Source organism: Providencia sp. PROV150, assembly GCF_028481025.1.
Taxonomy (GTDB): domain Bacteria; phylum Pseudomonadota; class Gammaproteobacteria; order Enterobacterales; family Enterobacteriaceae; genus Providencia; species Providencia hangzhouensis.
This window is the reverse complement of sequence record NZ_JAMPPJ010000002.1, coordinates 57672-115342: the sequence shown is the minus strand read 5'-3', so window position 1 is coordinate 115342 and position 57671 is coordinate 57672. Positions and strand designations below refer to the sequence as shown.

Annotated in this window: 51 protein-coding genes (2 of these 51 cut by a window edge); 15 read left to right on the top strand and 36 right to left on the bottom strand. The window is 37.6% G+C overall.

Annotation, left to right across the window (positions count from 1 at the left end):
• From PSE83_RS02685 to PSE83_RS02675, 3 genes are all read right to left on the bottom strand, one after another.
• Positions 1–988, bottom strand: the 5' portion of a protein-coding gene (locus tag PSE83_RS02685) for a hypothetical protein (protein ID WP_272660628.1). 446 nt of this gene lie to the left of the window's left edge; only the first 988 of its 1434 coding nucleotides appear in the window; it begins with the start codon at positions 986–988; its stop codon lies beyond the left edge, outside the window.
• Positions 989–1463: 475 nt separating this feature from the next.
• Positions 1464–2579: a helix-turn-helix domain-containing protein gene (locus PSE83_RS02680; protein WP_272660627.1), complete on the bottom strand. Its 1116-nt coding sequence runs from the start codon at positions 2577–2579 to the stop codon at positions 1464–1466.
• Between the two features lie 10 nt (positions 2580–2589).
• Complete coding sequence (locus PSE83_RS02675; RefSeq protein WP_272660626.1) at positions 2590–3192, bottom strand: hypothetical protein; 603 nt, start codon at positions 3190–3192, stop codon at positions 2590–2592.
• 257 nt (positions 3193–3449) lie between these two features.
• Between PSE83_RS02675 and PSE83_RS02670 the strand changes: the two genes are divergently transcribed.
• Complete coding sequence (locus PSE83_RS02670; protein WP_272536398.1) at positions 3450–4580, top strand: PIN domain-containing protein; 1131 nt, start codon at positions 3450–3452, stop codon at positions 4578–4580.
• A 503-nt stretch (positions 4581–5083) separates the two neighbouring features.
• Here the strand turns inward: PSE83_RS02670 and PSE83_RS02665 are convergent.
• From PSE83_RS02665 to PSE83_RS02650, 4 genes are all read right to left on the bottom strand, one after another.
• Entirely contained in the window at positions 5084–7744 is a 2661-nt protein-coding gene (locus tag PSE83_RS02665) for a toprim domain-containing protein (RefSeq protein ID WP_210783517.1), read from the bottom strand.
• A gap of 77 nt (positions 7745–7821) precedes the next feature.
• Positions 7822–8043 (bottom strand): TraR/DksA family transcriptional regulator, encoded by a 222-nt coding sequence (locus tag PSE83_RS02660; protein WP_272660625.1) that lies wholly within the window; start codon positions 8041–8043, stop codon positions 7822–7824.
• The gene (locus PSE83_RS02655; RefSeq protein ID WP_004254744.1) at positions 8036–8257 is read right to left on the bottom strand and encodes a DUF2732 family protein; all 222 of its coding nucleotides are present in this window, start codon (positions 8255–8257) and stop codon (positions 8036–8038) included. The genes PSE83_RS02660 and PSE83_RS02655 overlap by 8 nt, the downstream gene beginning before the upstream one ends.
• A 223-nt stretch (positions 8258–8480) precedes the next feature.
• Positions 8481–8714, bottom strand: a complete 234-nt coding sequence (locus tag PSE83_RS02650) for a hypothetical protein (RefSeq protein WP_181469268.1) — start codon at positions 8712–8714, stop codon at positions 8481–8483.
• On the opposite strand from PSE83_RS02650, the gene PSE83_RS02645 reads away from it, so the two are divergent.
• Entirely contained in the window at positions 8713–9147 is a 435-nt protein-coding gene (locus PSE83_RS02645) for a hypothetical protein (RefSeq protein WP_272660624.1), read from the top strand. The genes PSE83_RS02650 and PSE83_RS02645 overlap by 2 nt on opposite strands.
• A gap of 178 nt (positions 9148–9325) precedes the next feature.
• Here the strand turns inward: PSE83_RS02645 and PSE83_RS02640 are convergent, their stop codons facing one another.
• Together PSE83_RS02640 and PSE83_RS02635 are read right to left on the bottom strand one after the other, a co-directional pair.
• Entirely contained in the window at positions 9326–9523 is a 198-nt protein-coding gene (locus tag PSE83_RS02640; RefSeq protein WP_164528875.1) for a hypothetical protein, read from the bottom strand.
• Positions 9520–9786 (bottom strand): Cox family DNA-binding protein, encoded by a 267-nt coding sequence (locus PSE83_RS02635; RefSeq protein WP_076913935.1) that lies wholly within the window; start codon positions 9784–9786, stop codon positions 9520–9522. Before PSE83_RS02635 ends, PSE83_RS02640 begins: the two co-directional genes overlap by 4 nt.
• Before the next feature lie 102 nt (positions 9787–9888).
• Between PSE83_RS02635 and PSE83_RS02630 the strand changes: the two genes are divergently transcribed.
• Both PSE83_RS02630 and PSE83_RS02625 read left to right on the top strand, forming a co-directional pair.
• A complete protein-coding gene (locus PSE83_RS02630; protein WP_004254765.1) occupies positions 9889–10188 on the top strand; it encodes a helix-turn-helix transcriptional regulator in 300 nt (99 codons plus the stop codon).
• Positions 10189–10251: 63 nt separating this feature from the next.
• On the top strand, positions 10252–11238 hold the full coding sequence (locus PSE83_RS02625; protein ID WP_272514545.1) for a phage integrase: 987 nt from the start codon (positions 10252–10254) through the stop codon (positions 11236–11238).
• Positions 11239–11499: 261 nt separating this feature from the next.
• On the opposite strand, the gene ahpF is transcribed toward PSE83_RS02625, so the two are convergent.
• The 6 genes from ahpF to PSE83_RS02595 form a co-directional block, all read right to left on the bottom strand.
• Entirely contained in the window at positions 11500–13074 is a 1575-nt protein-coding gene (gene ahpF / locus PSE83_RS02620) for an alkyl hydroperoxide reductase subunit F (protein WP_036957764.1), read from the bottom strand.
• Positions 13075–13191: 117 nt separating this feature from the next.
• Positions 13192–13755, bottom strand: a complete 564-nt coding sequence (gene ahpC, locus PSE83_RS02615; protein WP_004254784.1) for an alkyl hydroperoxide reductase subunit C — start codon at positions 13753–13755, stop codon at positions 13192–13194.
• Positions 13756–13944: 189 nt separating this feature from the next.
• Positions 13945–15069 (bottom strand): ABC transporter permease, encoded by a 1125-nt coding sequence (locus tag PSE83_RS02610; RefSeq protein ID WP_164456325.1) that lies wholly within the window; start codon positions 15067–15069, stop codon positions 13945–13947.
• Between the two features lie 5 nt (positions 15070–15074).
• Positions 15075–17831: a ribosome-associated ATPase/putative transporter RbbA gene (gene rbbA, locus PSE83_RS02605; RefSeq protein ID WP_164565297.1), complete on the bottom strand. Its 2757-nt coding sequence runs from the start codon at positions 17829–17831 to the stop codon at positions 15075–15077.
• Positions 17828–18898, bottom strand: coding sequence for an HlyD family secretion protein (locus PSE83_RS02600; protein WP_036957769.1), 1071 nt, complete (start codon positions 18896–18898; stop codon positions 17828–17830). Before PSE83_RS02600 ends, rbbA begins: the two co-directional genes overlap by 4 nt.
• Positions 18899–19268: 370 nt before the next feature.
• Positions 19269–19745, bottom strand: coding sequence for a GNAT family N-acetyltransferase (locus PSE83_RS02595; protein WP_036957770.1), 477 nt, complete (start codon positions 19743–19745; stop codon positions 19269–19271).
• A 413-nt stretch (positions 19746–20158) separates the two neighbouring features.
• On the opposite strand from PSE83_RS02595, the gene PSE83_RS02590 reads away from it, so the two are divergent.
• Positions 20159–21904, top strand: coding sequence for an ABC-F family ATP-binding cassette domain-containing protein (locus PSE83_RS02590; protein ID WP_272660623.1), 1746 nt, complete (start codon positions 20159–20161; stop codon positions 21902–21904).
• A 224-nt stretch (positions 21905–22128) separates the two neighbouring features.
• Here the strand turns inward: PSE83_RS02590 and PSE83_RS02585 are convergent, their stop codons facing one another.
• The 5 genes from PSE83_RS02585 to PSE83_RS02565 all read right to left on the bottom strand — a co-directional run bounded on the left by PSE83_RS02585 (position 22129) and on the right by PSE83_RS02565 (position 27740).
• Positions 22129–22332, bottom strand: coding sequence for a hypothetical protein (locus PSE83_RS02585; RefSeq protein ID WP_004254804.1), 204 nt, complete (start codon positions 22330–22332; stop codon positions 22129–22131).
• Positions 22325–22876 (bottom strand): PadR family transcriptional regulator, encoded by a 552-nt coding sequence (locus PSE83_RS02580; RefSeq protein WP_164565299.1) that lies wholly within the window; start codon positions 22874–22876, stop codon positions 22325–22327. Before PSE83_RS02580 ends, PSE83_RS02585 begins: the two co-directional genes overlap by 8 nt.
• 279 nt (positions 22877–23155) lie before the next feature.
• The gene (gene tyrP / locus PSE83_RS02575; protein WP_164565300.1) at positions 23156–24364 is read right to left on the bottom strand and encodes a tyrosine transporter TyrP; all 1209 of its coding nucleotides are present in this window, start codon (positions 24362–24364) and stop codon (positions 23156–23158) included.
• A gap of 20 nt (positions 24365–24384) precedes the next feature.
• On the bottom strand, positions 24385–26325 hold the full coding sequence (locus PSE83_RS02570) for a pyridoxal phosphate-dependent decarboxylase family protein (protein WP_112307149.1): 1941 nt from the start codon (positions 26323–26325) through the stop codon (positions 24385–24387).
• 404 nt (positions 26326–26729) lie between these two features.
• Complete coding sequence (locus PSE83_RS02565; protein WP_004254816.1) at positions 26730–27740, bottom strand: NAD(P)H-quinone oxidoreductase; 1011 nt, start codon at positions 27738–27740, stop codon at positions 26730–26732.
• A gap of 364 nt (positions 27741–28104) precedes the next feature.
• Here PSE83_RS02565 and PSE83_RS02560 point away from each other — a divergent pair, with 364 nt between their 5' ends.
• Both PSE83_RS02560 and uspE read left to right on the top strand, forming a co-directional pair.
• Complete coding sequence (locus PSE83_RS02560; protein WP_004254821.1) at positions 28105–28860, top strand: FNR family transcription factor; 756 nt, start codon at positions 28105–28107, stop codon at positions 28858–28860.
• A gap of 125 nt (positions 28861–28985) precedes the next feature.
• Positions 28986–29933: a universal stress protein UspE gene (gene uspE / locus PSE83_RS02555; RefSeq protein ID WP_036957775.1), complete on the top strand. Its 948-nt coding sequence runs from the start codon at positions 28986–28988 to the stop codon at positions 29931–29933.
• 70 nt (positions 29934–30003) lie between these two features.
• Here the strand turns inward: uspE and PSE83_RS02550 are convergent, their stop codons facing one another.
• Positions 30004–30627 (bottom strand): TetR/AcrR family transcriptional regulator, encoded by a 624-nt coding sequence (locus PSE83_RS02550; RefSeq protein WP_004254827.1) that lies wholly within the window; start codon positions 30625–30627, stop codon positions 30004–30006.
• Between the two features lie 169 nt (positions 30628–30796).
• Between PSE83_RS02550 and PSE83_RS02545 the strand changes: the two genes are divergently transcribed.
• Entirely contained in the window at positions 30797–31993 is a 1197-nt protein-coding gene (locus tag PSE83_RS02545; protein WP_004254829.1) for an MFS transporter, read from the top strand.
• Positions 31994–32124: 131 nt separating this feature from the next.
• On the opposite strand, the gene pntB is transcribed toward PSE83_RS02545, so the two are convergent.
• Together pntB and pntA are read right to left on the bottom strand one after the other, a co-directional pair.
• Positions 32125–33513: a Re/Si-specific NAD(P)(+) transhydrogenase subunit beta gene (gene pntB, locus PSE83_RS02540; RefSeq protein WP_094960629.1), complete on the bottom strand. Its 1389-nt coding sequence runs from the start codon at positions 33511–33513 to the stop codon at positions 32125–32127.
• Between the two features lie 13 nt (positions 33514–33526).
• Positions 33527–35056 carry a Re/Si-specific NAD(P)(+) transhydrogenase subunit alpha gene (pntA, locus tag PSE83_RS02535; RefSeq protein ID WP_004254837.1) on the bottom strand — a complete coding sequence of 510 codons (1530 nt, stop codon included), beginning with the start codon at positions 35054–35056 and terminating at the stop codon, positions 33527–33529.
• A 385-nt stretch (positions 35057–35441) separates the two neighbouring features.
• Between pntA and ydgH the strand changes: the two genes are divergently transcribed.
• On the top strand, positions 35442–36392 hold the full coding sequence (gene ydgH / locus PSE83_RS02530) for a DUF1471 family protein YdgH (RefSeq protein ID WP_004254841.1): 951 nt from the start codon (positions 35442–35444) through the stop codon (positions 36390–36392).
• A gap of 352 nt (positions 36393–36744) precedes the next feature.
• Positions 36745–38085 (top strand): basic amino acid/polyamine antiporter, encoded by a 1341-nt coding sequence (locus tag PSE83_RS02525; protein WP_004254844.1) that lies wholly within the window; start codon positions 36745–36747, stop codon positions 38083–38085.
• 297 nt (positions 38086–38382) lie between these two features.
• On the opposite strand, the gene hrpA is transcribed toward PSE83_RS02525, so the two are convergent.
• The gene (gene hrpA, locus PSE83_RS02520; protein WP_004254849.1) at positions 38383–42282 is read right to left on the bottom strand and encodes an ATP-dependent RNA helicase HrpA; all 3900 of its coding nucleotides are present in this window, start codon (positions 42280–42282) and stop codon (positions 38383–38385) included.
• 215 nt (positions 42283–42497) lie between these two features.
• Between hrpA and PSE83_RS02515 the strand changes: the two genes are divergently transcribed.
• On the top strand, positions 42498–43097 hold the full coding sequence (locus PSE83_RS02515; protein WP_272660622.1) for an FMN-dependent NADH-azoreductase: 600 nt from the start codon (positions 42498–42500) through the stop codon (positions 43095–43097).
• A gap of 79 nt (positions 43098–43176) precedes the next feature.
• Here PSE83_RS02515 and PSE83_RS02510 read toward each other — a convergent pair whose 3' ends face one another.
• The 3 genes from PSE83_RS02510 to PSE83_RS02500 are packed head-to-tail and all read right to left on the bottom strand — an operon-like array spanning position 43177 to position 46324.
• A complete protein-coding gene (locus tag PSE83_RS02510) occupies positions 43177–43506 on the bottom strand; it encodes a YdbL family protein (protein WP_153673452.1) in 330 nt (109 codons plus the stop codon).
• Positions 43503–43715, bottom strand: a complete 213-nt coding sequence (locus tag PSE83_RS02505; RefSeq protein ID WP_050763751.1) for a YnbE family lipoprotein — start codon at positions 43713–43715, stop codon at positions 43503–43505. The genes PSE83_RS02510 and PSE83_RS02505 overlap by 4 nt, the downstream gene beginning before the upstream one ends.
• A gap of 11 nt (positions 43716–43726) precedes the next feature.
• The gene (locus tag PSE83_RS02500; protein WP_004254864.1) at positions 43727–46324 is read right to left on the bottom strand and encodes a YdbH family protein; all 2598 of its coding nucleotides are present in this window, start codon (positions 46322–46324) and stop codon (positions 43727–43729) included.
• A 234-nt stretch (positions 46325–46558) separates the two neighbouring features.
• Here PSE83_RS02500 and PSE83_RS02495 point away from each other — a divergent pair, with 234 nt between their 5' ends.
• Positions 46559–47557 (top strand): 2-hydroxyacid dehydrogenase, encoded by a 999-nt coding sequence (locus PSE83_RS02495; protein ID WP_036958125.1) that lies wholly within the window; start codon positions 46559–46561, stop codon positions 47555–47557.
• 14 nt (positions 47558–47571) lie between these two features.
• Positions 47572–48009, top strand: a complete 438-nt coding sequence (locus PSE83_RS02490) for an META domain-containing protein (protein WP_272660621.1) — start codon at positions 47572–47574, stop codon at positions 48007–48009.
• Positions 48010–48086: 77 nt separating this feature from the next.
• On the opposite strand, the gene grxB is transcribed toward PSE83_RS02490, so the two are convergent.
• Positions 48087–48725, bottom strand: a complete 639-nt coding sequence (gene grxB, locus PSE83_RS02485) for a glutaredoxin 2 (RefSeq protein WP_036957779.1) — start codon at positions 48723–48725, stop codon at positions 48087–48089.
• 687 nt (positions 48726–49412) lie between these two features.
• Here grxB and PSE83_RS02480 point away from each other — a divergent pair.
• The gene (locus PSE83_RS02480; protein ID WP_004254881.1) at positions 49413–49724 is read left to right on the top strand and encodes a helix-turn-helix domain-containing protein; all 312 of its coding nucleotides are present in this window, start codon (positions 49413–49415) and stop codon (positions 49722–49724) included.
• 191 nt (positions 49725–49915) lie between these two features.
• On the opposite strand, the gene PSE83_RS02475 is transcribed toward PSE83_RS02480, so the two are convergent.
• From PSE83_RS02475 to PSE83_RS02460, 4 genes are all read right to left on the bottom strand, one after another.
• Complete coding sequence (locus PSE83_RS02475) at positions 49916–50911, bottom strand: fimbrial protein (protein ID WP_004254884.1); 996 nt, start codon at positions 50909–50911, stop codon at positions 49916–49918.
• The gene (locus PSE83_RS02470; protein WP_004254888.1) at positions 50902–53385 is read right to left on the bottom strand and encodes a fimbria/pilus outer membrane usher protein; all 2484 of its coding nucleotides are present in this window, start codon (positions 53383–53385) and stop codon (positions 50902–50904) included. Before PSE83_RS02470 ends, PSE83_RS02475 begins: the two co-directional genes overlap by 10 nt.
• 9 nt (positions 53386–53394) lie before the next feature.
• Positions 53395–54096 carry a fimbrial biogenesis chaperone gene (locus PSE83_RS02465; protein WP_004254911.1) on the bottom strand — a complete coding sequence of 234 codons (702 nt, stop codon included), beginning with the start codon at positions 54094–54096 and terminating at the stop codon, positions 53395–53397.
• Positions 54097–54215: 119 nt separating this feature from the next.
• Positions 54216–54836: a fimbrial protein gene (locus PSE83_RS02460; RefSeq protein WP_036957782.1), complete on the bottom strand. Its 621-nt coding sequence runs from the start codon at positions 54834–54836 to the stop codon at positions 54216–54218.
• Between the two features lie 796 nt (positions 54837–55632).
• Between PSE83_RS02460 and PSE83_RS02455 the strand changes: the two genes are divergently transcribed.
• On the top strand, positions 55633–55770 hold the full coding sequence (locus PSE83_RS02455) for a hypothetical protein (protein ID WP_153673455.1): 138 nt from the start codon (positions 55633–55635) through the stop codon (positions 55768–55770).
• A 657-nt stretch (positions 55771–56427) separates the two neighbouring features.
• Here PSE83_RS02455 and PSE83_RS20400 read toward each other — a convergent pair.
• From PSE83_RS20400 to PSE83_RS02435, 4 genes are all read right to left on the bottom strand, one after another.
• Positions 56428–56661, bottom strand: a complete 234-nt coding sequence (locus PSE83_RS20400) for a putative hemolysin (protein ID WP_004254920.1) — start codon at positions 56659–56661, stop codon at positions 56428–56430.
• Positions 56662–56968: 307 nt separating this feature from the next.
• Positions 56969–57178, bottom strand: coding sequence for a hypothetical protein (locus PSE83_RS02445; protein ID WP_036957787.1), 210 nt, complete (start codon positions 57176–57178; stop codon positions 56969–56971).
• Positions 57179–57502: 324 nt separating this feature from the next.
• A complete protein-coding gene (locus tag PSE83_RS02440; protein ID WP_004254926.1) occupies positions 57503–57625 on the bottom strand; it encodes a hypothetical protein in 123 nt (40 codons plus the stop codon).
• 30 nt (positions 57626–57655) lie between these two features.
• Positions 57656–57671 carry the final stretch of a YcgN family cysteine cluster protein gene (locus tag PSE83_RS02435; RefSeq protein ID WP_004254930.1) on the bottom strand. 425 nt of this gene lie beyond the right edge of the window, so the window shows 16 of its 441 coding nt (coding positions 426–441); its start codon lies beyond the right edge, outside the window; it ends in the stop codon at positions 57656–57658.

Genomic DNA, 57671 nt, shown 5'->3' with positions numbered 1-57671 from the left:
TTGTTAAAAAATAATTTGCCGCATTAACTTCTCTATACTCTATCATTTTATGATAATCAATGTCTCGAAGATTAACATAACTGGCAATGTTTGGATTTAAATCAATTAACTTATCTAATCTATTAATATATATATCACTGTATTCCTTCTTACTTTCAGTTGCAATTTTATATACTAATTCCCATATTAATTTTTGTTTTGATTCTTCATCTAGTAAAGTGAAATACTTTTCAGCAAAAAGAGCCTCAAGATTATGATTTATAGTCATATTCTTTGATATTTTTTTATCAAAAAAAGACCGGAGGTAGTGTCTACCCTCTTCTATTCTATTAACATCAAAGTTATCTTCATGAAATTGGCAGCCAAATAAAAACTCTAAAGAGTCAATGGGCGCTTCAGACCGAAATAATGCATACCATATATAATCCTCTAATTCATATTCAACTAAACTGCAATTTTTTCCTAATTCTTTTTCTAAAGAGTTAGTGTCTCCATTAGCAATAAATGAATGTATTTTATTTTCAAAATCAACATTTAATTTCTGAGGAAAATAAATAATATTGTATGCAACAAAAGATATTAAGAATGCACCAACAAATTCACTTGATTTTTTGAACCTAAAAACAACCAGAAAAAAATTCAAAAATGTAAATATGAAAAATGTGAAAATACCAAAAAATATTTCACCTTTATCTTTAACAAAATAAATTCCAACATTACAATAGTATATAAAATTTAAAAATGGAATAAAAACAGAGGCAATAATCAGACTTCTCCATTTATAAACCTTGTTATTATTTTTTAATTTACTTTTAAAACTATTCTCTTCATCATCCTTAGCAAGAAATTTTTCAGAATTACATTCTGAGGTTTTATCCTTTGGTATTGTATCGTTGAAAGCATTTCCAATCGAAATCAAGTAGGTTATACATAAAGTAATTAAGACTACCGTACCGATCGCAACAACATAACCAAGACCATCAAACATAATAATTCCATTTATCATTAACGAATATCAGTGCATAGTCTTAATGTTAAATTTACCTTAGGTACATAAGATAAATCTCACTCACGTACTATTCCTTATCTTTGATGCTTATTAGATTAATATATTACCCACAAAAGCGATTAAAACAATCTCAGTGCTATTTCATAATTTCCACATAGCAATACTTGTTTTTTACTCAATCTCACTGCTACGGGCTACAGACTCTCAAATAACCCCACTTATAGGCTAATCACACCATAGCCAGCGCGGACCATCTTTACCCCTTTGCGCGCGCTTGCTCCCCCGCCTCGCCCGCACGCAAAAGGTGTGGGATTTTGTGCGGGTGTGCGGAGGGTTGGAAGTTAGGCTGGGTATGGTTTGGGTAGGAAGTAAATTTAAGTGGAAGTTGTGCGAGTTTGTGCTGAATTATGAGTAAAAAAACCGCCAAAATTTTGACGGTTTTTATTAAATCAAACTAAGCGAATTTTAATCTATACCCAGCTAGAGATACTACATTGCTTTCTTCCGGTTGCGAGACTTTCTCAGATAACAAAATGTCTCCAGATAAATTAGAAAGCATATTCACTGAAATTCTGAGCCTATTAGCTAAATCTTGGGGGCTTATACCTAATTCATTAATAAGAACTCTAATCGCCCTATGAAAAAACTCTGGTTTTTCATGTTTAATTAGATAATCTTCCCTCTCATCAATTGCTTCACCTTTTCTTTTTAACCCAAAGAAAGCAGTTTTATACTGAGCGTCAGTCAATAAAGACAGCTGATGAGCCCTATAGATTATAGCCGCTTTACTGACATTCCATGTGAGCTTGAAATTGCTTAACCCCTTCCAATCTATCCTTCCTCCTATTGGTCGAGGAAAATATTTTGCCATTGAAGATCTAGGTAATAAAAGTGCAGAAGCAAATCTATTCGCTTGTGATTCTGTTATTCTATCGCCTGTAGATATACCTTCATGCAAAATTAAATGCCCAACTTCATGAGCTATATCAAATCGTTGCCTGCATGGAGACCTTTTCGCCATATTTCGAACAATAAATGGACGACTTAAAGGCACTGATAGTGCATCAACCTCATCTGAAACAGATTCAAAAGAGGTAACAAAAGCCCCCAATTTTTCAGCTAAACGTGTCATATTCTCTATGGGTCCCATGCCTAATCCCCAATCAGATCGACACTTTTCAGCCGCCTTCTCAATATCATCTTGCGTTATAACTTTAATTGACGGGAATTTAACTGGAGGTAAGTTTAAATATTCGTCAAAAATATTAATTAGCCTTCTATACAACTCTGCTCGTGACAACGTTGCTAGCTTAGTCGACATCCGTGTTGAACTTCGTTTTCTAAAATGTACGATTTCCTCGTTAACTAGAACATCACTACTTTCATAAAAAAAATCAATATTAACCTGTAAGGCATTAGCTAATTCATTTGTAAGCTCTTGTGTTGGTGATGCATCATCCGTTTCCAAGCGCTGAATGTATTGGCGGGTTTTACCAACCCGCTCAGCAACTTGCTCAAGAGATAGCTCGTGATACAGACGAGCCAATCGTAAATTAGAGCCTTTAAACACTTTGTTTCACCTATTTTTCGTTTTTACTATTACTGCTTTTTCCCACATCAGTTGTAAGAACACTGATAGGATCCAAATCAATAGGAACAGATAATGGAGGAGTATTATCTTCAGAATGAAGTACTGTTACTCTTTCATCACCATAGGTCCATTTTGAAACCATCTCATTTAACGCATTATAACCAATGAAATGAACTCTAGCACCTTCTCCCTCAAATTCTGGTTTTTCAATCACAAATCTATGCATTGTAGGTGCTGTTAATTCTGGTTCCCATAATTGATCAACTTGATTTCTTCTATAACATCCTGATTTTTGAGGATTATCAGGGTCATCAGCAAAGAATCTGACAGGTACTGTACCAATTGAAAAAGTAACATCCATTCCTGCGTGTGATAATTTTAACCAATCAAATTTACCACTCATGCATAGTTGAATTAAAAGTTGTCTCTGTCTACCAAAAGTACACGTTCCTCTTGTATAATTATCATCTAGTGGTGTAGATAACTGCATGTAAGTATTATCAAGGACTTTCAGTAGTTCTTCAGCAACTATAGTCAGTCGCTCTTTTTTTAAATCATCGGAAAAAAACCAAGGGGCTTTGTAATCGGTCATAATCATCTCTTATAAAAAATGGTGCAAATATTTGATTTTGTCAACCTGAATGTTGGTGCATTTTTACAGTTTTGTCAACTCAAGTTTTTGTGTTCACACTCACATTAATTACATAATAGTTATAGGGCTATTTTAGTCCAGAAAACTGACTATAAATAATATCAGACAGTCATTTCTGCAGTGTTTATTCAATCATTCACAAAAACATAAATAAAAATTATACTTAACGCCCCTAAACGTTTTTTGGAATGAGTAAAATGAAAGATAGTAAATATAATGCCTTATGTGTTGACACTTCCATTTTTATAAACCATGGATTAACATTGAATAAAGGGCTACTAAAAAGATTAGACCAATTTAAGAATTCAAAAATAAAATTAGTTATACCTAATATCATTATGAATGAACTTGAAAAGCATCTTCTGAAAAAAAAATCCGAAAAACATATAGACTTAAATTCATCTATAAAAGATTTCATTCGATACCATGACTCAAATAATGAAAAGCTAGTTGAATTTCAAAATATCGTCAATGAATTTACACCTAATATTTCAACTAATAAATCAATATCCAACTTTATTAATAAAACAGGATTAAAAATTATTAATGTTGATGATTACTTAGATGTGAAAAAATTAATTGAAATGTATTTTTTAAATCAGCCGCCATTTGAAGAAACAGGTAAGAAAAAATCAGAATTTCCAGATGCAATTGCACTTCTTTCATTAGATGCATGGGCAGAAGAATGTAATATAAAAGTTATTGCAGTGAGTACAGATAAAGGTTGGTTAAATTACTCTGAACACTCTGAATATATTGATGTTGTTGATGATCTATCCAATGCCATTTCAACGCTTCAATCGCAAATAGATCCTGAAATATTATTATCTAAATTGGCTAATATGTTAGATGCCCCCTATGGGGAATTTTACAATTTGATCAAAGAAAAAGCTGAGAGTTATACCAATCAAATAGAATCTCAACCAGATGCAATTTCTAATTTTGACATTGACTCTGACTACTTAGAAGTTAATTTTAATGAGATTACATTTTCGCATTCATCTTCAAGTTCATTATTTTTACAATTAATTCAATTTGAAGATAATATGGTTGTTGTGCAAACAAATGTGGATATAAATGCTACAGCTCACTGTGATTTTACTTTATTAGTTAGAGATTCAACAGATAAAGATTATTATAATATAGGTACAACATCTGAAAGTACAAATTTTGATTTTAATACAGATATATTAATCACATTTACTGGCAATTTTGAAAATGTGAGTAATATAACTGGCGTAGATATAGATGATGTTGAGTTTTTATCTTCACCTTCTTATATTGATTTTGGCTATATTGAACCATCATACAATTACGAATCCGATTAATGGTTAACTTGCTACAACCATAACTTTACCCCCCCTCCGGAAACCGGTTACAACGGTTACACCCTACCAAAACTACCTATAACCCACTGATTATAAACAACTCCGTTGTAACTTTTTACTGGTTACAACGGGTTACAAAACAGGATTTAAAAAGTTACATCCTTATAAAACAATAAGTTATAGTTTTAATTTGTAACCTATTAAAACGGTTACACGTAACCACAAAGTAACCCATTTGTAACCTTTTTCTATTACCATATTTATTTATAGTATCAATAAGATATAAGACTATTTTAATTTTGTAACCATTGTAACCGCTTTCCGAACCCCTCCCACAAATTCTCTATTTATATAAAAGACACTTAGTAATGCTCATTTATTGTACAATCCATTATGCTTTCACTTGTTTGTCATTCTGAGTATTTATAGCACTTACTTGATGGCTTTCTACAGATAAAAGAAAGGCTGCACATCGGCAGCCTATAGATAAATAGAGGAGAAAACTAACTCTCACTGTTTTCCTGAAATACCCAGCACTTAATCACTTCGGGTCTTTTAAGCGTACTCCCCACCGCAAGCGTGCTATTAAACTGGCTGTTTACCACACTTCGCACCGTCTTAACGCCCACAAACTTACGCATTCGCCCCGATTTCAATAAGTTCTTAATATCGGTATTCAATTGCATAGACTGGCGGTATTCACTGGCCACCTGTGCAATATGGTTAAAATTCACCGCATAAACTCCCTTTTCACCGCAATGATTCACACCAAAGGCCTCATTATCGTGTAAATAATCAAACAGCTCCCAAAACTCCATCACTTGCGGTTGGTCAAGTTGGATCGCCTGAACACGTTGTTTGGCCAACTCAATAATAAAGCCACGAGTTTGGCGAATATGTGCCGCTTTTACGGGTAAAACTAACGCTAACGTTTCCAATAATGCGATTAACTGTGCATGATTTTTGGCGATCCGCTCATGGTTAATCGCCTTATCCGCAAATAACTGCGCCTGTAAACTATCTACGCGCTCATTGTATTGCTTTAATATCGCCGCTTCTTTCATCAATACAGTTGGTAAAAAACCAGATAACTTTTCAATGGGATAACGTTCAAGAGCAATAGCTGCATAACGGGTTTCGACGCTCTGCTCTGCTTTATCTGTATATAGATGAATAATCCGTTCTAAAACGGCGCGTGACGCGTTTATCTCCGCGTTCTGTGCAATTACAATACTGCCTTTAAATAATGGCTCGTAGGTCTCATTACCGCTATTTTTCACCCCTAACGAACGCGTGGCACGGCCGTTATACAGTGACTTAAGTTCTTCCCAATCAAACGCTTTCAGCTTTGCATTATCTTGCACGCGATCACTTTCAATTAAACACACCGGCAAATTACTTATCTGTGAAAAGTTTCGTCCTCGAGCGGCAACACTCGATTTTGATGCATCGAACCCCTCATAATCTGCGCGGCCGCATAAGCGCCATAAAAACTCAATCAACGTACTTTTACCTGAACCAGGCTCACCGCAAATTTCTAAAAATGGGTAGCTTTTATGGGTTTTGCGTATCTGCTCCGCAAAGAACGAACCCAACCAAAACGCCAACACCACATAACCTTTTGCGCCAAACGCATCCCAAAGAGAACTTAACCAACTGGTATCAAATTCGCTAAAATCGGTATTAATGGCCAATGATGGGCTCAGGCTTAACGTCTTAATATCCAACTTATTAAGAGAAAAATAATCCTCCTCATTTAACGTAAAACACTTACCATCCTGCACTGCAACATCATTAAACACATACACACCATACTCTTTGTTATAACCCACATAATTTTGCGTGATCACCTCTTTGATATCTGGCAAAGCTTGTTTACAAATGCGGTCCAATTGCAAAGTTGTGCCAGTATAAACCGCTCCTTTGGCCACATGTAATAAACGCTTTTTGAACTCACTGGCACTGGTTAACTGCGAGGCGGTAAAGGTGGCTTTAACTTGTGGCTGACGAGGAAAATCGACGCGCATGTAATACCATGATTCGTCAGTTTCTACAGACTTTTGGAAATATAATGGTGTGGGATAACAATTAGCTATTTCAACTACCGTACCGGACTCTTTCACTGCTTTTTGTCTGGCCTCATCCTCATCTAAATCGGGTTCGGCATCATGAATACGCTCAATGGTTTTCATCATTTTATCGATATCCAACTTAAACCAATACAACCGGTTATCATGTTGAAAATCGAACTCTGAACGTTCCGTCCAGTTAAACATTAAACGCGCCTTTTCAAACGCAGTTGAGGCTAACAACAACTTGCCGTAATAGCGATAACGGGCAATATCGCGCTCCGTTAGCTTGCCTTTCATATGCAAGTCATTCCAATCGTTGCCACACTCTTTTTCAGCGGGTCTCGCGGCAGTGGCTCTCCAGCCATCATCATGGCTGCGGGCAACAAACTTTTTCATGGCACGTTCGCCAGCTGAGCCATTATCTAGCGCCCAAACCAACAACGGTTTTTTATTGTTACCTAGCGCAGCTCTCAGCGCATTCAAAGCAACTTCAGGGTAATTATGGCAAGTCATTAACGATACAGCAGCAATACCATTTTGAATCAAGCTAAGGGCATCAAAAATGCCTTCCGTTAGCCAAATCTCTTTGGTCTGAGTTAAATCCTGTTGCGGCAGTGTCCACCAATGCCCTTTATAAGAACCAAAAAAGTTAGCTTTGCGATCAAACCGTGAGGGTCTATCAATAATTCGCTCCCAATATGCCCCCTCGGGTAAAGCAAATTTCACCGTTGCCGCACCTAACCCATTGGCATGATAGCTAGACTCGGAATACAACCCTTTCAACGGGGCGATGTCTAGCCCTCTGGCGTGCTGTAAATAGGCATCTGCGGCTGCATTCGGGGCTTGTTGCGTTTTGGGATAGTGTGCTGACCAGTCATCAAATATATCGGGATAAATCTCTTTTACAATCAACTCAGCGCCACATTTATTTTCACGGCCACAACGCAACACAAACGGCATTTCAATTGAGGTAAATAGCTCTTTTTTCTTACAGTTTGGGCACACGCCTTGACGCAAATAGCCATTTTGCTCTTTAAATTGAAAGTCGTGTATAAGGCGAGGCAATAACGCCTGAATATGATATGATTTCATGTGATAACCTTAGAGCACACAATCAGCGTCCATCCCGCGGATTGTGTGCTTTTTATTTGCTTACAGAAAATGATTTTTCATACGCTGTAGTAATGTTTTTCTTTCAGTTCGAACAGAATTTGGCAGTCAATACACAAGGTGCAGCCAATCACCGCTTGGCGGCGGGCTTCTGGTATTGGGTGATCACAATTCTCACATTCAAACGCAGATACCCTACTCGCTGGCTTCCTAGCAGCTTGGATATTCTGTTCTAGCACTAATGCCGCATGTTCATTGGCGCGGTCGATAACATCAGACATAGTTAAGATCTCCCGCTTGTGACTCGAATTTATCCGCTTCATCAATCAATAACTGATGAATTTGCGCATAATCTAATTTCTCTGTTAATACTTTATCGGCTAATTGACGTTGACGATCAGCAAAACGATTCATTAATGATTTACGCTCATCTTCCCTATTCGCTTTTATATTTTCAGCCACAGGGGTAAATATAGGGTCTGGAATATGTCTCATTTTAAAACCTCATTTTTAGGTAATAAAAAGCCCTGACCAATAAAGGTCATTGTTTAGTGATTTGATTATTTAATTACTATCTAATTCTGATTATTTTCTATATTAATAATCACCTTTCGATATTTAATCCGATTTTTTTAACCATGATCGGCAACATGATGTGTAGTATATTTGCTATGCCTGCAATTTCTTGACCGGAATCAGGCATAACAGCCACCTAACATTACTTATTTAGAATTCTTCTGGCTGTAACAACATCAAGTCCCGCACTGTGCAAGTTATTAGCTAGCGCTTCCGCTATTTGGTTTAAATCGGCACTTGCAAGAAGATCATTCCATTGTTTTTTGCTAGTATAAGCATCAAAAACTAGTCCAAGCTGATAATCAATTAATTCACTGATTTTATTGTATAATTCATCATTGCTTTTGGCCTGTTTAGATAACAAAGGATTATCCATGTCTACTCCTGAAAATATTGTTAAATTTAATGAGGTTACTGGTATTACCCTTGCTCATTTATATGAAAAATTTCCAGTAAAAACATCTTTTTTACTATCCACTTTATTTCCTGATACCCAAATAATTTCAGCTGAAAATACAGGCATTCCACAAGTAAACTTAAATTCTATCTTTGTTTCATCAGCCATAGACTGGTTAATTGAAACCGGTTATATCACAGGTCAAATTGACCCAAGACAAGCTAAAAATCTTGTTTTAACATCCAAAGGATTAGAATTATTAAAGCTAATCCCTAATTCAATTGATGGCTCATCATCATTTGGTGACGAGTTAGTTAAAGCGACTAAAACAGGTACAAAAGAAGTCTTAGTAAATGTAGCTTCTAGCTTGTTAACTAGTGGTATCAGCGTTTTGTACAATACAATAAAGTGAAAGTTATTTTTTAAAGACGATGTTCGCTATATGAACATTGTCTTTGTACAATCTACACTCCCCAGAGATAATAGAATTAGAAACAATAATGTTTTGAAAATGCTTATTTTGATTATCGTTAATAATTAAATTATCAATTGATGAAGTCATTAAATTAGATTTTTGATTTAAAGTTAAATTACTTTCCACCTTTCATCCTCCACAACCCATCTATATATTTTGTCGCTTCAGCCATTGCATCAAACTTGCCGAACGACTCCCCTAAATGCCAAACGTGATAACGTGTGATTGGTGTCTGCTTCTTACGTGGTAACGTGATAATCGTAAACCCGCGATACACCGCACAATGATGGCTCACACGAATAACCTGACTCATTGCGGCTTACCTAAACCCAACCACACCAACCAACCGTCACGCATTTCCGCGGGTAACGACTCATAGGCCAGCCTTAAACCATTATTCCACGCAGGCAAATACACATAATTTTCCGCACGACTAGAGCCAGGTCTTTTCATCTGAACAATCGGTAACTTACCTGCTTTACGCATATCAGCCACTGCGCTTGCTGGCTTACCAATCAACTCAGCGAATTTTTCCTCAGTCACAACATCTGACAGACTTACGATTTTCTCTCTCATCTGCTACCCTCTTATGTCAGGCGCTTTCTAGCGCTTTAGGACTCTTTGCATCAATGCAAAGGATATATCAATTACTCGATACAATATGGAGTTCTCAATATAATGTCAAGAACGCAAGGAGAGAAATTGCGGCTTATTCGCAATTCCGAACAAATGACAAAAAGAGAGTTGGCAGATTTGACGGGGCTAAACTATGCCACTTATCACGGCTATGAGAGTGATAAATCTAAGATGACCTTTGAATCTGGCGTAAAAATATTTGCGGTTAAACGGTTCAGAAAATACCGAGATTGGTTCATGTTCGATGAGGTAAATCCTGAAGCTGGCCAAATCGCACCGGCTTTAGCGCACACTGGGCACGAAAATTCAGGCTCACCCCACTCAGACAAGAAAACTGGTTAACAATTTATCAGGCATTTTGTGAGGTTAACTCGCAAGGCCAATCGACCCTCGGAGGGCTTTCTTATGGCAATTAAGAAACTCGAAGATGGTCAATATGAAGTGGACATTAGACCGGCTGGCCGTCAAGGAAAACGCGTCAGACGTCGATTTGAGACAAAACACGAAGCCGTTTTGTTTGAACGTTACGCCCTATCAAACAAAATGCACAAAGATTGGTTAGATAAATCCAATGATATTCGGCCGCTACAAGACTTAATTGATTTGTGGTGGAACACCTTTGGCAAAAGTAGCGACTATGCGCAGGACACGTTATTAAGGGCAACACGCATTGCAACCGCACTCGATAACCCGCCAATGTGCTTATTAACCGATAAGCAATTAGCACTTTACCGCGAACTCCGGCTCGCTGCGGGTATCAAGCCCTCCACGATAAACCGTGATTTTTCAGCGATAAGCGGCATATTTACCGCCTTAAAGCGCACGGATTTATTCATGGGTAAGCACCCAATACGAGGGCTATCACGGTTAAAGCAAAAAGCGACTGAGATGTCCTATTTAACACATGAAGAAATCGGACTGCTGCTGAATATATTAAAAGGTGATAATAAAAAAGTGGCGATTTTATGTTTAAGCACCGGTGCGCGTTGGGGGGAAGCAGTTAAATTAAAACGCGAGCACGTGATCCAAAATAAAATCCGTTTCACTTTTACCAAAACGGGCAAAGCGCGCATTGTGCCGATTTCCCAAGAAGTCGCAGATGCTGTGTGTACGCGAAAATCCGGTCTGCTTTTTCCAAACACCTCTTATGATATGTTTAGAAAGCACATAAAGACCATTAAGCCTGATATGCCGCAGGGCCAAGCCACGCACGCATTACGGCATACTTTCGCAACCCATTTTATGATGAATGGCGGTAGTATTATTACTTTGCAGAGAATCTTAGGTCACTCGACATTACAGCAAACACTGACCTACGCTCACTTTGCACCGGACTTTCTTCAAGATGCGATTACGTACAACCCATTAAAGGGAGGAACAGAGTTAGCTTAATAGATTGTTCGTTTTAGGATGATTTTAACGACGAAAACCGAGGCAAATTTAACTTTTGCATGTCCACAAATTGTCCACACTGGGATGCATTTCTCCGCTGTAAGTACCACCAAATCAGCGTTTAGATCGTCCACAAGTTGTCCACACTTGAACACTTTTAGGCACTTTTGAGCCTTTTTTGTACAGATTATGCACAAAAAAAAGGCACTCGCCCCCGAGTGCCTTTTGACTACAACTCACTGAATATAAAGTAAATTACACCTATTCAGCGGTTCTGGTACTTGTGCGGATGAGGTAGTCAAATGCGCTAAGTGCGGCTTTTGCCCCTTCTCCAGCTGAAATAATAATTTGCTTATAAGGGACTGTAGTACAGTCACCGGCAGCAAAAATACCTTTAATACTGGTTTCGTTACGTGCATCGATCTCGATTTCGCCCATACGGTTTCTAGCAACTGTGTCGCCTAGCCAATTAGTATTAGGCAATAAACCTATTTGCACGAATGCTCCCGCCACTTCTAATAAATGTACGCTATCATCAGTACGGTCTTTATATTCGAGACCCGTCATTTTACTGCCATCGCCTTTTACTTCTAAGGTTTGTGCATTGACGATAATATCGACATTTTTCAGGCTACGTGCTTTTTGCTGTAATACAGAATCTGCTTTCAGTTCCGGAGCAAACTCCAGTACGGTCACATGCTCAACGACACCGGCTAAGTCAATAGCCGCTTCAATACCTGAGTTACCGCCACCAATAACGGCAACACGTTTACCTTTAAATAACGGACCATCACAGTGTGGGCAGAATGTTACACCCTTAGTACGATATTCTTGTTCCCCCGGAACACCCATATTTCTCCAGCGAGCACCTGTTGAAATAATAATACTGCGTGATTTTAAGATCCCACCCGATGCAGTTTCGATTTGGTGTAATCCACCTTCTTCTGCCGCAGGGATCAGTTTTGCAACTGATTGGCCATCAATGACATCAACATCATAGCTGTCCACGTGGTTCTTCAATGCGCCTGCAAAAATAGCCCCTTCCGTTTTGATAACTGAAATATAGTTTTCAATATCAACCGTATCCATAACTTGGCCACCAAAACGCTCGCCAATTACGCCAGTACGGATCCCTTTACGTGCGGTATAGATTGCCGCTGAAGCCCCTGCTGGGCCACTACCAATAACAAGAACTTCAAAAGGCTCACGCTCTGTGAGTGATTTCGCTGCACGCGCATCTGCGTTGGTATCAACTTTGCTAACAATTTCACTTAACGTCATACGCCCTTGGCCAAACTCTTTTCCATTCAGGAAAACCGCAGGAACGCCCATCACATTACGTTCATCAATCTCATTTTGGAAAAGTGCACCATCAATAGCCGTATGGCTAATATTTGGATTTAAAACTGCCATTAAGTTCAACGCCTGAACAACATCTGGGCAGTTATGACAAGATAAAGAGTAATAAGTCTCAAAGTGGAATTCGCCTTCAAGGCCTTTAACCTGCTCTAATAACTCTTGCGCTTCTTTAGATGGATGACCACCGATTTGCAATAATGCCAGCACAAGAGAGGTAAATTCATGCCCCAAAGGTGAGCCTGCAAAACGCAAACCACTATCTGTACCTGGGTTAGTAATTAAAAAAGACGGTGTTCTTAGTGCGCTATTGCGCTCTTCACGTACAGTGACTTTATCTGACAGAGATGCAATTTGTTCTAACAGCTGCTTGATTTCATTTGATTTTTGGCTGTCATCTATATTAGCAACTAATTCAACGGGTTTAGTTAAACGTTCTAAGTAGGCTTTCAACTGTGCCTGTAAATTATTGTCGAGCATGTAATCCCCTTTAATTTTTATCATAAAATCGGGTACATATACCCGTCATGATCCAAGTTGCAGGCCTAAACACCTGCAACCTGAATTATTCAGTGTTAATCAATTGGGTTAGATTAATTAGATTTTGCCGACTAAGTCCAAAGATGGAGACAGTGTTGCATCACCTTCTTTCCATTTAGCTGGGCAAACTTCACCTGGGTGGCTTGCAACATATTGTGCTGCTTTAACTTTACGTAACAGGTCAGCTGCATCACGACCGATACCTTCAGCAGTAATTTCGATTGCCTGAATGATACCTTGTGGGTCAACAACGAAAGTGCCGCGGTCTGCTAAGCCTTCGTTTTCACGCATATTTTCAAAGTTACGTGTTAATGCGCCAGTTGGGTCACCGATCATGGCATATTTGATTTTACCGATAGTTTCTGAACTTGCATGCCATGCTTTATGGGTAAAATGTGTGTCAGTAGAAACAGAGAAAATTTCAACACCTAATTTTTGGAATTCTTCATAATGGTCAGCAATGTCACCCAGTTCAGTTGGGCAAACAAAGGTAAAGTCAGCTGGATAGAAGAAGAAAACGCTCCATTTACCTGCAACATCTTTTTCAGAAACTTCGATAAATTGGCCATCTTTAAATGCTTGGTTAGTAAATGGTTTGATTTGAGTATTAATTAATGACATATGATGTTCTCCTGTTTGGTTACCTATTAAGTTACTGTTTTACAGCAGCTTAATCCAATCATTACCCACTATTGATTTGATAGGTACAACCTAATCATGCACCAATAATTAATAGGTGAAGCATTAGAACGCTTACTGAAAAATTCAGCAAGCGTTTTATGCATTAATGGATATTTTATGTACAGTAGGTTATGCCATGGTGGCAATCGTTTTGCGAAAACGAATGAGTGCGAGAGAAAAGAATACAGCACCAATAACAACAAGAACCGCAAATTGAGGCCAAACAATTTGGAAGCCAGCTCCGCGATATAAAATCGCTTGAGCAAGGCTAACAAAGTGCGTTGTCGGCATGGTTAGCATAATGTCTTGAACAAGCTGAGGCATACTTTCTCGCGCTGTCATTCCGCCAGAAAGCATATTTAATGGCAATAACACTAAGATCATCAACAAACCAAACTGAGGCATGGAGCGTGCAATCGTCCCCATAAAAATACCAATCGACGTTGTCGCAAATAAACTCAAGGCCACCCCACACATAAACAATAAGATAGAGCCTTCGATTGGTACTTGTAGCAATGTTTTTACAACCAAAATTAAGGAAACACCAGATGCAATCAATACCACCAGCCCCATTGACCATATTTTCGACATCATAATTTCAAATGGCGTTAGTGGCATGACCATCAAATGTTCGACTGTACCGTGTTCCCGTTCGCGGATTAGTGCAGCGCCCGTTAAAACAATCGATAACATCGTAATATTATTAATGATTGCCATAACAGAACCAAACCATGACTGTGTCAAGTTAGGGTTAAAGCGCATCCTCACTTCCAAATCAACAGGTAAACTTGCATTACTACGGTATTTTGCTAAAAATTCATTCACTTCCCCTAAGGTAATATTTTGAATATAACTATTTCCTAAGAAGGCTTGGCTCATCCTTGTTGCATCAATATTTACCTGAATTTCTGGGTGCCGTCCGGCAAGCACATCACGTTGAAAATTAGGCGGAATATCTAGCGCAAAAGTATATGAACCACGATTTAACAAACCATCAATTTGATCTGGTGTGATATCCGCGGGTGGTAAAAAATAAGGCGCATAAAAGCTATTGATTATCCGATTTGATAACTGTGACTTATCTTGGTCAGCAATCGCAATGGGCGCATTATGTAAAGAGCCGGGAGTCACCGTTGCCGACGAATAAATCGATACCGTAAAAGCAAAGACAATCAAGGCTAGCATCGCTTTATCGCGGCCTAAACTGCGTAACTCTTTGACTCCTAGGTTAAAAATATTCTGAATTTTACGTATCATCGCTATGCCTCCTGCTTTTTCAGGAATAAAACACTGAGCCCAATAACCAATGGAACAGTGATCAGTAATGGGATAAACGATGACTGTAAATCGAATAAATTTAGTCCCTTAGAGAAGGTTCCTCGCGTGATAGTTAAAAAGTGTGATGTTGGATAAACCATCCCAACCCAGCGGCCAATACCTTCCAATGATGAAACTGGGTCAATCATTCCTGAAAATTGTGTTGCTGGTATCAGAGTGATGATAGAAGTACCAAAAATTGCTGCAATTTGGCTTTTCATAAAGCATGAAATTAATAACCCCATTCCTGTTGCAATACTGATATACAAAAATGCGGCCAAGGTTAACGTCAGAAAACTACCTTTAAATTCAACACCAAATATATAGACGGACAGTATGCAAAGTAATACAAAGTTAAACATGCCTAATAAAATATAAGGGAGCTGCTTTCCAAGTAAAAACTCTAATTTGGTGATCGGAGTGACATAAAGATTGATAATCGAACCAAGCTCTTTTTCCCGAACAACACTCAACGCGCTAAGCATTGCGGGTATCATCATTAATAATAATGGAATAACTGCGGGAACAATCGCCGGTAAACTACGAACATCTGGGTTATAACGATATCGGGTTTCAATGTCGATAGCTGGCATACCAGCAACGCCAACGGGTTGGCGAGCAGCCATCGTACTTAGCCATGCTAAGTGCATCGCTTGCACATAGCCACGCACAGTTTCAGCGCGGTTTGGCATCGCACCATCAATCCACACGCCAATTTTAACGTTATTGCCGCGTGCAACGTCCCTTGCGAAGTTAGGCGGAATTTCAATCGCAACGGTAATCTTACCGCTACGCATACCAGACTCTAAATCATCATAATCCTTGATTGGTGGTTGTTCGATAAAGTAACGTGAACCTGCTAAGTTCAGTGTATATCCCTGACTTAACCCTGTTTGGTCGCGATCTAGTACGGAAAAACGTAAATTTTCGACATCCATACTAATACCGTAACCCATAATAAACATAAGAATTACAGTCCCTAATAACGCGAGTGTTGAACGCACTGGGTCACGACGTAATTCCATCCCTTCTCGAATGGAATAACTGAATAACCGACGTAAACTAAAACGTTTTTTTAACGCTTCGGTCGCTTGTTCTTTCAGTTCAGGGTCAACATGGAACTCAGGGGCAGTTTCTTGCCCTTGTCCTGCATCCCCCACAGCATCCTGTAAATAAGCAATAAAGGTTTCTTCAAGCGTGCCGAGGCCTCTTTTTTTGGTCAGGTTAGCAGGGGTATCACAATCTAAGACTTTACCTGCATGCATGAGTGAAATACGGTCACAGCGCTCTGCTTCATTCATAAAGTGCGTAGAAATAAAAATTGTGACACCGTCACGTCTTGATAGATCGACCATCAAATTCCAGAACATATCTCTGGCAACGGGGTCTACTCCCGAAGTTGGCTCATCGAGGATTAACATTTCAGGTTCATGAATAACTGCGACAGCTAAAGATAACCTTTGCCGGATCCCCAAAGGTAAATCGTCAGGCATTACGTCTCGCACATCATCAAGTTCAAAACGCTGGCACATTTCGTCCACTCGCTGGGGAATTTTGTCCTCAGCTATATGAAAAAGCTTGGCGTGAAGTACGAGATTTTGCTCAACACTCAATTCACTATATAGTGAAAATGCTTGCGACATGTAGCCGACACGCTTGCGTGTTTCGATATCTTTCGGATCTATTTCTTGACCAAATAGCCATGCTTGCCCTTCACTGGCTTGTAATAAACCCGTCAACATTTTCATAGTGGTTGATTTACCACAGCCATTAGACCCTAAGAAACCAAAAATCTCCCCTTTTGGGATCTTAAAATTCACATGGTCAACAGCGACGAAGTTACCAAAACGCATAGTTAGGTCTTGGGCTTCAATAGCAATAATATTGTCTTCTGTGGTATCACGTGGAGGGATCACGACTTTTTTGTGGCCACTGCGTTTTTCTTCAGGTAGTAATTCAATAAACGCAGCTTCAAGATCATCACATTGAGTTTGGGCTTTTAATTCAGATGCATGACCTGTAGCGAGCACCTTGCCATCATCCATTGCCACTAACCAATCAAAGCGTTCGGCCTCTTCCATATAAGCCGTTGCGACCAAAACGCTCATATTGGTTTGTCGCAAACGAATGCGGTCAATTAAATCCCAAAATTGCGCACGAGATAACGGGTCAACCCCTGTAGTAGGTTCATCCAAAATTAATAAATCGGGATCATGAATTAGCGCACAGCATAACCCAAGCTTTTGTTTCATCCCTCCTGATAACTTGCCTGCTGGACGGTCTTTAAATGGCGCAAGCCCTGTACTTTCAAGCAAATCCTGAATCCGATATTCACGCTCAGCTTTTGATTGGCCAAATAAGCGGCCAAAAAAGTCGACGTTTTCATAAACAGATAACGTATGGTAAAGGTTCTTCCCTAAACCTTGCGGCATGTAGGCGATGCGAGGGCAAACAGCTCTACGATGCTCAATATCACTCATATCACCATCAAGTACCGTTATTTGGCCTTGTTGAATCACTCTTGCCCCTGCAATCAGGGAGATCAGGCTTGATTTTCCTACACCATCAGGGCCAATCAACCCAACCATTTTTCTTGCTGGGATGGAAAGTACAATATCATCCAACGCACAATTGTCACCATAATGTTGGCTGACATGTTGTATATCGATAATCACATCATCCATCAGTTTATTGGTCATTGTGGTAATCTCACCTCTAATTCAGCAGGCCAAGATTCATTAGGGTCTAAACGCACATAAGCTTTTCCGGGCAGCCCTGTTTTCACATATTCTAGATGTTGCTCTAATAATTCAGGCGAAATTCGTGCACGCACTCTGAACATTAATTTTAGGCGTTCATTTTGTGTTTCTACGGTTTTCGGTGTGAATTGAGCAACACTCGCCACGAAAGTGGTTTTGGCTGGGATTACGATATTTGGTGCAGCGTCAAGTATAATGTGAACATCACTGCCTAAGGCAACTTTTCCTGCATCTTCAGTCGGTAAGAAAAATGTCATATACACATCACTTAAATCGACCATGTTCAAGACTCGCCCGCCAGCGCCAAGTACCTCTCCAGGCTCAGCGACACGATATTGAATACGCCCGTTTCTTGGCGCTTTTAGAATACTGTCATCTAAGTCCGCAATAATACGGCGTTCCGTTGCTGTCGCTGCATCAACACGGTTTTTCGCTTGGACTATACCAGCGCTTGCAGAATCAATGGCTGATGTCGCGGCGGCAACTTGAGCTTTTGATGCTTCCAGTGCTGCACGAGAGCCTTGCATCTGTGCTGTATCATCATCGACTTGTTGCTGAGATACGGCGTTGGTTCTCACCAAAGCTCTAGAACGATTTAACCGTTTTTGCGCTGCGTCTAACTCCGCTTCACGTTGACGAACAACAGCCTGGGCTGCAACTTTTTCGCTTTTACGTTGCGCTAAAGCAGACTCGGCAGTGGTCACTGCACTGATGGCTTGGCGTAATTGTGCCTGTACTTCATGGAGTTGCTCTTGGAGTGCTCGCGTATCCATACGAGCAAGTTCTTGCCCTTCTTTAACAAAATCCCCTTCTTTTACATTAATCGTTTCAATACGTCCTGCCGTCTTAGTGGCAATATCAATTTCTGTTGCTTCTATACGGCCGTTACTTTGAGCGAATCCAGCGGGTAGACCACCTGAATTAACATTCCAGTAATAGAAACCACCCGCAACAATAATTAATATTAAAATGATGTAAAAAGATACTTTTTGTTTATTTATTTTCATACCATCCCTTTCCATTAAATGAGAAAACAAGGAACAACAATTATTTTGATTATTAACCTGGTGATTATTAATAAAATGACATAACTGTCTCTATACGAAATAAATACCCTTAAAACTAAAAATATTATTTTTATTTAAAACTTGGCCAAGTAAGTGTTAGCACTACCATTAAATTGGCTATCTACTTAATTTAATGGCATTTTATCAACATTTGGTTTAAGTTTAGTTGCCTTATGTCACAAAAAAACAGAATAAACTCACAAAAATCAGGATAAGGCATTAATTGTACATATTTAATTCAAAATAAAAAAATAAAGCCAGTAACTTAATTTACTGGCTTTATTCAACGATGTTTGAATATGAATAAATATTAGCTTGCGAATGCAGCAATCACTTTTTCATCCATTCGGTAACGAACCCATTCATCTTGCGGTTCTGCGCCAATACTTTTATAAAAATCAATTGCTGGCTGGTTCCAATCTAAAACACTCCATTCCAGCCGTTGGCACTTTCGTTCTACGGCTAACACTGCAATATGCTTGAGTAACTTCTTTCCTGCACCCGCGCCACGAAAATCTGGGGAGACATACAAATCTTCTAAATAAATACCATTATTCCCTAACCATGTTGAATAACTCGTAAAAAATACGGCATACCCTGCTGGCTGGCCATCCACATAACAGATTAAGGCTTCTGTGCTTGAATTCGCTCCAAATAAGGAATTTTCAATATCAGCTACCGTGGCTTTAACTTCGTGACGTGCTTTTTCATAATCTGCCAATTCAATGATCATATCTAATATCAAAGCAGCGTCATCACATGTTGCGGGTTTTATTTCTACGTTCATTTGGGGCTCTCTTGTTTTTTGAATCATGATTTTAAACGCTACATAGCAAGAACCCAATTCACAGCAATATTATTCATTTCTTCGCGCATGATATAAGTAACATTTATACCTGTATATGCTTTTTCCCATAATAATCAGAGAGCGCATTTTCGGATCTTGTTGGTTAAATAACATATTAGCTATAATTCTCTCATCGATTAACTAAATGAATATTAAGGAGGCTAATTTATGTTGTTGTGTGATCTTATTGAATATTCACACTTCTTTGGTAATCGCCAGAGCTCAGGCTTTCACAGTTTTATACTGCGATAACCCTGCCTGAGCGAAGCCACTAAAGAAAATCTTCCCTCAGCTTACTGGGTTGTCGTTACGACTATACCCTGGCGTTTTTTCGCCTAAAATTTGAGTAAGCTATGAGCACTTTATTAACTGTAAAATCATTAAATTACGATACTTCAACCTCTACCTTATTAAGCGATATTTCTTTTACCATCCAACAAGGTGACCGCATTGGTTTAATTGGCCATAACGGGAGTGGAAAAAGTACATTATTGAAGCTAATAACCCAACAACTGTTTCCTAATAGTGGCAGTATTACCTATGCAAATCATTGTGTTATTGCTTATATTGAACAACATTTACCCGATAAAATCGCTTGTTTGACTCTGATTGATGCACTTGTTCAAAAACTCCCTGAACAAGATAAAGCCACTGAGCGCTGGCGGGCTGAAGTTTTATTATCAGAATTAGGTTTTACACCTGAACAATGGGAACAAAAAGCGAATGCAATCAGTGGAGGACAACATACACGTTTGCTGCTGGGGCGTGCTTTAATTGAACAACCCGATTTACTGTTACTCGATGAACCTAGTAATCATTTAGATTTGCCCACACTTATTTGGTTAGGTAATTTCTTACAGTCATGGAAAGGGAGTTTTGTGCTAATTTCCCATGACCAATCGTTATTAGATAAAGTCAGTAACTGTACTTGGATTTTACGAGATAAATCATTACATTTTTATCGGTTACCTTGCAGTGCAGCACGGCAAGCATTAAGTGAAAAAGACATCACTGATGCACGCCGTAATCAAGCAGAGCAAAAAGAAATTGACCGTATTGCATCAAGTGCCAAGCGTTTAGCGATTTGGGGGCATGTGTATGACAATGAAGCCTTATCACGCAAAGCTAAACAGATGGAAAAACATATTGACCGTCTTAAAGATGCCCAAACTGAGCTAACTGAAGGCTATCAATGGAAGCTTGCTTTAAATGGCAAAGCTATTCCTGCAGATAGAGTTTTAGAGTTGGAAAACACCGTTGTTTCAACACCGAATGGAAATCAGTTATTTAAAACGGCATTTCATCAAGTGAAAAGTGGTGATCGTATCGCTATCATGGGAGCCAATGGCTGTGGTAAATCAACACTATTACGTCTACTTTGGCAACATTATCAACAAAATTTACGCTATAGCTCACAATTGAAGTTTCATCCAGCAATTCGTGCTGGTTATTATGACCAACAATTAGAGCAGTTAAATGATAATGATAGCCTATTAGATGCACTACGTCATTTTTCACCTTTAACCGATGAACAACGAAAAATGGCATTAATTGGAGCGGGTTTTGCCTATAATCGTCACCAACAGAAAGTGGCAACACTGAGCGGTGGTGAACGCGCTAGATTATTGTTTATTGGTTTAAGTTTAGCTCAGTATGAGTTGATTTTATTGGACGAACCTACCAATCACCTTGATCTAGAAGGCAAGGAAGCACTTTGTGAGCAAATTAGCTTATTTTCTGGGGCATTATTGGTTGTAAGCCATGATAAATGGCTCATTGAAAATAGCTGCCAACGCTTCTGGTTTATCGATGATAATCGGCTAGAGGAATACCTTAATGCTGATGATATTTATCATAAAATCGAGCAGCAATCCCAGCAAGTGTTAACGTCTACGCTTGGGGAAAATGCCCCTTCTAAATCAACGATTGAAATTCTCAGTAAGGAAGCTACTCATGAAGATGAGTTGTTAGAAACATTGCTGATATTGGAGCAAAAGCTACTTGCGGATCAAAAACGCAAATTAAACCACCAAAAACCGCAATTACAGCAGCAGTGGATCAACGAAATAGCCCAAATACACGCTAAATTGGGCTTGTAACCGATACCCCTGGTTACGTTAAGTGATCAGGGGATTTTTTATGAAGTTATATATTGATATAGGATCATAGCTAAAGTTTACAAAATAATTATATGCACCCTAAAATTTACCTTATTGATGGAATAATAGAAGACTGAGTCGCGTTATTCATCAATAAGAAAATAAATAAGGTTTATTCTTTATGTCTTTTAAGTGAATAAAGATTTTGTAAACTATCTAATTGGTTATTTTATTTTTTGTTTCTTTGCTCGCTTAAAATATGAAGTTGGCACATTAGGGCATACAACCTCTTTAAATTTAACGTCTTTATTCGTCTTCACAGACGGTTCATTTTCAGATGAAACCGGGGCGTTGCTCTGTGGTATTTTGCTTGTCTCTTTCATATATAAACGCTCTTTTGCTTGTATAATATCATTCGTTTTAGCCATTTGATTTTCCCTCTGCCACTAACACTGCATTGACTTGCTCAATACGTTCCACTGCTCGGTTAATGATCTCAACGACTCTTGTTGTCTCTTCTTTCGTCAACTGTTGTATCACGATTTGGTGTCTCAACAATGACTTAAATTTATCTACAGCGCATTCAATTTCATTAGCGAATTGATTACCTGCTTTTAATTCCTGAGCATATTTTAATTTTAGTTGAACTTCTGCCAATATTTCAGCTTTGAGTAATAAAAAACAGCGACCTTCTGGCGTTATGACATAACACTTACGCCCTTTTCCATTATCTTTACCCGCCGAAATAAACCCTAACTCCTCTAATAACGTCAGAGTTGGATATATCACACCTGGGCTTGGGCAATAAAAATCTGCCGTTTCTTCTGCAATTTTTTTTATTAGCTCATAACCGTAATTAATTCCCCCTGTCAGTAAATGTAGGATATAAATCCTTAACTGTTTAGGGTTAAACATACGACTGACACTTTTACCGTTGCACAAACACGGCTCGAGTTGTTGTTCATTTGCCATTAAAATTCTCAGTGGTTATTTATATAAAAACCGATATATCTAATATGATAGTTACTTTTACAGAAAATGCCAGCTTTAGATATATCTATTTTTATGCATAACGTGCTAATGATAATCATTCTTATATGGATTATACCGACTAAATGCCGACACAACAGTAAAAAATGTGCGGTAAATTGTCTAACTGAGTAAAGTTGGCAATAGATATGAAATTAACCTATTTTTGAAGTGATAAAGCCAGCCGTCGGTATGTTGGCTGGCTATAGAAGCGAAGTGCAATTACCCAATATTAGGTAATATGTTGAAAACAATCCCTAACTGAACACCAATGACTATAATTCCACAAATAAATACTAATGAAAGACCTAATCCACCGCCTAACACTTGATATTTCCGTTGGTTTAATGTTCTTGATTTAAATGCCATAGCACTAGGTAATAATAAAGCCAGTATTGAAAGTGCGATTGCGGCATACCCTAACGCCATCACAAACCCTTTAGGATAAAATAAAGCAAAAACTAGTGGTGGTCCAAAGGTGAGCAAACCTGTTTGTAGACGCCCTGACGCATTATCTTGACGTTTAAATAAATCCGCTAGAAAGTCAAATAACCCCAAAGCAACACCAAGGAAAGATGTCGCAAGCGCCAAACTCATAAACATTTGTGCAATTAACTCTGTTTTTCCTGATTGAGCCACATCTTTAATTGCATCTAATAATCCATTAAGCCCTGCGTTTTCCGCCAAAATACCAACAAATGTGGTTGTACCAATACTCCCTAATGTTGCGATTTGCCATAAAATATAAGCAATCAACGGGATAGCACTTCCGATAATAAAAATAACCCGCAATTTTTTGACATCTCCCCCCATGTATTTAACGATACTTGGGACGCTACCATGAAAACCAAAGGAGGTAAAAAACACCGGTATAGCAGATAAAATAAGTATTTTTTCAGTTGGGGCAGCTAATAAATTTTGTTGCTCAACATGCGGCATCATTAATGCCAATATAATGACTAAGAAAACAATTTTTGCAGCAAATAAAATACGGTTGATAAAATCTACGGATGAAGTCCCGAAACATACAACTCCCCCACCAATGACGGTAAATACAACAATTCCCATCCAATCTGCCATTTCAATAGCAAAACTACTTTTCAAATTTGATGTAATGATTTCCCCTGCTCCACTGACATAAGCTGCTGTCAATGCATACATCAGGAACATCATACTAAAACCCGTAATAAATTTGCCACTAGAGCCTAAGTACCGTTGTGCAACACTACCGATCCCAGTTTCGTGAGATTCATGTTGATAAACTTCGACCAAAAGTAACGCCGTGTAGCACATCAATGCCCACAACACTAATAACATAGCGAGGCTCACTAAGAAACCATTACCCGCGGCAGCGATAGGCATGGCTAACATACCTGCGCCAATCGTAGTACCTGCAACAATAAATACACTACCAAGTGTGCGATTTTTCATATTGAGATCCTAACAATCAATTAAATATTAATTTTATAATTAGAGTGATTTAACTTATTTTCTTCATTAATGAGTTGTTGTAATTTGTCTTCAAAAATATTTTTTAACTCTGCCCAATAGGTTTCAAAATGTGCCCTATCACGCAGGCAATGTGTCATGACTGCCGCCCGTAGCACATAAATCGACCGTACTTTATGCCATTCACTATCAGAGAATTGTGCATCTCGACATAGATTCAATGGATTATCGCCATATTCTTCATAAGTTAGCGAGGTTGATGAGGTGAGAAAATCATTAGAATAACTCCGGCCTGCCGCATAAGAGCATAATTCATATAACCGTTTATTTAATTGATTTTGTTTTTCTAAAGAGGTGTTGCCAATTTCACGAAACATAAAGTTAATCATGTGAAAATCGGGCGTTGGCATCGCTATAATTGAAAATTGACGTTCCTCAATAATAAAAGGCTCACATTGATTAATTTTATCAATCATCCAATTGGCAGTGATGACCCCAGCCGCAATCACTTTTCCATACCCTAAAACATTTAACGGAACTAAGCGATGTGCAGCCCATACCGCTGCTGCGGTTGCGCCCGCTTTTGACCCTTCCATAATAGATGAGCCCAATAATACATTTTGTGTTTTTTCTGTTTTACGCTGCTTTTCTTGAACCTCTTCAAATACATAAGCGGCATGGTAAGAAACTAAATCCACAATCCGCTTATCTTTCATACAAATTGCACCTGCCGCATAAGGAATAAACCCCACCTTATGTGGGTCAACGGTAATCGAGTCCGCTTGGCTTAATGCTTTAAAGCTTTCATAAACATCACGTTTTGGCCACAACATATTTTCAGGAAAAATCCCTTCACTATGATAGCGTTGGAGTAAATTCTCATACTCCATAAATTGGTTTTCTTCATCGCGAAACATCGCACAAGCGTATCCCGCGTAAGCAGCATCGATATGCACATAAAAAGAAACCCCAAAACGTTGCTCGCATTCACGTCGTAGCTCAATAACTTCTCTGACATTGTCTATTGCGCCAGTTTCTGTGGTACCAACAACGGCAACTACCGCTAAAATTGGCTCCCCTTGCTCAATTAATGTAAATACCGTTTCACGCATTTTACGTACATCTGTTCGATAACTTGCATCAACGGGTAATTGCACAATATTCTGTTGGCCTAAACCAAGAATATCCATCGCTTTCATCCATGAATAGTGTTTAGACTGCGGTACCAATAACTTACCGAGTTTTCCTTGTTCTATTCCAACACCACGGCAGGTTAAATCACGAATTTCCTCAAAAATTTGTTGTTTCTTTAACTCGTCAATTAAATCTAGAACCGCGGAAACTGAGAGATTGAGTAACTCTTTTTCAGTTTTATCCTTTAGCAAGTATTGGGATTTTGGATGCTGCATAATCGCTAACGGTAACGTTTTAATATTTCTAGCTACCCATAATCCTTCGTAGTTAGCAACCGTTCCACCAGATGTAATATGTCCCCAAGCATGTTGTACGTCATAACCAAACATGGCACATAAATCTAACCCGGCTTCTATTTCTAAAACTGTTGTCGTTGGTGAAGATTCTTGTGCACAATTATTGGGGTTGTACATCATCGCCATGACATAAGCCAAATTAGAAATCATCAGTGTATCTGCATTCATATGCCCCATATAACGGGGGGAGAACCATGGAACCGATGTTGTTTTTAATTTTGAAGAGAGTTGATTAAGAATGCCTTCAGTACGATAAAGCGTATCTCGGTACTCGGGAGCATAACGGTCAACAGTAGAGATAAGATCAGGATCTTCAGGATGATAGCTGGAGCGCCAATGCATATGTTCACTAACTGAATACTCCATCATTTCTTTGAAAAAGACAGCATTTTCAGATTTAGGACCTAAAAATAATGCATCTACATTTATTTTTGAATTTTTAAAATTATTTATCATTACTACACCTTCAAACTACAATTAACGGGTGCTAATTGCACTTAAGTTACTTAACTTAATATCATTGGAAAGTGCATAACGGGCTGTGTTTATATAAAAGATATCAATATATTAATGATATACATTTAAAAATATCATTTAAGCATTAATTATTGATAAACAAACCGTTAATGGCCAACTTATTTATAGATATAATCTATTTCTATTAAATTATTAATAAACTAATAGGAATTTCATTCTGATTTGTGGACAAGCACAAAAAAACAAAATTTATTCAACTGTAAAGAGATTTTTACGCTGAAAAAGCTTGAATATGTAAAAAATTTGTTATAGATGGTGCGATTTTCACTGCTCTTAAAGAACTAAAGTTAAATAGTGAAAACCGCAGAAAGTAAATCCAATTAACTGTTTAGCAAAACAATTTTCCCAACAAGATCACCTGATTCCATATATTCATGGGCACTTCGCACCTGAGACAAGTGATATATTTTGTTAATAATAGGTTTTATTTCACCATTTTGTAACAACCCCCAGACTTGTTTCTTTAGTTCTTGGGCAATCACTGCTTTTTCCTCAATAGTTCGAGAACGCATTGTTGATCCCGTATGAGTTAATCTTTTTACCATTAAAGGCATCATATTTAACTCTTTAGGGTTACCTTTCATCATACCAATTTGAATTATTCGTCCAAATTTAGCAGCAACTTGATAATTTTTCGCAACATAATCACCACCGATAATATCTACGACCATATCAACACCTCGAGAAGAGGTATAATTGAGTGTTGCTTCAACAAAATCATCGTTTCTGTAGTTAATAACACAATTTGCGCCTAACGATTTTGCAACTTGAACTTTGTCTTCTGAACCAACAGTAGTAATCACTGTTGCGCCAAAGGCTTTTGCTAACATAATTGCCACGCTACCAATTCCCGATGTTCCACCGTGAATAAGTACCGTTTCGTCTTTTTTAAGTTTGCCTATTTGAAAAACATTTGCCCAAACAGTGAAAAAGTTTTCAGGTATCGCTGCACCCTCGATAAAAGATAAATTCCCTAACGGTAAGGCTATGTTTTTATGCACTAAACAATATTCTGCATAACCTCCCCCGGCAACCAGTCCACAAACTTTGTCTCCGAGCTGCCATTCCTCTACATCATCCGCCTTGGCAACTATAGTTCCTGCAATTTCAAGCCCCATAATCGGAGAAGCATCTGTCGGTGGAGGATAAGACCCCTTACGCTGAAAAATATCAGGGCGATTAACCCCCGCAGCTTCCACCTTAACGAGCAAATACCCTGCAGAAATTCTAGGTAACGGTATATCAATTAATCGCAGCTTTTCTGGTCCACCAGGTTCTATAATGTCTACAACTGTCATCGAGGTGGGTAAAGACTGTTGGATAAGTGCCATTATATTCTCCTTTTTGAGGTTAATTTGAAAAATTGATATTCCTAAATTTATTTTTGTGTTAAATTAATGCTAATTAGTTTAATATTTCGTGCTTAATTACGACAGTTTAGAGTAGTAACTACTATGATGATGTAAGTCATCTTTTTCTCGTTTAGAGGCTAAAATTTAATCTATATCAAATTATATACTTAGTAATCTTCTTTAATTTAGCATGAATATCTAAATTCACTAATTTCTCACATGCCTTCTGATTGGCTTTTTTGTTTATTAAGTCGATTCTGTCATACATTACTACTTACTAGTTGCATTATCTTATGTTAAAATTGACTCATATCAATAATTTTAACTTGATTGAGCCTTAAATATGATCCCAGAAAAAAGAGTTGTTCGTCGCATCCAGTCTGGTGGTTGTGCTATTCATTGTCAGGATTGCAGTATTAGCCAACTTTGCATTCCTTTTACGCTGAATGAACATGAACTGGATCAACTTGATAATATCATCGAACGCAAAAAACCAATTCAAAAAGGCCAAGCTTTATTTAAAGCAGGCGATGAATTGCGTTCATTATATGCCATCCGCTCAGGTACAATAAAAAGCTATACAATAACCGAAGAAGGCGATGAGCAAATTACTGGTTTTCACTTAGCAGGAGACCTTGTTGGCTTTGATGCTATCATTCATACACAGCACCCAAGTTTTGCACAAGCACTTGAAACCTCAATGGTTTGTGAAATACCTTTTGAAACCTTAGACGACTTATCAGGCAAAATGCCTAATTTACGTCAGCAAATTATGCGTTTAATGAGCGGTGAAATTAAAGGTGATCAAGAAATGATCCTTTTATTATCTAAGAAAAATGCGGAAGAGCGTTTAGCTGCATTTATTCTTAACCTCTCTCACCGCTTTGCGGAACGTGGTTTTTCACCAAGAGAATTTAGATTAACCATGACTCGTGGAGATATCGGTAATTATCTTGGCTTAACAGTTGAAACCATTAGTCGCCTTTTAGGACGTTTCCAAAAAAGTGGCATGCTAAGTGTTAAAGGTAAGTACATCACTATCGAGGATATGGCTAAACTGACTGATATCGCTGGTAAAGTTTCAGCAATTACATGCTAATATCCCTAAACGGATCACGTTATCAGTGATCCGTTTTCATTTTTTTCTCCAGATTTCTTGCCTATTTAATCTCAATATCATAGTTTATCTATATGGAAATATCCGTGTATCGAGAGGATTTCAATATGGCAAACTATAAAAACCTGCTAGTTGCAATTGACCCAAATCAGGATGATCAACCTGCATTAAGACGTGCTGTCTACATCGTGCAGCGTAATGGTGGACGGATAAAAGCGTTTTTGCCTATCTACGACCTTTCCTATGACATGACAACCTTACTTTCTCCTGAAGAACGTAATGCCATGCGCAAAGGTGTAATAAGCCAAAAAGCAGCGTGGATCAAACAACAAGCTCATTTCTATCTTGAAGCGGGCATTGATATTGAAATTAAAGTTATTTGGCATAACAAGCCATATGAGGCCATTATTCAGGAAGTAATAAATGGTGAACATGACCTGTTACTGAAAATGGCGCATCAAACCGATAATTTTGAGTCGATTATTTTTACCCCACTAGACTGGCATTTACTCCGAAAATGCCCTGCTCCCGTTTGGATGGTAAAAGACAAAGTATGGCCTGATCACGGTTCAGTGGTTGTCGCCGTTAACTTATCAAATGAGGAATCTTATCACGATGACCTCAATATCAAATTGGTCGAAAAAACAAAAGATTTAGCAACTCGCATTATTAAGGAACAGGAAATCCATTTAGTGAGTGCATATCCTGTTGCTCCTATGAATATTGCCATAGAGTTACCTGATTTCGACCCGAGCCTATATAACAACGCACTACGCGGCCAACATTTAATTGCGATGAAAGAGTTGCGGCAAAAATTTGGGATTGATGAAAAATATACCCATGTCCGTGAAGGCTTACCTGAAAAAATTATTCCAGATATGTGTGAAGAATTGCACGCTGGGGTTGTGGTACTGGGTATTTTAGGCCGCACAGGCATTTCAGCGGCTTTTTTGGGGAATACCGCGGAGCATGTCATCGATAAGCTAAAATGTGATTTATTAGCGATTAAACCTGACGGTTTTGTTTGTCCTATCAACCCTGCTGATGATGATTAGCTAATCATCTAAAACTTATTAAGCCCCAATAATATTTATGTTATTGGGGCTTAATTTAATCATGGCTAAGTTATTGCTGAACTGAACTTTGACTAAGTATCGGCCAAGCTTGCATAGCATTAAAAATGACTTGATTAAGTCTTTCAAGATCAATTCCATCACAAGCTTGTATGGTAAAACCATCAATTACCGTTATATAAAAATCAACGATAGCTTCAATCGGCGCATCTGGAGCAACATCACCATCATCAATACCTTTACGCATACGTGCCAGTAGAATTTCCTGATAACTTTTCCGTTTTTCTTGGACGTTTAATTGCACATCTTCGATTTGCTTTGACCCATTCATTGTCGCTGTAATCAGCATACAACCTGCAGGCTTGTTTGGCTGAATTAGCCTTTTAGCGCTTTCATACATCAGCAATTCAATTGCAATTTTCGCTGTTTTGGCTTGCTTTACAATAGACAAAATAGGACAAGCTTCATTCATCAAATAATAATCAATACATTGATTAAACAACGATGCTTTATCACCAAAAGCACAGTAAAGGCTAGGCGCTGTGATACCTAGCTCTTGAGTTAAATCGCTAATTGAGGTTGCAACATAGCCATTTCGCCAAAACAATAGCATGGCTTTAGCTAGTGCATCTTGTTGGTCAAAGCCTTTAGGCCGCCCGCGTTTTATTTGATTCATATTCTCACTTTACTCGCAGTCAATTCACTATACCACAACTATTTTATAGTGATCATTATAAAAATAATTGACAACGTCTAAATTCACATAAACAATAGCGCCATGATTTTATAGCGGTCACTATAAAATCATTCTTTTTTGTAAACTACTTAACTTTCATGGAAAGCGCATGACAACAACTCATATTTCTTCGCATAATGGTAACTGGCTTTCACTATTATCTGCAACTTTTGCTTGCTTCATTATTGTTACTGGTGAGTTTTTAGCCATTAGCGTGCTAAATAACATCGCTTATGATTTTCAAATATCAACAGGTACCGCAGGGCTTACAGTCACTGTCACATCTATCGCAGGTATGGCATCCTCCCTATTTGTCCCCATTTATGCAAAAAATATCGATAGACGCCAAGTTTTACTTTTCTTAGTTGCTCTCATGATATTAGCTAATGCAATTACGGCTTTCGCGTCTAATTTTAGTTTAGTTTTATTAGGTAGATTCGCATTAGGAATTGCACTAGGGGGTTTTTGGGGAGTTGCAGCAGGCTTAGTGATACGTCTAGCACCTAAAAATATGTCAATAACCACATCCGTAACAATATTCTTTTCAGCCGTCACATTAGTCACCGTGCTCGGAGTACCTCTAGGCGCTTGGTTATCTGATAATTATGGTTGGAGAATGCCTTATATTGCGCTGGTTATTGCAGGTGCTGTCGCGTTTTTAATGCAGTATTTCTCTTTACCATCATTAAAACCTTCTTCGTCTATGCAATGGAAGGAATTGTTATTGATGCCATCGCACCCTATTGCGCGTAAAGGGTTAATTATATTCACACTGATTTTTTTAGCACATTTCTCTGCGTATAATTATTTTACGGTGTTCTTTAAACAAACCGCAGGTTTTATCGAAGGACAAATTTCAGCACTATTGCTCTTTTTTGGGGTGGCCAGCGTAGTTGGCAATATACTGGCGGGTTATGTCGGAAAATATAATGTTCGTTATAATTTCGCGATTAGTGCACTTTTATTAGCCTTAGCTTTTCTCGCATTATCTGTTTTAGATTTTAATTGGGCGACCAGTATCATATTTGTTTTTTCATGGGGGATCGCTGCGGGTATGGTTCCTGCAACAATCAATATGTGGATGCACGTTCATGTTCCGGAATTAACTGAGAAAGGTTCCGCCCTTATTACCTTTATGTTTTTAATTCTAATTACTATTGGCAGTCTAGTAGGAGGATACGTCATGGACCATTTCAATGGCGGAGTTCTCATGATGAGCATGCTCATAATATCAACACTAGCATTTTTATTAGTGTTTACCTTTGCTCGAGGGCTAACCAATTGCGCTCGATTTTGCCTCAAATGATGCGTTTATAAGGCTGCATCACATAAACTGATTTAACTCTCAAATATCAAGAAGGGGTGACTGGAATTAACCAATCACCCCTTCTTATTTACTTTACTAATTATTTTGAAATGAATTAGTAACTCATTAAATTACAATGCACGTAAGATTGCATCAACGCTATCTTTCGCATCACCAAACAACATCTGTGTATTTTCTTTGAAGAATAATGGGTTTTGTACCCCAGCATAGCCTGTATTCATTGAACGTTTAAATACAATGACATTGCTTGCTTTCCAAACTTCAAGAACTGGCATACCTGCAATTGGGCTGTTTGGATCTTCTTGAGCCGCTGGGTTAACCGTATCGTTAGCACCAATAACAAGAACGGTATCGGTATCAGAGAAATCATCATTAATTTCATCCATTTCCAATACGATATCATAAGGTACTTTAGCTTCGGCTAATAATACGTTCATATGGCCAGGTAAACGCCCAGCTACAGGGTGAATACCAAAACGCACATTAATACCACGTTCGCGTAATTTAGTGGTGATATCCGCAACAGGGTATTGTGCTTGTGCTACCGCCATACCATACCCCGGAGTGATAATTACTGATGTTGAGTTTTTCAACATTTCAGCGACTTCCTCTGCGGTGCTTTCGCGATACTCACCCATTTCTTCTTCTGTGCCTGTTGAAGAGCCATCTGTACCGAAGCCTCCTGCAATAACACTGATAAACGAACGGTTCATCGCCTTACACATAATATAGGACAGAATCGCACCTGAAGAACCGACCAATGCCCCTGTGACAATCAGCAAGTCATTGCTTAACATAAAACCTGCCGCTGCAGCAGCCCAACCTGAATACGAATTCAGCATTGAAACGACCACTGGCATGTCCGCTCCACCAATTGAAGCGACTAAATGCCAGCCAAAAGCCAAAGCTATCGCGGTCATAATTAGCATCAAGAAGACTTGCAAGCCGACACTTTCTGTTTTAACAAAAATCACTAACAGAATAAATGAAACCACTAACGCCGCTAAATTCAGTTTATGGCGATTAGGTAACATCATCGGTTTTGATGACATTTTCCCTGATAATTTACCATAAGCGACTACTGAACCGGTGAAGGTAACTGCACCAATGAAGATCCCTAAGAAAACTTCAGTTAAGTGAATGTTTTCCATCACAACATCAGCGTGCCCTTCACTTGCGATAAAGCTGTTAAAACCAACCAGCACTGCAGCTAAACCGACGAAACTATGTAAAATAGCCACCAGCTCAGGCATTTCTGTCATTTCAACTTTTTTCGCTAAGCGAATACCAATGACAGCACCAATGACCATCGCAACGATCATCCAGCCCACATTAGCACTGTGAGGACCTAAAATAGTGGCTATCAAGGCGATAGCCATCCCGATAATGCCATAAGTATTCCCACGTTGGGAACTTTCATGACGGGATAGCCCCGCAAGGCTGAAAATAAATAGGATAGCAGCAACTATGTAAGCTGCTGTCACAATTCCACTCGACAACATAAGTTACCCCTTACCCTTTACGAAACATTTTTAACATGCGTTGAGTTACAGTGAACCCACCGAAAATATTGATACTCGCGATCAATATGGCGATAAAGGATAAGAAGCTTACCCAGCCACCGCTGCCAATCTGGAGCAAGGCGCCCACGACGATGATCCCTGAAATAGCGTTAGTGACTGACATTAACGGTGTATGCAATGCATGAGTCACATTCCACACCACGTAATAACCAACCACACAAGCTAAAGCAAATACAGTAAAGTGCGATAAAAACTCTTTTGGTGCTGAATTAGCAAACCAACCAAACAAGATGATAGCTAATGCCATCAAGCCATATTTTACCGTTGGTGACATCTTTTTCTCAGGCGCTTTAACTTTTTCCACCGCTTGCGGTTTCGCCTGCGGCTGAGCAGATACCTGAATTGGGGGCGCTGGCCAAGTGATTTCACCTTGTTTAATCACAGTGACCCCACGAATTACCAGATCTTCAAAATCAATGTCTATTTCACCATTTTTCTCTTTGCACAATAACTTCATCAAGTTAACGAGGTTTGTTCCATATAACTGCGATGATTGTGTTGGTAAACGGCTTGGTAAGTCGGTATAACCAATGATTTTTACGCCATTGTCAGTCACAACCAGCTTGTCAGCTTGGGTTAACTCACAGTTCCCCCCAGTTTGCGCCGCTAAGTCTACAATCACACTCCCCGGCTTCATTGATTCAACCATTTCCTTGGTAATCAATTTAGGTGCAGGCTTACCTGGAATCAGTGCCGTAGTTACAATGATATCGACTTCTTTCGCTTGTGCAGCGAACAGTTCCATCTCAGCTTTAATAAATGCTTCTGACATTACTTTGGCGTAGCCATCGCCACTACCGGCCTCTTCTTTGAAATCTAATTCAAGGAATTCAGCCCCCATACTCTGAACTTGCTCTTTCACCTCAGGACGAGTGTCAAAGGCACGCACAATGGCACCTAAACTACCAGCAGCGCCAATCGCAGCAAGGCCTGCAACCCCAGCCCCGATGATCATGACTTTCGCTGGAGGAACTTTACCTGCGGCCGTAATTTGCCCCGTAAAGAAACGGCCAAATTCGTGAGCAGCTTCAACAATTGCACGGTAGCCGGCAATATTCGCCATTGAGCTAAGCGCATCAAGTGATTGAGCACGTGAAATGCGTGGTACCGCATCCATCGCCATCACGTTAATTTTCCTAGCTTTTAAAGCTTCCATTAGCTCAGCATTCTGTGCTGGCCAAATGAAACTCACCAGAGTCGCTCCTTCTTTTAATAGAGGAATTTCATCATCCAGTGGCGCGTTGACTTTAAAAACGATATCCGCAGCAAATGCAGTATCACGATCAACGATTTCCGCCCCCGCTTGTTCGTATGCTACATCGTCAAAACTGGCTAAATGACCCGCATTTTGTTCTACACAGACAGAAAAACCTAACTTAAGAAGTTGAGTTACTGTAGATGGTGTAGCTGCAACACGCGCTTCATTGGCAAGTCGTTCTCTTGGTATACCAATACGCATAATGTTCCCTTTTTAATGCCTAACGTAATGTTGTTAATAGAGTGTTTGCTAAAATAATGACTGTCATCACAGAGAAAAGTCTTATTTTGTGCCTAAACAGATTTTTAATGTTCTAATAACCTACTGAAAATAAGCTTCTTGATCCATAATTGATCACGATTCTTAGACAGTAAATGGAATTCGCAGTGAAAATCTTAGTTTTAGGTCAATAAAATACTGGATACTTTAAAAAATCTGGTAAATTTAACTAGTCAATAATTATTTATTTCTCATAAAAATAAAATCATGAGACAACAGGTTCCGTTACGTGTAATAATCACGTACATGTGATACAACTAAGATTCAGCATGTTTATAATAAATTGCGCAAGGCGGAAGGATTTTGTATGAAGCTGAAAACTACGGTCATCGCAGCCGCGGTGTTATCATTAACTAGTATAACTGCTACTCAGGCGGCTGTTGAATTGACGCCAAAACAGGCTACTGAATTAAAACCTTATGAGCGTATAACAGTCACCGGGCGCTTTAATGCTATTTATGAAGCATCCGATGCAGTCTCCCGTAGGGCTGATAAAATGGGGGCATATGCCTTTTACATTCAAAGCCTTGATGATGTAGGTGATAGCGGCAACATGCGTGTTGTTGCTGATGTCTACGCAAAAGACGCACCACAAGTTGATACACCAAAACGTCGTGTATTCGGTGGTGTTGAGGAAATGTCAAAAACTGACGCAACAGAATATGAGCCTTTTGATACTGTTACTGTAAGCGGTTTTTACCCTTCTCAACCAGACCTATATGAGGCTATCGCCAAAAAAGCACTTGAGAAAAATGCTGCCTCGTTCTATGTGGTTCGTAATATCGCAATGAATGATGGTGGAAATACATTAGCAACTGCTTATATCTATAAGAAAGATGCACCGAAACGACAAGTTCTTAATGAAGACGCAGTGGTTCCTGCCGATTCTGACGCTGGTCGTGCTCTGTTAGCAGAGGGCGGTGAAGCGGCTAAAAAAGTTCGCATTCCTGGTGTTGCATCTTCTGAAGAACCAACAACCGCAGTCGGACGCTTCTTTGAAACCTCTAGCAGTCAACCGGGTCGTACTAGTGTGACTCTGCCAAGTGGTTATGTTATCGAAGAGGTCAACAAAACAGCAGCTGCACAAATGGTCCCATTTGACTCTATTACATTCTCTGGATATTACACCAATACACCTGAAGTACGTTACCAAATAGCAAAACGTGCGGAAGCGAAAGGGGCTAAATATTTTCATATTACAAGAGAATGGCAATCTAATGGTGGCAGTGTCACTATCAGTGCTGACTTGTTTAAATAGTCCTAATTTATGTGATGTTAAAACCAGCCTACTCGGCTGGTTTTTTTGTTTTTAGACTCTCACTTTAGATTATATCTCGTCCTTTACTCTATTCATCCTCACTCTTTTGAAAAAGTGCATAAAACATCTTAAAAAATGCATACATTACCATTGCATATCTGTCATTTCGTTCGTAGAATCCACACTCTGAAAACATGCAGTCATTCTATCTGCTTTTTTAATGGCTACTAGTTAAACTCATTATTGTAATGGCACTTTAACGTCATTTTAACTTTTGATTTCTGAACGTTCAGGATTTACTTTGAAAAATACTTTGAGTCTTACCGCACTAACTGCGCTAGTTCTTAGCTCAATGGTTGGCGCCGGTGTTTTTAGTCTCCCTCAAAATATGGCTGAAGTGGCTAGCCCTCTCGCATTAATAATCGGTTGGTCAATTACCGGTGTGGGCATCCTTTTTTTAGCATTTGCCTTATTGTTGCTTTCTCGCATACGACCTGACCTTGACGGTGGGATATTTACTTACGCCAAAGTCGGCTTCGGGGAATTAATTGGTTTTTGCTCGGCGTGGGGTTATTGGCTATGTGCAGTAGTTGCGAATGTGTCTTATCTTGTTATCGTATTCGCAGCAATCAGTTTTTTTACTGATACTCCTGACAACATTATTTTTGGTGATGGGAATACATGGCAAGCCCTAGTCGGAGAATCAATACTCCTCTGGTTTGTGCACTATTTAGTTCTTCGTGGAGTACAAACAGCCGCTGGAATTAATAAACTTGCCACAATGGCAAAATTGGTTCCCCTTGGCTTATTTATTGTATTGGCTTTTTTTGCGTTTAAACTTGATATTTTCAATGCAGATTTTAGTGGTATCGAATTTGGCGTTCCTGTTTGGGAGCAAGTCAAAGATACCATGCTGATTACACTATGGGTATTTATTGGTATCGAAGGTGCCGTTGTCGTCTCTGCACGAGCGAAAAACCGCCGCGATGTTGGCTTAGCAACAATTTTCGCTGTGAGTTCTGCTTTAATTATCTATATTCTAGTGACCTTACTTTCTTTAGGTATTATGCCTAGAGCTGAACTTGCAGAAATAAAAAATCCATCCATGGCCCCTCTCATGATAAGTTTAATTGGTTCGAGTGGTGATATTATTATTGCAGCGGGCCTAATTATTTCTGTTTGTGGGGCTTATCTCAGTTGGACTATTATGGCCGCTGAAGTACCTTATATTGCAGCCCAATACCAATCATTTCCTAAAATATTCAATAAATTAAATAAGAATGATGCCCCATCATCTTCTTTATGGCTCACTAATGGTGCAGTTCAGCTATCTTTGGTTCTTATTTGGCTTAGTGGGAGTAATTACAATACATTGCTTACCATTGCCTCTGAAATGATTTTAGTCCCCTATTTCCTTGTTGGTGCATTTTTAGTAAAAGTAGCTTTTGAACGTCATAATAAGGCATTACTTGCCGTTGGAGCTATTGCCAGTCTTTATGGTCTATGGTTGCTTTATGCATCAGGGTTAATCAATTTACTATTATCCGTCGTTTTATATGCCCCTGGTATTTTGGTATTTTTCTATGCTCGCCAGCAGCAAACCAACCAAATGCCATTAAAAGCGATTGAAAAAATCATGGCATATGCCATTGCTATCGGCGCTATCCCTGCGCTCTATTATTTGGTTGCCTAGTTTTAGAAACGAGGGCTTAATTTTAACCCATAAATTTAAGCCTTCATTTACTGCAACATCCTGTTTTTTTGATTACTAAATCACTCCATAATTTTCTAGTCGTAATTTCCTTCACAATTTTCGCCCTCCTTTACAATTTCCCCTCTCCTTTGTTGGTTAAAATTTCTGTTGTATGAGCTTCGATGCTTATATTTTTATCATTCATTAGTATGTTGTAACTAAACAATTAAGGTCAACTAAAAATGAAAAGCGCTTCACATACAGAATACGTGAAGCGCTAATTAATCAAAATAAGGCTTACAGTTGTTGAGATAACTGTTCCAGCGCCTGCATAATTCGCTTATCCGAAATTGGGTATGGCGTTCCAAGCTGCTGGGCAAACAGACTGACTCTCAGTTCTTCAATCATCCAGCGAATTTCTTGGACTTCTGGCATATTTCTCTGAACTGGAGATAATTTTACTAACCATTGCTGCCACATATTCTGAACATGCTCTACTTTACTCAGTTGTGCACGATCTCGGTTAGGATCAATAGCTAGTTTTTCCAATCGCCGCTCTATTCCATTTAAATAACGAAGAATATCAGGTAAGCGTTTCCAACCATGAGTAGTCACAAAACCTTTAAACACTAAGTTCGACATTTGTGTTTTTATATCCGATAACGCTATTGCCATCGAAAAATCAACCCGCCCTTTTAGACGTTTATTGATTGCAAACACCGCCGTTAATATTTGTTCAACTTGCTTAGCAATATTAACAACCACATCATTTAATTCTGCCCGTGCAAGCTCTTTCAGTTTTTCAAACTGTTCTTCATTCCATACCGCGCCACCAAAATCAGAGATTATTTGGTCGACACCACAAGCAATACAATCATCTATTAACTCCAATACCTTGCCATAGGGGTTAAAGTACAAACCCAATTTTGATTTATTGGGTAGTTTTTCATGTAAATACTTAATTGGCGATGGAATATTTAGCAGTAATAATCGACGCACCCCAGCCCACATTGCTTGCTGCTGTTCTAATTCTGTTTCAAACACCTTGATACCAACACTATTTCTTTCATCGACTAATGCAGGATAAGCTTTAACGGAATATCCGCCTCTCTTTTGCTCATAGCGTTGAGGTAATTCACCAAAACTCCAAATATGTAACCCATGTTGCTCAATACCGTCATCTACAACTTCAGACAACGTTTCTTGCACTTTTTCTTTTAGGCTATTTTTTAGCTCATCAAGATTTTGCCCTTCCGCAACGGTTTTATTTTTGTCGCCTACAACACGGTATGTCATTTTTAAATGGGCGGGAAGTTGCTCTAACTGCCATGATTCACGTTCAACAGTGACGCCTGTCATACGGCGTAATTCACGTTCAAGTTTATCCAATACACTCCCCTCAGGCTCAGGGACTCGCTCTAAAAATGCAGAAGCATAGTTAGGTGCAGGAACAAAATTTCGCCTAATTGGTTTAGGTAATGATTTAATTAAAGCAACGATTAACTCATGACGCAGTCCCGGAACTTGCCAATCAAAGCCAATATTCTGAACCTGATTCAATATCGCAAGTGGTATATGGACAGTCACCCCATCTGCATCAGTTCCTGGCTCAAATTGATAACTCAACCGAAATTTCAAATCCCCTTGATACCAATAGTTTGGGTAATCAAGAGCCGAAACATTACTCGCATCCTCCTTGATCAGCATGCTTTTTTCAAAGCTTAACAAGTCAGATTGTTGCTTAGATGCCTTTTTCCACCAATTATCAAAATGGCGAGAGGAAATCACATCATTCGGAATCCTTTGGTCATAAAATGCAAATAACGTTTCATCATCAACTAAAATGTCACGCCGACGTGATTTATGCTCCAAATCTTCGACTTCAGATAATAATTTCAGATTTTCTTTAAAGAATGCGTGGCGTGTGACCCAATCCCCTTCAACCAATGCATGACGAATAAATAATTCACGGCATAATAACGGGTCAATATTCCCATAATTAACCTGCCTTGATGTAACAATGGGTAGCCCATATAAAGTCACTTTTTCTGATGCCATTACCGCGCCTTCAGATTTAGACCAATGAGGCTCACTATAACTATGTTTAGTTAAATGTTGTGCTAAGGGTTCAACCCACTCAACATCGATTGATGCGGCAATTCTTCCCCATAATTTCGACGTTTCAACAAGTTCCGCAACCATTGCCCATTTCGGTGGTTTTTTAAATAAACCCGACCCAGGAAAAATAGTAAAACGTGCATTTCTAGCCCCAGTAAACTCGTGTTTATCTGCATCTTTTTGTCCAATATGTGAAAGCAGCCCAGCCAATAACGAAACGTGAATGCTACGAAAATCAGCCTCCGCACTATTAATGGCAAAACCTTGCTCTTTCACCACTTGCCTCAATTGGGTATACAAATCTTGCCATTCCCGAATACGCAAGTAATTAAGAAAATCTTGGCGACACATTTTTCTAAATTGAGCGTTAGAAAGCTGCGTTTGTTGTTCTTTTAAGTAATCCCAAAGATTTAAAAAAGCTAAGAAATCTGATTGCTTATCATGGAAACGACGATGTTTTTCATCAGAAGCTTGCTGTTTATCTAACGGCCGCTCCCTAGGGTCTTGAATTGATAATGCAGAAACAATCACCATTGTTTCACGTACGGCACCGTGTTTACGTGCTTCAATCACCATCCGAGCAAGCCTTGGGTCAACAGGAAGTTGGGCTAGTTGTCTACCCGTATCCGTTAGTTGATACCCTTTATCCGCCTGTTTATGGGACTTAATGGCACCTAGCTCCTCCAGTAATTTCACACCATCTTGGATATTACGTTTATCTGGAGCCTCCACAAATGGAAATGCAGAAATATCACCAAGACCAATAGAAGTCATTTGTAATATAACTGACGCTAAATTCGTCCGTAAAATTTCAGGGTCCGTGAACTCTGGACGTGATAAGAAGTCATCTTCTGAGTATAATCGAATACAAATCCCGTCAGAAACACGGCCACAGCGCCCCTTACGTTGGTTAGCTGAAGCCTGAGAAATGGCTTCAACAGGAAGACGTTGTACTTTGGTACGGTAACTATAACGACTGATTCGCGCATAACCGGTATCAATGACATATTTGATACCCGGTACAGTTAATGATGTTTCTGCTACGTTTGTTGCAAGAATGATCCGCCGTCCCCCATGAGGATGGAAGATACGATTTTGCTCACTATTCGAGAGCCTTGCGAAAAGAGGTAAGATTTCAGTGTGGCGTAAAGAAAGTTTTGATAACGCATCGGCGGTATCACGAATTTCCCGCTCACCACTCATGAAAATCAATATATCGCCATTACCTTCAACCGATAGTTCATTTACCGCATCAATTATCCCATCAATTTGGTCACGGTCACTATCGTTCTGGTCTCCCATGATAGGACGATAACGAACTTCAACAGGATAGGTACGCCCAGACACTTCAACAATTGGGGCATGACTAAAGTGCTTCGAAAAACGCTCAGGGTCAATGGTTGCTGATGTAATAATAACTTTTAAATCAGGACGTTTTGGTAATAATTGACGTAAATAACCTAAAATAAAGTCGATATTCAGGCTTCTTTCGTGAGCCTCATCGATAATAATTGTGTCATATTGCAGCAGCAGTTTGTCATTTTGTAGTTCTGCAAGCAAGATACCATCAGTCATCAATTTGACTTGCGTTGTTTCACTCACTTGGTCACTAAAGCGTACTTTATAACCAACATTTGTACCTAATTCACATTCAAGTTCTTGAGCTAAGCGTGACGCAACTGAGCGCGCGGCTAAACGTCTTGGTTGAGTGTGACCAATAAATCCTAGAACCCCTCTGCCAAGTTCAAGGCAAATTTTGGGGATTTGCGTTGTTTTACCTGACCCAGTTTCACCAGCAATAATAACAACTTGATGTTTTTTAATGGCATCTAAAATGACATCTTTCTTCTGGCTAACCGGTAAATTATCCGGATACACAATTTTAGGCGCATTTAATCTTTTAATTTCAACCTTTTGCTTTGCCTTTTCAATATCTATTTTGATAGCATCAAGTACCGCAGAGCGCGATTTTTCGTTCTGGATCTTTGCAATACCTTGCACTCTTTTTTTCAGTAACCATTGGTCACGTAATGAAGTTTGTCCAATATCAGCGGTTAATGCTGTCAGTATGGATTTCACCTGTTGAATCCTTATCTTTAATAAATTTCAATACACGATAGCCAATCAGCTTCGCAATTTGTGAGGGCTAAATTTCGCTTTTATTTTTAATTGTTGTTATCACATAAAAATACCATCAATTTTTTTGAAGAAAGCTATCTAATATTTTTCCTATCAATCAGTTACACATCACGTATTATTACCAATAAAGTTTTACCTAAAAAATAGAGGAACACATGAGTAAAGTATTACTATTGAAATCAAGTATTCTGGCTGACTATTCACAAAGCAATAAAATGGCAGATTACTTTATTCAACAATGGCAGGAAAAACACTCAGCAGATATAGTAACTGTACGAGATTTAGTCAAAGAGCCAATTCCAGCGATTGACGGTGAAATTTTAGCAGCTTTTGGTCCAAGTGACACGAAAACAGAACAACAACAAGCACATTTGGACCTGTCAAATGCATTGATTGAGGAAATTAAAGCTCACGATGTGATTGTTATTGCAGCTCCGATGTATAACTTTACGATTTCTTCTCATTTAAAACACTATTTCGACTTTATCGCTCGCTCAGGGCACACGTTTAAATATACAGAACAAGGTTCTGTTGGCTTATTAAAAGACAAGCGCGCATATGTATTAACGAGTCGAGGCGGTATTTATAAAGACACACCAACAGATACCATGGTGCCTTATTTAACACTATTTCTAAATTTCATTGGTATTACCGACGTTGAGTTCGTTTTTGCTGAAGGCACGTCGTTAGGCCAAGAGTCAGTCGAACGAGCACATCAACAAGCACAAAGCCATATAAATACCATTATTGCTTAAAATATATCCTTTTAAGCATGGTATTGTTAAAACCCAAAGCTACCATTGCTATATCTTGCGCACTTTCTGAGTGCGCTTTTTATTTCTTTTGTAACCATTGACCATTAATTCCGCGCACAAACTCCCCAGGATTAGCCCGTTCTACAAGTTTTTGTCCTGCTATCCTTGCGACATCATTTGTTTTTAGATTATTTTTTGCAGCAATTTCGCTGTACCTTTTTTCCCGTTCTTGGTTAATTTGTGCCGCTAGTTTAGTAGCCTCTGGATTACTCGTATTAATTGGAGCTAAATACCCCGATAACGTTTCCCCTAATAGACCTGTTTCTTTGGCCTCATCAACCGTTATTGCTATAGCCTGAAAGGTAGTCAATAACGAACACAGGGCAAATACTTTGATTATTCGATTCATTTTGGGTTTACCTCACCGAACAAATCACTATTTTCTTTCAATAATTCTTCTACTTGCCTATCCGCTTTTATTTGGATTTCATGTTCAATTTTTACATTCATATTAATATTGATGGGCTTATCCGGTGTTGCGACCTCAACTCGCAAACAAGCTGATAACAACAATACAATCGATATAGCTGTAGTGAATTTTAATATTTTCACGTTCATTCTTATGCTCATTATAAATTTTTTTCCAACCACTCTTCTAAAGAGCTACCAAATCGTAAACTACGCCATAATTGAAAGATATTTTCTTCATGTTGATAATGCAAATGAACTTCGCGTTTTTTCTTTTCTTGCGTGTTATACCCTTCAAGGATTGTTGTCATCTTTAACAGCCCTAAGTTTGTGACATTAACATCTGTACGGCTGCGTTTTATTTCCAAATATTGTAACCAACCCATGGCCGAACCCGCAGATATATTATCCTCTCGGATAGAATCAACAAATTGGGTATCTAGCCGTAACGTTAATGGCCCATTATTTTCTAACCATCCATCTTTAACTATCCATTCTGGGTTATTTAAATAAAAAGGTAATTCACCATTAACTTTACCGGAGACAGCAAATTGCGACACTTTTAGTATGGTAAATAACTGGCTAAGTTCAATCTGCTTTAATTTTATCGTAGAGGCTTGAGTTTGTGGCCAGCGCAGTAAATCCATCGATATTTCACCTCCTAATGTTTTAAAGCCTACATTAGTCAGTTTTAATGGCGAATTTTCCGTTGGCGGATAAGAGCCAGAGAGATCGGCTTTAATGTCAGTTAATTCGAATAAATTATTGAGCTGTTTAATACGCAACTCAACGGGTGCTTTTCCCCCCAAAGTCCAGGTACTTTGTTTTAAACGCCACGGTAAAACAAAATCTAATCCTGATAATTCGCCATCTTTTAACCAAAGGCTAGTATTCTCGACACGCCAATGTCCTCCAGCAATAAAACCCTCTTCCGGTGTTATTGAAAAAGCGGCTTGAGAAAATAATTTGCCTTGCTTTAGTTCAATTCCAAGGTCAGCAGGAATTAACGTTTGAAAAGCTGTGACCGACTGTTCAGGCCAACGAGCTTCCCCTCTTAATCTTTCACCGTCCCAGCGCCCAAAGATGACTATTGGCCCGACATCTTTAGTACTTAAATCGCCTTTAAGTTGAAACTCAGCAGGAGATTTTCCCCTAAGATCTGCGTTTAATGTGATCCTTGGCAGATAACTTTCAGTGCCTAATTGCATCCGTTCACTGGTAAGCTGTAATTTTCCATTAAAACTGGCTTTATTCTGATCACGTTGCCAAATTAATGGCTTACTTAGCTGTAAGCGTGGAGCCCTCATCGATAAAAGCCCATATTGTATTTGGTCAAACCCTGTATTTAAGCTATTTAATGTAATTAAAGTGTCCTGCCAACTCCCATTTCCCTTAATATCCCAATTAGCTGATAATGAGGGTAAATTGGCATTTCCCCAATAATTCCAAAACCATTTTCCCTTATCTAAGGTAAATTTATTAGCTTTGCCATCCAAATGAATATCAAAACTCCCCCAATATTGCTCTTTAATTTTTAGAATAGCTTGTAAACGTCCTGAAATACCCTCTTCATCTAACGATGTTCCTGCAAGTGGTAATCTAGCTTCATTAAGAACCAGTGTTTCCGAAAGACGGCCATAAGCTCTTAATAATGAACTGGATAAAAAAGAAATTTTTGGGGCAGCTAACTGGCCTGAAACCTTTGCAGGCAAATTAATATCCAGCACCATATCATCATATTTAACTTGGCCATGTAACCTAAAATTAATATCAGCATTGAGTAAATTTATCTGAGTAGATGGCACAGCTAAGACAATATTGGCTTTCCCTTTCTTTGCTTGTGTGAGCATATTAATACGCCCAGAAAATACCATTTCACTTAATGTATTATCCCAGTTATCAACTTGAAAGCTGATACCGCCTTGTAAAGGGATATCTGCTTCTTTCCATTGCCACTTACCTTGCGCTATTTGTATTCGAGAAGGCGATAGTGACCATGGTAAATAAAGCAATTCTTTCTTTGTGTCTGTATCCATGACGCTAAAGACACCTTGGTCATTCAACCAACTGAATTTAGCTTGTAAGAATTTTTCTGGGTTGATTAACTTAAAATAAGCATTCAACTCCCCTTTTTCTGGAAGCTGATTTGCCATTAAGGGAAGCTGCACATCACCAAATAATTCTACTGTTTGCTTTTGTTCTGGTAGAAATGCTAAAAAATTTTGAATGACTAATTGGTGTTCCGTATTAATTAAAGATGACAACCTTAAATTGTCGCCCCTAAAATCAAATTCTAGAGGGTTAACCTGATTTTTACGCAACCAAATACTGCCTTGGTAATCACTCCATGGCTGTATATTGGTATTATTGATAACTAATGAAAAAACCGGAATATTATCGATAAGTTCTGCAATATTAATCGGTTCATTATCCATTTCATTCGTTGGCTCAAGAGCACTCAAACATTCAGTTTTAACATCAAGGTCATCCACAATAGCGTGTAAGGGAAAGATAGAAAGTCTTGTGCTATTCAACTGAACTAATGTGCAATTATTTGCTGTTATACTGATATTTGCTATATCCAACTGGCCATGGCTAATTCTTGGTTCTGAAAACGACAGTTTAAATGGCTTAGGAAGATAGTGTGATGCAACAACTGGAGCCCAATGGGATATCGTTATCCATAAAAGTATTAAGAGAGCAATGCTTCCACCCAAAAAGCAGAGTAATATTCTGAATGCTCTTTTCATTAACTGCATTACTACGTCCCTTGTTTGAATTGTTCTATAGCGCAAGTGATAAATTTCAACAAAATTTCCTCATTAAACACGATACTAACAAAGATAAACCACATTCAATCGTAAACAGATACCTATTTTCTTAATTTATAGGTGATTTACAAACTTAATTGTCTTATTCTGAGTTTATATTTTGTAGGTACACCTTTTTACCTACTCTTTTCTAATTGGTTCCTAAAAATTGGAGTCTTCATGATGAAAATTGTTTCTTATAGTACCAAACAGTATGACCGCAAGCACATGGAACAAGTTAATCAAAATTCTGGATTTAATTTTAGTATTGAATATTTTGATTTTCCATTGACCGTTCAGACAGCTAAAAATGCTGTTGGTGCAGATGCTATCTGTATTTTCGTTAACGACGAAGCTAATCGTGCTGTTTTAGAAGAACTTGCCGCACTCAATATTCGAATTTTAGCTTTACGTTGCGCTGGTTTTAACAATGTTGATTTACAAGCTGCTAAAGAATTAGGTATTCAAGTTGTCCGAGTTCCCGCTTATTCTCCTGAAGCCGTTGCCGAACATACTGTTGGTATGATGCTGTGCCTTAACCGTAGGATCCATCGAGCATACCAACGTACTCGAGATGCAAATTTTTCTCTCGAAGGATTAACAGGTTTTAATATGCATAACCGCACTGCTGGAATTATTGGTACCGGAAAAATTGGCCAAGCGACGCTACGTATTTTAAAGGGATTTGGAATGCGCCTACTCGCACACGACCCATACCCGAACCAAGCTGTTTTAGATATGGGTGCTGAATACGTTGACTTGGATACTTTATATGAACAATCAGATATTATTTCTCTTCATTGCCCATTAACACCTGAGAATCATCACCTACTCGATGAAAATGCATTCAAGAAGATGAAAAATGGGGTCATGATCATCAATACAAGCCGAGGCGCATTAGTCGATTCTGTTGCAGCAATCAATGCACTAAAATTACAGAAAATTGGCGCTTTAGGTATGGATGTATATGAAAATGAACGTGATTTATTTTTCGAGGATAAATCTAATGATGTAATTCAAGATGATGTTTTTCGTCGACTTTCTTCTTGTCACAATGTGTTGTTTACCGGGCATCAAGCGTTTTTAACGGAAGAAGCATTAACAAGTATCAATCAAACTACGCTTAATAATATCCGTCAGATTAGTCGTGGGGAAAATTGCCCTAATATTGTTAACGCATAGTTGGATCGGGAACCATGAAACGCCTAATTCCACTTACTATTTTGGGTTTATTGCTAGCAGCATGCCAAACTCATCAAGTCAATGCGCGTAATGATGACCAAGCACTTGAAAATAAATTGATGCATCATCGTTTTATTTTAACTGAAGTGAATGGAAAGACGATTAGTAGCAAGCAAACTGCACCTTTCCTTGCTTTTGGCGAGAAAATGTTTATTTCTGCATCAATGTGTAATGATTTTAACGGATTTGGCAATATCAAAAACGCAAAAATCACCGTAAAAAACTTAAGTAAAACTGAACTCGAATGTGTTGATGAAGATTTATCTAAATGGGATTCAATGATAAATCGAGTACTGTCTGATGGCGCAGTTATTTCATTAAACAACAACCAGCTAGTATTAATTCAAGGTCATTACAAATTAGTTTATACACTACGTGACTACGTCCATTAATGAATTATCCTGTACAACCGCCTCTTTTAGAGGCGGTATACGTTTGCCATAACCCACTGAACTGGCAGGCAAATAAGCTATTTCGCCTGATCAAATAGCAAGTTAATATTCGAGGTTTTTGCAATTCGCTCCATATAATCCCGAATATTTGTGCTAAACGATAAGTGCTCAACTATGCTCAAACTACGTAAGGTTGGAAAAATAATAAAATCATTAATATCAATGTGTTCACCACGTGTTTCTAACCACACATCTAATAAAGACAATTGGGGCTCTAATTCAACTAGCAACGTATGAGTTTCTTTTTTAAACTCGTTTAAGTCACCATAAGATTTTGATGTTCTAGCGATATATGCCGCCCTCGCTTCTGCTGTACTAATTTCAGGGAAATCAGTTTGTGTAAAACGTGGTGTCACAAGCTTATATACCACAGCAGAAACCGCTTTAGACCAAGACTCTACTTCAGGGGTTATGTTTCCTCCTGCATATTTAGGTTCATTAATGCTATCTACATAATGAACAATATCTAAGCTTTCAGGTAAATAACTTCCATCGTCTTTTTGTAAGATAGGTAACATTTTTCGACCTATCATTTTTTTTGGCGTTTCTATGTCATCATCGAATAAAACGATTTGCTCTACTGCTAACTTTTTTAAACCAAAAATCATTCTAGCTCTAACACAAAATGGGCAGTGGTCATAAATATACAATTTCATTGTGGACCTCACTAATTTGGTAATGAAAGTGCCAATAGGTTTTATACAGTATACTTGAGTACCCACATTTATGCCTTATCACGCTTGTAAAAATTTTTTTAGCGCGAGGAAAAATATATATAATAAAGTGCACAATACCTCAATAATAAAATCTAGGTCGTGGCATATTATGTCTGATGAAGAAGTTCCATTAACAGAGTAATCATTTAAGATGATTTAAGCATTGAGTTAATATCAATTAAATTAATATGTCATAAATATCATTGATTTATTTTCTATCTTTAATTTTAATAACTAAATAATTTAAGTAAAAATTAAGTAAAAAACAAAAAGTTAACATGCCGTAACGATATATTAACTTTGCTTCCTGATAATTTTATCACAACAACAAGGATGCAATAATTTGATTTTAAAGAAAAATAAAACAAAATAACTATAAAGGAAATTTAAAATTTATATTTTTCGCTATGAAAAATAGTAACGATAGATATTTTTACTTATTCAACAACAATAACCACATTAAAAGTAATGCTATCTTATTGCAAATAACCAAACTAAAAATAGCGATTTTAATCATAATTATGTTCATTAAAACTTTTAAATCTATTTATTTTTTAATATACTATGAAACGTAATTTGAATTAAGTGCATTAAATAACAACTTTTCATATAAATTGAGGATGTCATATGGACATTCATACTATAATTGGTATAAAAATAAAAAACCGGAGAAAAGAGCTCGGTCTATCAGGTGCGAATTTAGCTGATAAATTAAATTTAAGTCAACAGCAAATATCTCGTTATGAAAATGGTATTAACAAAATTCCAATTAATCATTTAGTGGATATTGCTGAAGCATTAAATTGCCCTATTGAATGGTTTTTCCAAGGTTATGTAAGCAATTCAAAATCAAATAAAAATGAACCATCTAATGAACTCAACCAAGAGCTAATATATACAGCTGAAAGTGTCATTGCCCCCTCTAAAGATAACTTTTAATGTAAATAAAAAATTAATTTATATAAATAAAATGCAAGTAACATAGACATTTCTATCCCGTGTTATTTGTACTTCACTTTCTTTAGAACTATAAAAGTAAAAAGGCTAATCCTCTATATGAAGATTAGCCATACATTTAAATTTCATAAAATTAACTAATGGTTTTAGCAATAAATTTTATATATAATATTTTAATCATAGGTAATATTGAAAACCATTTTAGAATTCACTTCTCCAGCAGAGATTGTTCGTTCATACTGGTAATAACGAGCTTTATAATTTAAGTCAAGATATTTTGTTTGCCGGTCAACTAAATTTCCAACTTTATATTTTTCATTAAACATAAGTGATTTATTAGTCTTACGCTCTAAAACTTGTATACCAACTCCCGCAGCTCCACTGGTGGATTTATTTTGATTAACCAAAACACCTTGTCGATTATTCATGTTTTTTGGAATATCACCACTAAAAGTCATATTAACATTTGCAAAACCAGAAATACTGACACCACCGCTGCATATTAAGCGAATATCAAAATCTTTTTCACCTGCCGTTGTTCCAATACCATTTAATTGTGAACGTTTAATTGGATCAAGATAAACATTTTTTTCGGTTCCCCCCTCAATTTGGCAAGACGGAGAAACTATTGTTATCGCTTCAGCATCTAATTTCGTGACCAAAAATGGGTTATTATTTGGAATGTACCCATAAGATGTATAAAGACCACTGGCTATAGTTCCTGAGCCTGTAACAGGAGCGGTTTTCACTAAAGTCAAAATAAACTTTGATCCCGCAAGATAATAATTACTTGAGCTAGGAGCATAAAATGTATCCGGATACGTCATTCTCACTGCACCTTCACGGTGAAATTTCATGCCAATTCCAGGAACGTTTGTTTGGTAAACCTTATTTCCTACTGGAACTAAACTTGGCATAGTAACCGAAGCCGTTATCGGTGTATTTCTTGTACAATACGCATATATTGCACTTGAGTTTTCCCGCATATCCCAAGTTTGCTCCGCAATGGTATCCCCAACCTTTAAGTTAGGGTCTACCACAACCCTCCCCATCTGCATATTTAATACATATGTCCGAGTTGAGGTTCTATCACAATACGCAGAAACGTAACTAGCGGTAAGAAATACACCAACTCCGATATACATACGAATTTGTTTCGTTATTGACATAAACTTTCCTTACTATTGCTAGCTTCTAAAGAAAATGAACACTGCCCATTATCCCATTTTATAATTGCAACTTTTGCAGTTTCACTACTAATAAATACGGTTCCACCTTGACCAACGATACCTATAGACTCACCATTTATATCAGTAACGTTAGCCCCAAATGGCAATGGTTTATTTCCAGGTCTTACAACATTAAATGCAATATTTTTTTCGACCTTAGTACTAAATTTAACCTTAACGATGCTTCCTTCATAAGGAACGACTTGTGTGGCCGTATTTTCAAAAACAATATCTTCAGGACTTCCTTTCGGATCAATTTCTACATTATTAATACGATAAGCCCTAACATAAGGAGCAACAGCATAACCATTTCCATCGATACGAGTTCCAGGTGCACCCATGATTGATGCGCCTTCCGCTCCTTTCGCTTCGATCAGAGCTATCGTTGTTGAAGTATTCGGTGTTAATGTTACGCCCTCAGAATGCACAATAACCGAACCATTTGCACCAAGACCGAACTGACGATATCCCTGACCTTGGCTATAATTCGCATTCGTATTAACAAATGGTGTACGGTAACCTGTGTTCAAACCAATATTCTTCTGTCCACCGTTTGCAACAGAGGTATTTACGCCATAAGTCCAATTATTATCCCTATCGAATGCACCACTCGCACCGATTTGGCTAGAACCAAATTTTTCATTATTGAATGTCGTATTTGAGGTCAGTGTTGCACTCTGACTTTCGCCAAAATACAGTGGGTAACTAAAGTTTATATTAATACGATCATCTTTCTTATTATTCGTATTATCTGCATAAACTCTCATAAATGCGACACCATAAGAAAGACGGTTAAAGTTATTGTTATAACTTAATTGATATTGCTTTTCTGTCCCCGACTTATCCCAATAATTAGAAATACGTCCCGTAAAATAAATCCCACCGTAACCATCAGGAAGATTTTGATTTACTGTATAGCTGAAACCATTTTTCTCACGTCCTAAAGTATTCTCTACACCACGCTTATCATTATCTATCGCATATAATGCATTGCTGACGTTATAGTAATCCTTCGTTGAATACCTATAAGCAGCTAGCACTAAGTTAGTATCAGTTTGAGTAAATAAACGACTAAAAGTTAAACGGTAGCTTTGCCCATTTTCTGTTTTATATTTGAATGCCGTTCTCGACTGAGTTAAATCTACAGCAATTGCACCAAACCCTGTGTTAACACCGGTACCTACTAAGTAGGCTTGATAATCATCAAATGCAGTGACGCCGCCATATAGCGTAAATGTATTATTTAAGCCATGCTGAATAGTACCCTGCATAATAAATGGACGATGTCTCAGTCCATCAGCATCCGCTTTACCACCAGAAACTTGATAACGTGTAAAACCAGGACGTAATAACTGTGCTAATGAAGAATATGGCACGCTAAAGCTGCTTTCACTTCCATCAGCTTCTTTTACCGTTACAACTAAATCATTTCCGTAACCTGATGGATAGACATCCGTTAAGCTGAAAGGTCCTGGCGCAACAGTTGTTTGATAAATAATAGAATTATTTTGCGTTACCGTTACTAAAGCATTACTTTGTGCTATTCCCCTAATCTCAGGCGCGTATGTTGACATTCCATCAGGATACATATTGTCATCTGTTGCTATTTTTGCGCCTCGTAAACTAATACTGTCAAAGAGATCACCATCTGTATAAAACTGTCCTGCTGTCGCTTTTGACTTTAGTTCGGTTATTGGTTTCTGCAGATATGTTTGATTACTATTCCAATTCGTTCCATCGTGACGTTGCCAGTTAAGATTTCCAATATGTTTAAGCAACCATCCATCAAAGCTTAAACCAGCATTCAGCCCCAAATAAGCACTGGCGTTATTAGTTCCTTTTGAACCACTAGTATGGTTATCATAATAGTTAGCCATATAACCGATATTTAGTGCAGGAATTCCCGTTTCCCAAAATTGGGGAGAAACATAACCACGGGAAATTCTCTGTTCATATATTTGCGGAACAGAAATATCTAAACGCAATGTAGAAGAATGAAATGTATCAACGACGTCTTTTTGGTCATTCCAGTCTTTTAATGGTAAACAAGCATTACTATCTTTACTAACTGTAGGGTTTAGTTTTTCAATATTAATACCAAAATCAGATAGCATTTGTGGTGTATAACAGACTACTAATTGACCACTTTTCTCTTCTTCAAAATTAAGGTCGTAGCGTCCCTTCCAATTGTTATTTGTATATACGTCAACTGAATATTTTCCGGGACTAATCCCTGAAGAATTGAAACGTGTTAAATCAACATCTTCTTTACTACCTATAATAAAACCACTATTAAATTCATAGGTTGTATCTTCTTCACCCCAAGCATAAAACGTAGGCACTATGCATGCAGTGACAAAGCAAGTCACAGAGAGCGTATTGCTATATTTATTTATTAACTCTCGCTGTTTCATTATATATTCCTATTTAACGGTGGTTTTCACCGAAATATCTGAACCATAATCATTAATATTATTAATTACGATATGACTTCCTGACCTTACGACTTGTTTTAATTCAACTATCATTTGAGATTTCGGTTCTAATAAAATTGTTTTTTCATTCAACCCAGATTTACCATCCGTTGAAATTTTTGTAATAGTAATATAATAAGGTGTCGGATTATCTATAATAATACTCTTCCCATTTGCTTTTATAACAAGTTGCTCTGGCGCTAATTCACGGCTACTCAGGCCTGTTGGCCGATAAAAGAATTTAAATCTAGAGCGGATCGCTAATTGCAATACATTCTGACTATCGCCTTCTTTAGCTTTAGCCATAGGGGGAATATCTAATATATTCAACCACCATAAGCTTTCGCGATCCTGAGGAATGCTTCCTTTATCCATTAATTTAATTCGTAAAGTTTGTCCACCTTTAGCTTCTACACGAGAGATTGGCGGTGTAATCTGAAATGGTGTTTTTATCGTATCCGGTGTTTCTGACGCATCACCTGTATCAAGCCACGCCTGTGCAATTGCAGGACGGTCGGCAGTGTTATTTAATTGCACGGTAATTTCTTTTTCATTTCCAGGATAAATAAACCGTGTACCATTAACGATAATATTATTAGCAAATGAATGCGTACTGAAAATGAAGCAGAAGATAAATACTATTGCTTTCATTTGATCCTCAAAATAAAAGCGGCAGTATACCTACCGCTTATCATAGTAAAGCTGATTAAGTTAATATTTAAAGATTACTTACGTAACTAAAACTAATAAGAAATTAGCTTATTAAGTCATTATTGGTAAGTGATTTCATAAGTTGCATAACTTTTAACTTCACCTGTTGTTACATCTTTAGGTGTAGAAGTTGCGTAACCAACGTAATATTGGAAACGAGCCCCATTTTCAACTTTAGTCAAATCACCTTTAACTTTTTTCTGAGATGGATTGCCAGGAATAATTTTACCTGACAAGTCAGAGCTATCATCAGTTGAAAGTGCTAATTGAATATTTTTAGCGCCTGTAGTTTCAGTATTTGCTAAGTAGCCTTCTGAATTACCTGATGCACCTTGCAGTAAGTTACCACCAGTCCAGTTAACGTTTAATAATGTTTTATCAATAGCGGAGTCATTAGCAACATCTTTAACATCTGCTGCAACACAGTTTGTTACGTCAATAACAAAAGATTTCGGTTTTAACAATGCATCTGCACCACCGTCACGTACTTCTGTTAATGATACTGGTGCTAAGTAAACACTAGCATCACTACCTTGTCCATCAACAGAAACAGTACAAGAAACATCCGTTACTTTACCGTGAAAGTTAACTTGGCCGCCACCAACGTTGGTGCTTGCAGCGTTAGCTGTTGATAACCCAATAATAGTTGTTGCAACTGCAGTCAGTAGTACTTTCTTCATTTTCATTTCCTAATATGAGGGTAATTATTTTTTACATTAAAAAGAACTGATTAAGTTTTTGTTTTATTGTTAGGTAAAAAATACAAACAAAAGCCTAATCATACATGGAGTATGACTTACGGCTTACGTTTCACTTTGAACCATTCGTTTAATGCAAATAAATATATTTCTTAATTAGTCCTATTTAGAATTTATAACCATATGCTCTATATGATTTCGAAGAGAGGATACATAATAACTTAAGTTTTATTAAATCGTTTTTTTCATCGCTAATTTATTTTTTGATAGTTACAGACTATTAAATGACAAGCATTGATTGGGTATTTTGATTTTCAATATTCACTAATTTACTCGTGAAAAGCCTAATATTTAGTTTTTAATATCTAATTTTTTTTAAATATAAGATTAAAAACCACCAAAACCAAAAAATACAGATTATCAAAAACAGCAAAAATCATTATATTTAGATTTAATATATGTTTTCATTTACATTTTGACACTTTATCTCACATTATCACTATAAAATTAATCCATTATAGAGTATCTAATTAGGGCTAAATCATTAATTAAATTAATGATTATTGATCTGTAAAGATATGTCACTCCAAACAATTAAAAATATTGAATTCCGAATTATTATGCTTGAACATCAATTTCACTCATTATGAGTGTATAGATATTCTTTTATATCAACAATCAACTTTAGTCATTATTATAATTTTAAAATATGTTTTTAAGCGAGGTAAATATCGATTTTAATCTAAATTAAAAAATAAATGGAGTGATGGAAATAAATATGAAAGAAGAAATAGTGATAAAATCGCAATATAATCCTTTATTCATTCAACTTCTTATTGAAGTAAAAAATAGAATATCAAATCATTTAGTCGAACCTATGTTAAAAAAAATTATCATTATTTTTGATATAGAATAAGAAAACATGATTAACTGAACAAACTATAGCCTGTGTTATGTCAATTTTCTCATTTTCTAACCATATGAAAATAAGAGTGTTTTCTTAAAACGAACACTCTATGAAAATGTGATCTATACAGCAAATTTTAACATTAAGAATATTCCTAAATCACTCACTATGAGTGTTAAAGTGTGATCTAAACCAAAAAGCCATCGATAAAAGACGCTTTATCTGCCTATTATTTTTCTATTCACGGACAGTTTAGCGCCGTTTTAGTAAATCAATCGCTCTAATAAGCCTAATTTATTTAGCAATTACATAACATAAGGTAGCTGTTTCTATTTTAGTACCATAAATTATCGATTATGAGACATTAATAGATAAAAATATTTTATATCAATAATTTGCCATAAAAATATGATGACACCCTTACAAAATCCATATAAGGCCATCAAAATATGGGAACTCCCCGCATAATGTGTCTACGAAGAATTTCACGTGTACATCAACATAGTTATCTAGTTGATCAACTGATAAAAGCACATATATTGCAGGTAGTAATATCGGCTAATTTCAAGAAATGATTAATCTAAAATAGAAATATTGTTAGATTGGAGCCACAGCAAAAATCTTGCAAAAGATTTTTGCTGTGGTAATCAAGAAGTGAATGATTGATTAGTGTTTTTTCTGACGGTATAGAGCCCATTCTTCAACTTTTTCACCTGATGGTAAAATACAGTAACCTACCTGCCCTTGTGCTGTATCTACAATTTCCAGAGTCCCTCCAATTTGTTCGCAATATACTGATGCTGGATTTGCCATGCCTACAGCCTTAGGCTCTATTTCGGTTTTATTGGAAACACATCCAGAAATGAGCACAAAACTAGCTAATACAAGTACTTTCTTCATAAGAAATATTTTTTAAGTCAGTTTGGAATGTTTGTTTATTATAACGGAATGAAACTAATATAAACTGGTTTTTATTCATAAATAAAACAACATCGCATTTAATGTTCAAAACTTCATCAACAACAGTCAATAAATTACTTTAGTCTATCAGCATTATTACTTAAAATTTCAACTGTCAGCCTGCCATGTTTACCTCTAAGAGTAATTATTGGCATCTTACTTATATCTATCAATATCTGGATTATATCAAATAATACTAGCTAACATTTTATGACTATATATCTATTTGTAAGCCATAAAGCCTATTTTACTTCCGTCTTTTATTGTCAAATAGGACAATTAAAACACCACAAAATGCGACTAACAAACTACCAATAATATAATTCTGTCTATCAAATGCCAGGCCCATATCTTTCACACTTTCCCCATAAACAATAGGAATGCTTACATCCATATTGTAAGAAATAATCGCAGTAACGAGGCCAATCATTGTGAGTACCACACCGAATGTTTTCATTTCCATCCCCCTACATTTGTATTTACTAAAAATAGATTAGCGAAGTATCTTGAGAAAGGCAAAATGAGAGGTCACAAATTACAATATTTTCTTAAATAAAAAATATTGTAATTTAAGCAATAGCGGGAAAATACTGGTTAATGATCAATTATAAAGATAATTTTTTATGCACTTAAAGTTTTAAGTCAGAAAAACTCGTAATTAGATGTAATATGAAGTATTAATTATAAGTATTCTTATTATTAATAGGATAAATAATCACACCCAGTTTTAACATGATGATTATTACTGTCTACTTTTATTCAAAGCACTATAATACATTGATTAAAATGTATAAAACATCATCAATGCCGCTTGGCTAAATTTTTCAAAAAAAGAAATCATCGCAGGCAAAATAGCAATATTTAGAATGGCAGCTAAGCCTACTGTTAGTAACGAAATTTCCATAATAATTTATTGTATATTGAGGATTTATTACTATCCCTTACCCATA

Excerpts from the sequence above, each read along its gene's own strand:
- PSE83_RS02675 (WP_272660626.1), bottom strand. The coding sequence starts at position 3,192 with ATGACCGATTACAAAGCCCCTTGGTTTTTTTCCGATGATTTAAAAAAA.
- PSE83_RS02670 (WP_272536398.1), top strand. The coding sequence starts at position 3,450 with ATGAAAGATAGTAAATATAATGCCTTATGTGTTGACACTTCCATTTTT.
- PSE83_RS02665 (WP_210783517.1), bottom strand. The coding sequence starts at position 7,744 with ATGAAATCATATCATATTCAGGCGTTATTGCCTCGCCTTATACACGAC.
- PSE83_RS02660 (WP_272660625.1), bottom strand. The coding sequence starts at position 8,043 with ATGTCTGATGTTATCGACCGCGCCAATGAACATGCGGCATTAGTGCTA.
- PSE83_RS02655 (WP_004254744.1), bottom strand. The coding sequence starts at position 8,257 with ATGAGACATATTCCAGACCCTATATTTACCCCTGTGGCTGAAAATATA.
- PSE83_RS02645 (WP_272660624.1), top strand. The coding sequence starts at position 8,713 with ATGTCTACTCCTGAAAATATTGTTAAATTTAATGAGGTTACTGGTATT.
- PSE83_RS02650 (WP_181469268.1), bottom strand. The coding sequence starts at position 8,714 with ATGGATAATCCTTTGTTATCTAAACAGGCCAAAAGCAATGATGAATTA.
- PSE83_RS02640 (WP_164528875.1), bottom strand. The coding sequence starts at position 9,523 with ATGAGTCAGGTTATTCGTGTGAGCCATCATTGTGCGGTGTATCGCGGG.
- PSE83_RS02635 (WP_076913935.1), bottom strand. The coding sequence starts at position 9,786 with ATGAGAGAGAAAATCGTAAGTCTGTCAGATGTTGTGACTGAGGAAAAA.
- PSE83_RS02630 (WP_004254765.1), top strand. The coding sequence starts at position 9,889 with ATGTCAAGAACGCAAGGAGAGAAATTGCGGCTTATTCGCAATTCCGAA.
- PSE83_RS02625 (WP_272514545.1), top strand. The coding sequence starts at position 10,252 with ATGGCAATTAAGAAACTCGAAGATGGTCAATATGAAGTGGACATTAGA.
- ahpF (WP_036957764.1), bottom strand. The coding sequence starts at position 13,074 with ATGCTCGACAATAATTTACAGGCACAGTTGAAAGCCTACTTAGAACGT.
- ahpC (WP_004254784.1), bottom strand. The coding sequence starts at position 13,755 with ATGTCATTAATTAATACTCAAATCAAACCATTTACTAACCAAGCATTT.
- rbbA (WP_164565297.1), bottom strand. The coding sequence starts at position 17,831 with ATGACCAATAAACTGATGGATGATGTGATTATCGATATACAACATGTC.
- PSE83_RS02600 (WP_036957769.1), bottom strand. The coding sequence starts at position 18,898 with ATGAAAATAAATAAACAAAAAGTATCTTTTTACATCATTTTAATATTA.
- PSE83_RS02595 (WP_036957770.1), bottom strand. The coding sequence starts at position 19,745 with ATGAACGTAGAAATAAAACCCGCAACATGTGATGACGCTGCTTTGATA.
- PSE83_RS02590 (WP_272660623.1), top strand. The coding sequence starts at position 20,159 with ATGAGCACTTTATTAACTGTAAAATCATTAAATTACGATACTTCAACC.
- PSE83_RS02585 (WP_004254804.1), bottom strand. The coding sequence starts at position 22,332 with ATGGCTAAAACGAATGATATTATACAAGCAAAAGAGCGTTTATATATG.
- PSE83_RS02580 (WP_164565299.1), bottom strand. The coding sequence starts at position 22,876 with ATGGCAAATGAACAACAACTCGAGCCGTGTTTGTGCAACGGTAAAAGT.
- tyrP (WP_164565300.1), bottom strand. The coding sequence starts at position 24,364 with ATGAAAAATCGCACACTTGGTAGTGTATTTATTGTTGCAGGTACTACG.
- PSE83_RS02565 (WP_004254816.1), bottom strand. The coding sequence starts at position 27,740 with ATGGCACTTATCCAACAGTCTTTACCCACCTCGATGACAGTTGTAGAC.
- PSE83_RS02560 (WP_004254821.1), top strand. The coding sequence starts at position 28,105 with ATGATCCCAGAAAAAAGAGTTGTTCGTCGCATCCAGTCTGGTGGTTGT.
- uspE (WP_036957775.1), top strand. The coding sequence starts at position 28,986 with ATGGCAAACTATAAAAACCTGCTAGTTGCAATTGACCCAAATCAGGAT.
- PSE83_RS02550 (WP_004254827.1), bottom strand. The coding sequence starts at position 30,627 with ATGAATCAAATAAAACGCGGGCGGCCTAAAGGCTTTGACCAACAAGAT.
- PSE83_RS02545 (WP_004254829.1), top strand. The coding sequence starts at position 30,797 with ATGACAACAACTCATATTTCTTCGCATAATGGTAACTGGCTTTCACTA.
- pntA (WP_004254837.1), bottom strand. The coding sequence starts at position 35,056 with ATGCGTATTGGTATACCAAGAGAACGACTTGCCAATGAAGCGCGTGTT.
- ydgH (WP_004254841.1), top strand. The coding sequence starts at position 35,442 with ATGAAGCTGAAAACTACGGTCATCGCAGCCGCGGTGTTATCATTAACT.
- PSE83_RS02525 (WP_004254844.1), top strand. The coding sequence starts at position 36,745 with ATGGTTGGCGCCGGTGTTTTTAGTCTCCCTCAAAATATGGCTGAAGTG.
- PSE83_RS02515 (WP_272660622.1), top strand. The coding sequence starts at position 42,498 with ATGAGTAAAGTATTACTATTGAAATCAAGTATTCTGGCTGACTATTCA.
- PSE83_RS02510 (WP_153673452.1), bottom strand. The coding sequence starts at position 43,506 with ATGAATCGAATAATCAAAGTATTTGCCCTGTGTTCGTTATTGACTACC.
- PSE83_RS02505 (WP_050763751.1), bottom strand. The coding sequence starts at position 43,715 with ATGAACGTGAAAATATTAAAATTCACTACAGCTATATCGATTGTATTG.
- PSE83_RS02500 (WP_004254864.1), bottom strand. The coding sequence starts at position 46,324 with ATGCAGTTAATGAAAAGAGCATTCAGAATATTACTCTGCTTTTTGGGT.
- PSE83_RS02495 (WP_036958125.1), top strand. The coding sequence starts at position 46,559 with ATGAAAATTGTTTCTTATAGTACCAAACAGTATGACCGCAAGCACATG.
- PSE83_RS02490 (WP_272660621.1), top strand. The coding sequence starts at position 47,572 with ATGAAACGCCTAATTCCACTTACTATTTTGGGTTTATTGCTAGCAGCA.
- grxB (WP_036957779.1), bottom strand. The coding sequence starts at position 48,725 with ATGAAATTGTATATTTATGACCACTGCCCATTTTGTGTTAGAGCTAGA.
- PSE83_RS02480 (WP_004254881.1), top strand. The coding sequence starts at position 49,413 with ATGGACATTCATACTATAATTGGTATAAAAATAAAAAACCGGAGAAAA.
- PSE83_RS02475 (WP_004254884.1), bottom strand. The coding sequence starts at position 50,911 with ATGTCAATAACGAAACAAATTCGTATGTATATCGGAGTTGGTGTATTT.
- PSE83_RS02470 (WP_004254888.1), bottom strand. The coding sequence starts at position 53,385 with ATGAAACAGCGAGAGTTAATAAATAAATATAGCAATACGCTCTCTGTG.
- PSE83_RS02465 (WP_004254911.1), bottom strand. The coding sequence starts at position 54,096 with ATGAAAGCAATAGTATTTATCTTCTGCTTCATTTTCAGTACGCATTCA.
- PSE83_RS02460 (WP_036957782.1), bottom strand. The coding sequence starts at position 54,836 with ATGAAGAAAGTACTACTGACTGCAGTTGCAACAACTATTATTGGGTTA.
- PSE83_RS02455 (WP_153673455.1), top strand. The coding sequence starts at position 55,633 with ATGAAAGAAGAAATAGTGATAAAATCGCAATATAATCCTTTATTCATT.
- PSE83_RS20400 (WP_004254920.1), bottom strand. The coding sequence starts at position 56,661 with ATGAAGAAAGTACTTGTATTAGCTAGTTTTGTGCTCATTTCTGGATGT.
- PSE83_RS02445 (WP_036957787.1), bottom strand. The coding sequence starts at position 57,178 with ATGAAAACATTCGGTGTGGTACTCACAATGATTGGCCTCGTTACTGCG.
- PSE83_RS02440 (WP_004254926.1), bottom strand. The coding sequence starts at position 57,625 with ATGGAAATTTCGTTACTAACAGTAGGCTTAGCTGCCATTCTAAATATT.